This window comes from Salinibacterium xinjiangense, from assembly GCF_014645015.1.
GTDB lineage: Bacteria > Actinomycetota > Actinomycetes > Actinomycetales > Microbacteriaceae > Rhodoglobus > Rhodoglobus xinjiangensis.
This window is the reverse complement of record NZ_BMLC01000002.1, coordinates 402885-460083: the sequence shown is the minus strand read 5'-3', so window position 1 is coordinate 460083 and position 57199 is coordinate 402885. Positions and strand designations below refer to the sequence as shown.

At 62.9% G+C, this 57199-nt stretch carries 55 protein-coding genes, 1 tRNA gene and 2 riboswitches (1 of these 58 running past the window's edge); of the genes, 25 read left to right on the top strand and 31 right to left on the bottom strand.

Annotated features, from left to right (window positions below; all coding sequences use genetic code 11):
• The 3 genes from IEW81_RS08925 to IEW81_RS08915 form a co-directional block, all read right to left on the bottom strand.
• Positions 1-981: the 5' portion of a glycerol-3-phosphate dehydrogenase/oxidase gene (locus IEW81_RS08925; protein ID WP_097059571.1), read on the bottom strand. 771 nt of this gene lie to the left of the window's left edge; 981 of the gene's 1752 nt are visible here — the first part of the coding sequence; it begins with the start codon at positions 979-981; the stop codon falls past the left edge of the window.
• A 117-nt stretch (positions 982-1098) separates the two neighbouring features.
• Entirely contained in the window at positions 1099-1347 is a 249-nt protein-coding gene (locus IEW81_RS08920; protein WP_097059570.1) for a hypothetical protein, read from the bottom strand.
• Between the two features lie 84 nt (positions 1348-1431).
• The gene (locus IEW81_RS08915; protein WP_097059569.1) at positions 1432-2448 is read right to left on the bottom strand and encodes a sugar-binding transcriptional regulator; all 1017 of its coding nucleotides are present in this window, start codon (positions 2446-2448) and stop codon (positions 1432-1434) included.
• Positions 2449-2725: 277 nt separating this feature from the next.
• Between IEW81_RS08915 and IEW81_RS08910 the strand changes: the two genes are divergently transcribed.
• Together IEW81_RS08910 and glpK are read left to right on the top strand one after the other, a co-directional pair.
• Entirely contained in the window at positions 2726-3454 is a 729-nt protein-coding gene (locus IEW81_RS08910; RefSeq protein ID WP_229671318.1) for an MIP/aquaporin family protein, read from the top strand.
• A 55-nt stretch (positions 3455-3509) separates the two neighbouring features.
• Positions 3510-5024, top strand: coding sequence for a glycerol kinase GlpK (gene glpK, locus IEW81_RS08905; protein WP_097059567.1), 1515 nt, complete (start codon positions 3510-3512; stop codon positions 5022-5024).
• 77 nt (positions 5025-5101) lie between these two features.
• Here glpK and IEW81_RS08900 read toward each other — a convergent pair whose 3' ends face one another.
• The 5 genes from IEW81_RS08900 to IEW81_RS08880 all read right to left on the bottom strand — a co-directional run bounded on the left by IEW81_RS08900 (position 5102) and on the right by IEW81_RS08880 (position 9251).
• Positions 5102-6388: an ATP-binding protein gene (locus tag IEW81_RS08900; protein ID WP_097059566.1), complete on the bottom strand. Its 1287-nt coding sequence runs from the start codon at positions 6386-6388 to the stop codon at positions 5102-5104.
• A gap of 135 nt (positions 6389-6523) precedes the next feature.
• Entirely contained in the window at positions 6524-6760 is a 237-nt protein-coding gene (locus tag IEW81_RS08895; protein WP_097059565.1) for a hypothetical protein, read from the bottom strand.
• A 9-nt stretch (positions 6761-6769) separates the two neighbouring features.
• Entirely contained in the window at positions 6770-7165 is a 396-nt protein-coding gene (locus IEW81_RS08890; RefSeq protein ID WP_097059564.1) for a hypothetical protein, read from the bottom strand.
• A 227-nt stretch (positions 7166-7392) separates the two neighbouring features.
• Entirely contained in the window at positions 7393-7674 is a 282-nt protein-coding gene (locus tag IEW81_RS08885) for a hypothetical protein (protein ID WP_097059563.1), read from the bottom strand.
• A gap of 290 nt (positions 7675-7964) precedes the next feature.
• Positions 7965-9251 (bottom strand): hemolysin family protein, encoded by a 1287-nt coding sequence (locus IEW81_RS08880; protein WP_097059562.1) that lies wholly within the window; start codon positions 9249-9251, stop codon positions 7965-7967.
• 1742 nt (positions 9252-10993) lie between these two features.
• Between IEW81_RS08880 and IEW81_RS08875 the strand changes: the two genes are divergently transcribed.
• From IEW81_RS08875 to arfA, 5 genes are all read left to right on the top strand, one after another.
• Entirely contained in the window at positions 10994-12055 is a 1062-nt protein-coding gene (locus IEW81_RS08875) for a LacI family DNA-binding transcriptional regulator (RefSeq protein ID WP_097059559.1), read from the top strand.
• A 121-nt stretch (positions 12056-12176) separates the two neighbouring features.
• Positions 12177-13535 (top strand): ABC transporter substrate-binding protein, encoded by a 1359-nt coding sequence (locus IEW81_RS08870; protein ID WP_218839956.1) that lies wholly within the window; start codon positions 12177-12179, stop codon positions 13533-13535.
• Between the two features lie 162 nt (positions 13536-13697).
• Positions 13698-14654, top strand: a complete 957-nt coding sequence (locus tag IEW81_RS08865) for a carbohydrate ABC transporter permease (RefSeq protein ID WP_229671317.1) — start codon at positions 13698-13700, stop codon at positions 14652-14654.
• Positions 14651-15544 carry a carbohydrate ABC transporter permease gene (locus tag IEW81_RS08860; protein ID WP_097059557.1) on the top strand — a complete coding sequence of 298 codons (894 nt, stop codon included), beginning with the start codon at positions 14651-14653 and terminating at the stop codon, positions 15542-15544. Before IEW81_RS08865 ends, IEW81_RS08860 begins: the two co-directional genes overlap by 4 nt.
• Before the next feature lie 36 nt (positions 15545-15580).
• A complete protein-coding gene (gene arfA, locus IEW81_RS08855) occupies positions 15581-17098 on the top strand; it encodes an arabinosylfuranosidase ArfA (RefSeq protein WP_097059556.1) in 1518 nt (505 codons plus the stop codon).
• Positions 17099-17662: 564 nt separating this feature from the next.
• On the opposite strand, the gene IEW81_RS08850 is transcribed toward arfA, so the two are convergent.
• From IEW81_RS08850 to galU, 4 genes are all read right to left on the bottom strand, one after another.
• A tRNA-Ala gene (locus IEW81_RS08850) sits at positions 17663-17735 on the bottom strand.
• Between the two features lie 123 nt (positions 17736-17858).
• Positions 17859-18722 carry a hypothetical protein gene (locus IEW81_RS08845; protein WP_143544607.1) on the bottom strand — a complete coding sequence of 288 codons (864 nt, stop codon included), beginning with the start codon at positions 18720-18722 and terminating at the stop codon, positions 17859-17861.
• A gap of 89 nt (positions 18723-18811) precedes the next feature.
• A complete protein-coding gene (locus tag IEW81_RS08840) occupies positions 18812-19462 on the bottom strand; it encodes a GNAT family N-acetyltransferase (protein ID WP_097059554.1) in 651 nt (216 codons plus the stop codon).
• A gap of 1 nt (position 19463) precedes the next feature.
• Positions 19464-20354, bottom strand: coding sequence for a UTP--glucose-1-phosphate uridylyltransferase GalU (galU, locus tag IEW81_RS08835; protein WP_097059828.1), 891 nt, complete (start codon positions 20352-20354; stop codon positions 19464-19466).
• Positions 20355-20394: 40 nt separating this feature from the next.
• Here galU and IEW81_RS08830 point away from each other — a divergent pair, with 40 nt between their 5' ends.
• The 3 genes from IEW81_RS08830 to mscL are packed head-to-tail and all read left to right on the top strand — an operon-like array spanning position 20395 to position 21778.
• Positions 20395-20973 carry a 5-formyltetrahydrofolate cyclo-ligase gene (locus IEW81_RS08830; protein WP_097059553.1) on the top strand — a complete coding sequence of 193 codons (579 nt, stop codon included), beginning with the start codon at positions 20395-20397 and terminating at the stop codon, positions 20971-20973.
• Positions 20974-20990: 17 nt separating this feature from the next.
• Positions 20991-21338, top strand: a complete 348-nt coding sequence (locus tag IEW81_RS08825) for an FmdB family zinc ribbon protein (protein ID WP_097059552.1) — start codon at positions 20991-20993, stop codon at positions 21336-21338.
• Positions 21338-21778 carry a large conductance mechanosensitive channel protein MscL gene (mscL, locus tag IEW81_RS08820; protein WP_097059827.1) on the top strand — a complete coding sequence of 147 codons (441 nt, stop codon included), beginning with the start codon at positions 21338-21340 and terminating at the stop codon, positions 21776-21778. Before IEW81_RS08825 ends, mscL begins: the two co-directional genes overlap by 1 nt.
• A 244-nt stretch (positions 21779-22022) precedes the next feature.
• Here the strand turns inward: mscL and IEW81_RS08815 are convergent, their stop codons facing one another.
• Entirely contained in the window at positions 22023-25823 is a 3801-nt protein-coding gene (locus tag IEW81_RS08815; RefSeq protein ID WP_179691748.1) for a DEAD/DEAH box helicase, read from the bottom strand.
• Between the two features lie 84 nt (positions 25824-25907).
• Between IEW81_RS08815 and IEW81_RS08810 the strand changes: the two genes are divergently transcribed.
• The gene (locus IEW81_RS08810; RefSeq protein WP_097059551.1) at positions 25908-27194 is read left to right on the top strand and encodes a hypothetical protein; all 1287 of its coding nucleotides are present in this window, start codon (positions 25908-25910) and stop codon (positions 27192-27194) included.
• Positions 27195-27251: 57 nt separating this feature from the next.
• Here IEW81_RS08810 and IEW81_RS08805 read toward each other — a convergent pair whose 3' ends face one another.
• Positions 27252-27533 carry an iron-sulfur cluster assembly accessory protein gene (locus tag IEW81_RS08805; RefSeq protein ID WP_097059550.1) on the bottom strand — a complete coding sequence of 94 codons (282 nt, stop codon included), beginning with the start codon at positions 27531-27533 and terminating at the stop codon, positions 27252-27254.
• 207 nt (positions 27534-27740) lie between these two features.
• On the opposite strand from IEW81_RS08805, the gene IEW81_RS08800 reads away from it, so the two are divergent.
• A complete protein-coding gene (locus tag IEW81_RS08800; protein ID WP_097059549.1) occupies positions 27741-27938 on the top strand; it encodes a hypothetical protein in 198 nt (65 codons plus the stop codon).
• A 412-nt stretch (positions 27939-28350) separates the two neighbouring features.
• A complete protein-coding gene (locus IEW81_RS08795) occupies positions 28351-28614 on the top strand; it encodes a hypothetical protein (protein WP_097059548.1) in 264 nt (87 codons plus the stop codon).
• Between the two features lie 70 nt (positions 28615-28684).
• On the opposite strand, the gene IEW81_RS08790 is transcribed toward IEW81_RS08795, so the two are convergent.
• From IEW81_RS08790 to IEW81_RS08780, 3 genes are all read right to left on the bottom strand, one after another.
• A complete protein-coding gene (locus IEW81_RS08790) occupies positions 28685-29542 on the bottom strand; it encodes an aldo/keto reductase (RefSeq protein WP_097059547.1) in 858 nt (285 codons plus the stop codon).
• Between the two features lie 198 nt (positions 29543-29740).
• Positions 29741-30577: an alpha/beta fold hydrolase gene (locus tag IEW81_RS08785; protein ID WP_097059546.1), complete on the bottom strand. Its 837-nt coding sequence runs from the start codon at positions 30575-30577 to the stop codon at positions 29741-29743.
• Between the two features lie 69 nt (positions 30578-30646).
• A complete protein-coding gene (locus IEW81_RS08780) occupies positions 30647-31018 on the bottom strand; it encodes a DUF1801 domain-containing protein (RefSeq protein ID WP_097059545.1) in 372 nt (123 codons plus the stop codon).
• A gap of 226 nt (positions 31019-31244) precedes the next feature.
• On the opposite strand from IEW81_RS08780, the gene IEW81_RS08775 reads away from it, so the two are divergent.
• Genes IEW81_RS08775 through IEW81_RS08765 form a run of 3 tightly spaced genes read left to right on the top strand, consistent with a single transcriptional unit; the run spans position 31245 to position 33422 of the window.
• Positions 31245-31910 (top strand): class I SAM-dependent methyltransferase, encoded by a 666-nt coding sequence (locus IEW81_RS08775; protein ID WP_097059544.1) that lies wholly within the window; start codon positions 31245-31247, stop codon positions 31908-31910.
• Between the two features lie 14 nt (positions 31911-31924).
• A complete protein-coding gene (locus tag IEW81_RS08770) occupies positions 31925-32671 on the top strand; it encodes an SGNH/GDSL hydrolase family protein (protein WP_097059543.1) in 747 nt (248 codons plus the stop codon).
• A 28-nt stretch (positions 32672-32699) separates the two neighbouring features.
• Complete coding sequence (locus IEW81_RS08765) at positions 32700-33422, top strand: flavodoxin family protein (protein ID WP_097059542.1); 723 nt, start codon at positions 32700-32702, stop codon at positions 33420-33422.
• A gap of 47 nt (positions 33423-33469) precedes the next feature.
• Here IEW81_RS08765 and IEW81_RS08760 read toward each other — a convergent pair whose 3' ends face one another.
• Genes IEW81_RS08760 through IEW81_RS08750 form a run of 3 tightly spaced genes read right to left on the bottom strand, consistent with a single transcriptional unit; the run spans position 33470 to position 36104 of the window.
• Positions 33470-34885 carry a diguanylate cyclase gene (locus tag IEW81_RS08760; RefSeq protein ID WP_097059541.1) on the bottom strand — a complete coding sequence of 472 codons (1416 nt, stop codon included), beginning with the start codon at positions 34883-34885 and terminating at the stop codon, positions 33470-33472.
• Complete coding sequence (locus IEW81_RS08755; RefSeq protein WP_097059540.1) at positions 34882-35730, bottom strand: alpha/beta fold hydrolase; 849 nt, start codon at positions 35728-35730, stop codon at positions 34882-34884. Before IEW81_RS08755 ends, IEW81_RS08760 begins: the two co-directional genes overlap by 4 nt.
• Before the next feature lie 17 nt (positions 35731-35747).
• A complete protein-coding gene (locus IEW81_RS08750) occupies positions 35748-36104 on the bottom strand; it encodes a DUF7882 family protein (protein ID WP_229671316.1) in 357 nt (118 codons plus the stop codon).
• A gap of 94 nt (positions 36105-36198) precedes the next feature.
• On the opposite strand from IEW81_RS08750, the gene IEW81_RS08745 reads away from it, so the two are divergent.
• On the top strand, positions 36199-36459 hold the full coding sequence (locus tag IEW81_RS08745) for a hypothetical protein (RefSeq protein ID WP_097059539.1): 261 nt from the start codon (positions 36199-36201) through the stop codon (positions 36457-36459).
• A gap of 5 nt (positions 36460-36464) precedes the next feature.
• Here the strand turns inward: IEW81_RS08745 and IEW81_RS08740 are convergent, their stop codons facing one another.
• The 5 genes from IEW81_RS08740 to IEW81_RS08720 all read right to left on the bottom strand — a co-directional run bounded on the left by IEW81_RS08740 (position 36465) and on the right by IEW81_RS08720 (position 40696).
• A complete protein-coding gene (locus tag IEW81_RS08740) occupies positions 36465-37313 on the bottom strand; it encodes a serine/threonine-protein kinase (protein WP_097059538.1) in 849 nt (282 codons plus the stop codon).
• Positions 37313-38092 (bottom strand): EAL domain-containing protein, encoded by a 780-nt coding sequence (locus IEW81_RS08735; RefSeq protein ID WP_179691747.1) that lies wholly within the window; start codon positions 38090-38092, stop codon positions 37313-37315. Before IEW81_RS08735 ends, IEW81_RS08740 begins: the two co-directional genes overlap by 1 nt.
• Before the next feature lie 207 nt (positions 38093-38299).
• Entirely contained in the window at positions 38300-39037 is a 738-nt protein-coding gene (locus IEW81_RS08730; protein ID WP_229671315.1) for a DUF429 domain-containing protein, read from the bottom strand.
• Between the two features lie 31 nt (positions 39038-39068).
• Positions 39069-39896 carry a PDC sensor domain-containing protein gene (locus IEW81_RS08725; protein ID WP_097059535.1) on the bottom strand — a complete coding sequence of 276 codons (828 nt, stop codon included), beginning with the start codon at positions 39894-39896 and terminating at the stop codon, positions 39069-39071.
• Positions 39893-40696, bottom strand: a complete 804-nt coding sequence (locus IEW81_RS08720; protein WP_097059534.1) for a FadR/GntR family transcriptional regulator — start codon at positions 40694-40696, stop codon at positions 39893-39895. Before IEW81_RS08720 ends, IEW81_RS08725 begins: the two co-directional genes overlap by 4 nt.
• Before the next feature lie 117 nt (positions 40697-40813).
• On the opposite strand from IEW81_RS08720, the gene IEW81_RS08715 reads away from it, so the two are divergent.
• From IEW81_RS08715 to IEW81_RS08700, 4 genes are all read left to right on the top strand, one after another.
• The gene (locus IEW81_RS08715; protein ID WP_427909971.1) at positions 40814-41899 is read left to right on the top strand and encodes an ABC transporter ATP-binding protein; all 1086 of its coding nucleotides are present in this window, start codon (positions 40814-40816) and stop codon (positions 41897-41899) included.
• Positions 41896-43098: an ABC transporter substrate-binding protein gene (locus tag IEW81_RS08710; protein WP_218839954.1), complete on the top strand. Its 1203-nt coding sequence runs from the start codon at positions 41896-41898 to the stop codon at positions 43096-43098. Before IEW81_RS08715 ends, IEW81_RS08710 begins: the two co-directional genes overlap by 4 nt.
• 94 nt (positions 43099-43192) lie before the next feature.
• Positions 43193-44140: an ABC transporter permease gene (locus tag IEW81_RS08705; protein WP_097059533.1), complete on the top strand. Its 948-nt coding sequence runs from the start codon at positions 43193-43195 to the stop codon at positions 44138-44140.
• A 39-nt stretch (positions 44141-44179) separates the two neighbouring features.
• Positions 44180-44980, top strand: a complete 801-nt coding sequence (locus IEW81_RS08700; RefSeq protein WP_097059532.1) for an ABC transporter permease — start codon at positions 44180-44182, stop codon at positions 44978-44980.
• A gap of 18 nt (positions 44981-44998) precedes the next feature.
• On the opposite strand, the gene IEW81_RS08695 is transcribed toward IEW81_RS08700, so the two are convergent.
• From IEW81_RS08695 to IEW81_RS08670, 6 genes are all read right to left on the bottom strand, one after another.
• On the bottom strand, positions 44999-45355 hold the full coding sequence (locus IEW81_RS08695) for a MarR family transcriptional regulator (RefSeq protein ID WP_097059531.1): 357 nt from the start codon (positions 45353-45355) through the stop codon (positions 44999-45001).
• A 93-nt stretch (positions 45356-45448) separates the two neighbouring features.
• The gene (locus IEW81_RS08690) at positions 45449-46492 is read right to left on the bottom strand and encodes an ABC transporter permease (protein WP_097059530.1); all 1044 of its coding nucleotides are present in this window, start codon (positions 46490-46492) and stop codon (positions 45449-45451) included.
• Positions 46489-47244 (bottom strand): ATP-binding cassette domain-containing protein, encoded by a 756-nt coding sequence (locus tag IEW81_RS08685; RefSeq protein WP_097059529.1) that lies wholly within the window; start codon positions 47242-47244, stop codon positions 46489-46491. Before IEW81_RS08685 ends, IEW81_RS08690 begins: the two co-directional genes overlap by 4 nt.
• Complete coding sequence (locus IEW81_RS08680) at positions 47245-48219, bottom strand: sugar ABC transporter substrate-binding protein (protein WP_188732710.1); 975 nt, start codon at positions 48217-48219, stop codon at positions 47245-47247. It abuts the gene before it with no gap.
• Between the two features lie 350 nt (positions 48220-48569).
• A complete protein-coding gene (locus IEW81_RS08675; protein WP_188732708.1) occupies positions 48570-49499 on the bottom strand; it encodes an alpha/beta hydrolase in 930 nt (309 codons plus the stop codon).
• A gap of 138 nt (positions 49500-49637) precedes the next feature.
• Positions 49638-50666 (bottom strand): helix-turn-helix domain-containing protein, encoded by a 1029-nt coding sequence (locus IEW81_RS08670; protein ID WP_097059526.1) that lies wholly within the window; start codon positions 50664-50666, stop codon positions 49638-49640.
• A 728-nt stretch (positions 50667-51394) separates the two neighbouring features.
• Between IEW81_RS08670 and IEW81_RS08665 the strand changes: the two genes are divergently transcribed.
• The 4 genes from IEW81_RS08665 (at position 51395) to IEW81_RS08650 (ending at position 57171) form a co-directional block, all read left to right on the top strand.
• On the top strand, positions 51395-51739 hold the full coding sequence (locus tag IEW81_RS08665) for a DUF3140 domain-containing protein (RefSeq protein ID WP_097059524.1): 345 nt from the start codon (positions 51395-51397) through the stop codon (positions 51737-51739).
• Positions 51740-52307: 568 nt separating this feature from the next.
• A riboswitch (TPP riboswitch) is annotated at positions 52308-52412 on the top strand.
• Between the two features lie 95 nt (positions 52413-52507).
• A complete protein-coding gene (locus IEW81_RS08660) occupies positions 52508-53173 on the top strand; it encodes an ECF transporter S component (RefSeq protein ID WP_097059822.1) in 666 nt (221 codons plus the stop codon).
• The gene (locus IEW81_RS08655; protein ID WP_179691745.1) at positions 53151-55529 is read left to right on the top strand and encodes an ATP-binding cassette domain-containing protein; all 2379 of its coding nucleotides are present in this window, start codon (positions 53151-53153) and stop codon (positions 55527-55529) included. The genes IEW81_RS08660 and IEW81_RS08655 overlap by 23 nt, the downstream gene beginning before the upstream one ends.
• A gap of 21 nt (positions 55530-55550) precedes the next feature.
• A riboswitch (TPP riboswitch) is annotated at positions 55551-55650 on the top strand.
• On the top strand, positions 55633-57171 hold the full coding sequence (locus tag IEW81_RS08650) for a bifunctional hydroxymethylpyrimidine kinase/phosphomethylpyrimidine kinase (protein ID WP_179691744.1): 1539 nt from the start codon (positions 55633-55635) through the stop codon (positions 57169-57171). Its footprint overlaps the riboswitch before it by 18 nt.
• The last annotated feature ends 28 nt before the right edge of the window (positions 57172-57199 follow it).

The following is a 57199-nucleotide window of genomic DNA, read 5'->3' as shown; positions in this document are numbered from 1 at the left end:
GATGACGTAATCGATATCGGTGGCGGTGGCGACCGGATTCATCAGGTCTTCGGTCCACGGGGTATCGGTCGTGCCGATCACCCAATAGCGCGACCACGGGATGACGAAGAGCACACTCTTGGACGTTTGCAGGATGAGGCCCGCGCTACCTTCGATACGGTCGCGGGGTACGACGATGTGGATGCCCTTGGATGCGAGTACGCGCAGCCCACCGTCATTGCCGGCCAGCGACTGGGACTCCTCCGTCCAGACGCCGGTCGAACTGATGACCGTTTTCGCCTTGACCGTGAAGGTCGACCCGGTCTCGAGGTCCATCAGCACTGCACCGTCGACGGCTCCCGCCGCATTCTTGGTGAGCTCGACGACCTGGGTCCGGGCGGCAGCGTGGGCGCCACGCTCGACGGCGGTTCGCAATACCGTGAGCACGAATCGAGCGTCGTCGACGTTCGCATCCCAGTACTCGATTGCACCCACCGCAGCATCCTTCGCGAAATCCGGGAACGTCTCGTTGAGGGCCTTGCGTGACAGGTGGCGGTGGAAGGGCAGTGCCCTTTTCCCCGTTCTGGCGCTCGCCAGCAGGTCATAGAGCATGATTCCCGCGCCCACGAACAGTCGTTCGAAGACGCGGTGACGCAGTGGGTATAGGAAGGGGATCGGCCGCACCAGATGCGGCGCGATCTCGGTCAGTAGCAGGTCTCGCTCCTTCAGAGCCTCGAGCACGAGCTTGAAGTCGAGCATCTGCAGGTATCGCAACCCGCCATGCATGAGTTTGCTCGAGCGGCTCGAGGTACCTGAGGCCCAGTCCTGGGCCTCGACGACCGCGGCAGACAGCCCGCGGCTGACGGCATCGAGAGCGATGCCTGCTCCCGTCACTCCCCCGCCGATGACGAGGATGTCGAGTTCTTGGCCGGGCTTCACGCTGGCAGCAAGTCTGGCCAGCGCGCTGTCGCGGGTTTGGGCGGTAAGGCGGCTATCTGTCATGGGATTATTCCTGCACGTCGATTCGCTTCGCGCCGTGTCCGGCGGTTCAGTCAGAGTATTACGGGGTCGCGGGGCGGTGACCGAAAGGCCAACCAACTTGCACGTACGTGCAGGGCGCTATTTTTCGTCTTTTTCGTCCGAGTCCGTGTACTGGCCCTCGATTCCGTCGCGATCGTGGGCATCCGGATCGGACTCGACGTCGGTGTATTCGCCCTCGATGAGGCTGTCAGAGGCGGGGTGGCCTTCCTCCGCCGTGTAATCGCCGTGCACTGCCACGGCGTCGGGAGCCTGCCCATCGACCTCGGTGTAACGACCCTCGACGTCGGGCGATTCACTTTTCTTATCGTGATTATTCTGTTCGGTCATGAGGAGCTCCTTCGCTCGGTGATCATGTGCGCGACTACGACGTCCGCGTTGCTTCTGACGCTAACCCGGCTTCTGTCGCGAGCGCTATGGCTTGACCATGTGTGCAGAGGCATGCTCGATGTCGCTCATTGCGCTCTCGAGAAGGGCCCTCGCCGAGCCCTCATCGATGACCAGGTCGGTCACGAGCTTGGCGGCGAGTGCCCCCCGGAGACTCGCGACCTTCGATGCACCCGAGACCACACAGATGCGTCGCGGCGTGCGACGCAACTGGTCGAGGTCAGGGCCGCTCGCTCGATCATTGAGATGAATGTCGCGGTAACTTCCATCCGCACGGTAGAAGACCGTGGCACAATCGCCGACGACCTGTGCCTCGTCGAGCATCTCGAAATCCCTGGGTTCCAGGTAACCCCCTATGTAAACGTGACTGGGCACGTCGGCGAAGGGAGATCCGAGACCGAACAGCGCCACGTCCATGCGTGCCTGCATGTCGAGCACACGTCGGGTGCTGCGCTCGCGCCACAGTGCCTCCTTCGTACGAGGATCGTCGAAGAATGCCGGCACCGGGAACTGCTGGCTGGTCCCGGAATACGCGTCACCGAAACGACGGAGCATCTCGCTCGCATAGACAATGCCGGTCGTCTGGTTGTTGCCCGCCCCGTTCAGTTGAACGAACTGGACGTTGTGCAACTCTTTCGGCACGAGGTGTCGGCTGATCGCCGTGAGGGTCGAACCCCAGGCGAGACCGACCACCATATTCGAATCGAGGTAGCGGTCGAGCATCCTTGCGGCCGACATGCACACCCTCTCGAGTCGATCGACGTTGCTCGCATGGTCGGGTACGGGAACGATGTGGGTAGCGATCTGGAAGCGCTTCTGGATAGCGTCTTCGAGACTGGACGACCCTCGATACGGTGAGCGGATCTGTATGTCGACGAGGCCGGTCGACCGGGCGAACCCGAGAAGCCGGGAGATGGATGAGCGGGAGGTGTGCATCTCCCGAGCAATCGCATCCATCGTCAGATCCTGCAGGTAATAGAGGTGGGCAGCTCGCAGTGCTTCGCGAACCTTCTCCGGCTGATCGGCATCGATTCGGTTCGGCATCATTCTCCCTTGCACGTATGTGCGCGATCGCTGACAGGTTTACCTGTGACAAATGTACCCAGCCTGACCGGGTGAGGACACGCTTGCGCTCGGGATGATGCACGAACGTGCACCGTGGTTCTCTTGTTGAAGCCTCACTGACGCGGATAGCGTCGGGGGGCAACATTCAAACCCCAATGTCGTGGAGCCTGACCCCAGGCCAGCATCGGCGCAGAATAGGACAGTCAACGTGGACAATCTCGGTGTGGTAATTCTTTCAGAAATAGTGGGGACGGCCTTGCTTGTCCTCCTGGGAACGGGAGTGGTGGCCAACGTCGCCCTCGCGAAGAACAAGGGCTTCAACGGCGGATTCCTGATGGTCACCATCGGATGGGGACTTGCGGTCTTCGCTGGTGTCATCGTCGCCTACAACTCGGGAGCTCACCTCAACCCGGCCGTGACGCTCGGGCTCGTCGCCAACGGCGTGACCGAATTCGGATCGGGCGTTCCCGTCAACCTCCTCTCAATCCTCGCCTACATCGGCGCGCAGCTGGTCGGAGCGATCCTCGGGGCCGTCTTCTGCTGGCTCGCATACAAGAAGCACTTCGACGATGAGCCCGACCCGGCCAACAAGCTCGGCGTTTTCGCAACGGGACCGGCCATCCGCAGCTACGGCTGGAACTTCGTGACTGAGGCCATCGGCACGTTCGTGCTCGTGTTCGTTGTGATCGCGTTCGGCGGTGGACGCCAGGGAGACGGCGGTCTCGCAGCCCTCGGCGCCCTACCCGTCGCGCTGCTCGTGATCGTAATCGGCGTCTCACTCGGTGGGCCCACCGGCTACGCGATCAACCCCGCGCGCGACCTCGGCCCGCGAATCGCCCACGCACTCCTTCCCATCAAGGGCAAGGGCGGAAGCGACTGGAGCTACTCCTGGGTTCCCATCTTCGGCCCGATCGTAGGCGGGGTGCTGGCGGGCTGGGCAGCGCTTGCTCTCCTGCCCATCCTGACCGCTGCAGCCGGCGCCTAGTCCCACCCCAGTAGCGACCATCCAACCCAACGAAAAAACAACGGAGTTTATCCTCATGAGTGAATACGTCATCGCTATCGACCAGGGTACGACATCGACCCGGGCCATCATCTTCGACAATTCGGGATCGATCGTCTCGTCGGGCCAGCTCGAACACGAGCAGATCTTCCCGAAGCCGGGCTGGGTCGAGCACGACCCGAATGAGATCTGGAACAATACGCGCGAAGTCATCGGCAAGGCGCTCTCTGCCGCCAACCTGACGCGACACAACATCAAGGCAATCGGCATCACCAATCAGCGCGAGACTGCCGTGGTGTGGGACAAGAACACCGGAGAGCCCGTCTACAACGCCATCGTGTGGCAGGACACCCGCACGCAGTCGATCGTCGACCGATTTGCCGCAGATGGCGGCGTCGAACGATTCAAGCCCATCGTCGGGCTTCCACTGGCCACGTACTTTTCCGGCACGAAGATCGTGTGGATCCTGGAAAACGTCGAAGGTGCGCGCGAGAAGGCTGACGCTGGCGACCTGCTGTTCGGCACCACCGACAGCTGGGTGCTGTGGAACCTGACGGGTGGCGTCGACGGTGGCGTTCACGCAACCGACGTCACCAACGCCAGCCGCACCCTGTTCATGGATCTCGTGACCCTCTCGTGGCGCCAGGATATTCTCGACCTCTTCGGCGTGCCCCTGTCGATGATGCCGGAGATCCGCAGCTCGTCCGAGGTCTATGGAGTTGCCGAGCCCAACAGCCTGCTGCGCGAGGTGCCCATCGCCGGCATCCTGGGAGACCAGCAGGCAGCCACGTTCGGCCAGGCCGCGTTCGACGCCGGCGAGGCGAAGAACACCTACGGCACGGGTAACTTCCTCATCTTCAACACGGGCGAGGAGATCATCCACTCGCAGAACGGTCTTCTCACCACCCTCGGCTACAAGATCGGCAATGAGAAGCCGCACTACGCGCTCGAGGGCTCGATCGCTGTGACCGGGTCGCTTGTGCAGTGGATGCGTGACAACCTGGGCCTGATCAAGTCGGCCGACGAGATCGAGTCGCTCGCCGCAACCGTCGACGACAACGGCGGCGCCTACTTCGTTCCGGCCTTCTCGGGGCTGTTCGCCCCGTACTGGCGGGCAGACGCGCGCGGTGCGCTCGTCGGTCTCACGCGCTACGTCAACAAGGGGCACATCGCTCGCGCCGTACTCGAGGCGACCGCCTACCAGACGCGCGAAGTGCTGGATGCGGTCAACGCCGACTCGGGCGTGCCGCTCACCGAGCTGAAGGTCGACGGTGGAATGATCGCCAACAACCTGCTCATGCAGTTCCAGGCGGACATCCTGGGCGTACCCGTCGTACGGCCGGTCGTCGCGGAGACGACCGCGCTCGGCGCCGCGTATGCCGCTGGGCTCGCCACCGGGTTCTGGAGTGACATGGACGACCTGCGTAAGAACTGGCAGGAAGACAGCCGCTGGACCCCGAGCATGGATTCGGACGAGAGCGAGCGCCTGCTGCGCAACTGGAAGAAGGCCGTCACCAAGACCTTCGACTGGGTCGACGACGACGTCCAGTAAAACCTGCAACGTCCAAAACCGGTCATCCACCACAGTGGTGGATGACCGGTTTTGGCGTTAGAGGGGCCTGCAGCGCCTCAGAGCCGGGCGAGCAGCTCGATGTCCTGAAGGAATTCCGCTGCAACATCCCGCGAGACTGTGGCCCGCGTCGCCGAGATCGCCTCGAGGTAGTCGAGAGTGACCGGACCCGTCGCGATCGTCGCCGGATCATCCGGGTAAAAGGTCTTCTCCAACGCACTCTGGGAAGCCTTTCGCGCCGCGAACTCGATGTCCGCCGGCGAGAATCCGTCCGTGCGCTTGACGAGTTCGCCGAGATCGATGTCACCGGCGGCTGTGGCGGGGATGTATCTCTCCCAGATCGAGCGTCGGGCATCCTCATCCGGCAACCCGATCGGGATCACGTAGTCGAATCTACCGTGACGCAGGAACGCCGAATCTAGCGCCCTGATGAAGTTGGTTGCACACACGAGCAGGCGATCCGGCTGTTCCCGGAAGGCGGGGATGATCTTCAGCAGCTCGTTGGTGACACCCTGCAGCGGCGATGGCGGCTCACCACTGCGCTGTGCGGCGATCTCCTCGACTTCGTCGATGAAGACGACGGCATGCTCGAGGTCGGCGATCTTGAGGAACGTCTCCCGCAGGGCACCCGCGAGCCCCTTGGGGTCGACGGCCAGCCGCGACGGGAACACCTCGATGAACGACCACTCCAACCTGGAGGCGATCGCCCTGGCAAACGTCGTCTTGCCGGTTCCGGGAGGGCCGAAGAGCATGACGGCGCGAGGCGGCACCACTCCGTAGCTCTCGGCGAGATCGGGTTTGGAGAGTGGCATCACGAGTCGCCGCTCGAGCAGCTCCTTCTCGGCAGCCATGCCACCGATCTCGTCCCAAAGCCCACGGGCCATCAAGCGCCCGCCGACCTCCGACAGCACGCTGAGTTCTTTGCGCTGCACAGGAATCTCGCGCTCGAAGTACCGCAGATTCTTCTTGACCTGAAAGCCCTGGTCGACGAACGCATCGACTCGCATGGCGGTATCGGGCAGCAGAGCCGAGAGCTTCGAGAGGCCATATGGCGCCATCTTGCGCTCCAGCGCCCCGAGCATCGCGCGGCCCACGCCCTTCTCCTGCCACGCCAGGGTGGTCGAGAGGAAGACGATCCAACCCTGGGCGTGGGCGGCGCGACCAACGGCCGCCCCAATCACCTTCTCATCATGGATGGCGACGACAGCATGATCTTCCTGGCACGACGCCAGCACCTCCGAGAGCCCGTACACGGGCTCTGCGGGCGAATCGCGCATCTCTTCCCAGAGGTGCAGAATGCCTTCCACATCTTCAGGATGGAAGTCTCTGACACGAAATGACGGCATGGAATTCTTCTCTCACTCGTACGGATCGGCTGCGGCTCAACCAAGATCATGGCGAAGGCCTGGACAGATTTTCGGCAACCGGTGGGTGGCGCGAGATCGACGCACCGAGTGAGAGGCGCCGCTGTGGGAGCAGTCTTACACAGACTGCTGAAGAGAAGCCATAGCGAGCCAGGCGAAAAGACTGACGTGCGCGGTGACAAAGACCGTCTGAGCCAGCCCGGTGACCCTGTAGTGGAACGCGACGAACCAATATCCGGCCGCAATCGCGAGCATGGCGATCGTTATCACCCGGACGATCGGGGCAGGATCGTCACCCGCCACGATCGCACCGATCTGATAGAAGGCAATGACACCCCAGGGAACTATGCCCACGGCGGCTCCCTAAGCGAACGGCCACCGCCCGCCCGAACGATCGTGCAGCAGGAGAAACAGGCGGGCTGCTGCCGTGAGTGAATAGAGCACGACGAGGGCAGCGAGATCCCGTATCCCGTTCAGTTGCGCGATGAGAAACACCGTGACAGCCGATACCTGCGACCACTCGATCCACCTGATCACCTGAGCCGGCCACAGTGCTGAAACCCCTCGGCACAGCGCCGAGAATGCGAGCAGCACGATGGCAGCCACACCCAGGTTCACCGTTGCCAGCGTGATGCCATCGTCGAGGTCGACCGTGACAGGCAACAGCAGCGGTCGCGCATTCGCGACGGTGACGCCCACCACAACGGCTTCGATCGCGAGGGTGGCGGCAGCGATGGCCGGGATGACTCGAGAAGTCATGGCCTAACAGTAGGGCAGTCGAGCGACCGCGAACGGGGCCACTAATGGTGGTGGACCCCAGGAGTCGTGAACGCTCCACCTCCTCTTCGTCGCCCGCGCTCCAATTGTCGCCATAAAGCCCCGATTGTCGCCATAAAACAGGGTTGATCCGCGTAAACGTTGCGTGACAGGGGCGTCAGAGGCGGTTCTTACGACGGAGTTTTCGCGCTAATCGGCACTCTTCGCATTCAATGCGTGAGCCAAAGGTGACACGACCAGACAGCCGCAGCGCTCACCAGCACCGCCGCTTTCTCGGCCGTTTGCGTGCGAACGGATTCGGCAGAGATCTTCGGGGTTGCGGTCATGGAGAGACGGCGATCAGCGCGGATCGCTGTCTTGTCCCACACCCGCAGAAACGTCTTGTCGTACACCCGCAGAAACGCGCACTCGGTTTTGTCGGCCAGGTCTATTCCTGAGTTGGCCTTGCGATCACAGCCCGGCCAGTCCTGCCACAACCACTCCTTGCTCACGGTACGGCTCCTGGTCGGTTCAGATGAGCGGGCCTCGGCATGACGGCATCGTGTTACAGAAAGCTGGACGTTGCAAAAAGCCGATCCTTCTTTACACTCGTTTCTCAAACACCATCCCGGGACGGTTCAGTGCGCACTGCGACACCGCGTGGGTCCACGAAGTCACTATAAGAAAGACTCGGGAAAGGTCCGAACTATTAGGGACATCGGCGTAACGCAAACGGCCCCCGACGCCGCAGCGAGCTGCGTGGACCTGGAGGGGTGCGACGCCGGGCCGCCGTCCGCCGCGGTTAGAGCGCTTCGGCGCGCGGGGTGATGAGCAATTCGGAGATACGTCGCCGATCCATCGCGGTTACCTGCAGCGTGACCTCATCAAGCTCGACGACATCTCCGACCTGCGCTAATCGGCCGAGCTGTTCAATCACGAAGCCGGCGACAGTATCAGAGGCACTGAGCGGCAGGCGCACCCCGGTCGTCTCCTCGAAGTCCTGGAAGTTAAGACGGCCGTCTACGGTGCCACCTTCCGAGGCAAGGTCGAGGGGTGCAGTGTCCGTGTCGTACTCGTCGAAAATTTCACCCACGACCTCTTCAACGAGGTCTTCAAGGGTGACAATGCCATCTGTTCCGCCGTACTCGTCAACGATGACGGCAATGTGCTGGCCTTCCGCCCGCATCATCGTCAGGGTCGGAAGCACTCGCGCTGTGGCCGGCAAGTAAGAGATCGGGCGAACAATTTCCCGCACAGCCCTGTCCGGGTTCTCCGCAATCGCTTGATAAAGATCACGCACGTGCACGAAGCCGACGATGTCATCGATGGAGCTGTCAAGCACTGGGTAGCGCGAATATGGTTGCTCACGCGCCATCACAGAGACCTCGCGCACCGTCCCGGCGCCATCCAATGCTGCCACCTCGGGCCGGGGGCGCATGACCTGGCTGAGCTGACGGTGGCGCAGAGAGAGAACGTCGTCGAGGATACGTCGTTCGTCTTCGGGCAAACCCTCATGGCTTGACACGATGTCCCGCAACTCTTCTTCAGACATCTCCTCGCCGGCCTTGTGTGGATCCCCACCAAGAACGCGGACAATCACATTCGTCGATACCGACAACAGCCAGATCACCGGCCGCATCAGCACCGCAAACCCGTTGAGAATCGGCGCAACCGCGTAAGCGAACGCCGCGTTTCGTTGCAGGGCCAGGCGTTTCGGGACGAGTTCACCGAGAACAAGAGAAAGATATGCGATCAGCAGAGTGAGGATGAGTGTTGCCAGGGTGGCCGATACCTGCTCAGTCAGGCCCAACGAAACAAAGAGCGGCACGACGGAAGGGGCTATCGAGGCGGCTCCAAAAGCGGCCGACGCGAATCCCGCCACGGTCACTCCGATCTGAACCGCAGCGAGGAATCTATTTGGATTTCGCGCAAGAGACGCGACCTTCTCGCCGCGCTTTCCGCGAGCGGCAATCGCGTTGACTTGGCTTTCGCGAAGAGTGACGAGAGCCATTTCGGTTCCGGCGAAGACACCACCGACCAGAACGAACACAATGACAAGCACAATATTTACAGCAAGGTCGCCGTTCATGACACTTCGGCAACCATGGAGCGGGTCGCGCCCGGCGTGATCCGGGCGCCGGGATGGTGACCGTCGACAGAGGAACTTTCGGCTGTTTTCTCCATGCCAAAAGGCTAACGGAGCATGAGGAAGAAAAACGTGAGAAGCCTCCTCCTGACAGCAGAACCACAGCAGAACCCCGCAAACAGTGCCCTCACCATCCATCGTCTCCCTGTGAATGTCGGGGCTGGCCCTGTTCCCCGGTTCCTGTGACGGCGGGATACAGACGTCAACTCCCGGGCCTGGGATTCCCTGCTGAGACGACGCGCATCACTCGACGCTGGCCTAAGCGTGTGAATTCAACCAAGGCATCCGGGTTGAATTCGACCATCAGATGCTGGGACATGCCTCGAAATCTTTCGAGCTCCTGTGCCTGATTTGTTTCATGCGAGACCCCTGCGCGGTATCCCTTTGGAACCACTCCTATCGCCCGACGCTGCCTCAGCTCATGACATTCCCTGCGGCACGTTCGGGCGGGTCCATGGGTGTGCCGCACGGTTGGGTGACAGTTTCCTGTCACGCAGCCAGTGCGGCTGGCATGTTCATGGTGGCCTCGAATTCGACGGGGCCAAACGTCCGAGGCGGGACTGTCTGCGCCAGCGGCCGTGGCGGGTGCGTTCGATCCAGGTCACGATCGCGATGCGCAGGTACTCACGGGTGGCCCAGAAGCGGCGATCGGGGACGTTCTTCTTCGGCAGGCTGAAGGACGACTGTATCGCCGCATTGCCAGCGCACGAGGTGACCCTGCCCGCCGAGCCGAGCATCCGGCAGCGGGGAAGAGCGCGCAGGAACTTCCGGCTTCGAAATTGTGATCCTCGATCCCTGTGAGCTGCGCAGCCGGCAACGTCACCCCGCATCGCGACAGGGTTCTCTCACACATTGGCGGCCAGACCGCACTTCATTCTGGAGTCGATCTAGTAGCCAACGATCTCGGTTCGAGAACCCGTCTTCAACCGCGCTGAGATAGAGCTCACCCTCCGTGATGGTTCGGTGTTCGGTGATTTCAGCCAGCCAGGACTGGTTCGGCTTCCCGGCGGTGAACTCATGCCGGGTGCGCCCGGTGCTATCGATCACCGTACAGAGGTCGTCGTAGACCACAGGTCCGGACTTCTCACCGTTCCTTCCTCGTTTCTTGCCGAACGCGCCACACCAGGAGTTGTCACGACAGCTGCACCACGGACTGCCATCCGCCATTTCCTGGCCAGCATCGCGGGCTTCGTCCGCGCGCGTTTGGCCGGGCCCGGCGCCGTCGCCCACCGCAGCACGCTGCAATCACTTCTGGAACGTCATCACGTGACCACCGAAGTCCTTTGCGATGCGCTCGATGGTCATCAGGCTCACGACCGGGAGCAACACGAACGACGTCGCCACCGAACTCATCCGGATAGGACTGAGGCACGATGCCATCCTCCCGGGCCAACCTGGTCAGATGTCACCTACTCGTGCAGCAGACCCTCCGTACCCCCGCTGGGCTCGCCAAATTTGCCCGGCCAGTTCCGGAGCGTCTCGGGGCCGACGTCGTACGCAATGGCGACGTCGTTGAAGGGCCCACTGTCCGAAATGTCCGCAGCAACTCAGTGGACCGCAGAGTGTGTGGCGCCTGAATCCGGGCTCGCACGCGGTGCCGCTCACTGAACAGGGGCATCGAGGCGGTAGATAGTTGTAATCTGCCACTTGCAACCATCCAACCCAGAGCAGGCAGGGGCACCACTGTGGCCGCCACGATGCATGACGTCGCCCGCATCGCGGGAGTTTCGATAAAGACGGTTTCGAATGTCATCAACGATTTTCCCCACGTTCGCGCCGAAACGCGTGCACGGGTCAGGAAAGCGATCGAAGAACTCGAATACCTTCCGAACCTGAGCGCCCGCGGCCTGCGTTCGGGCCGCACCGGTGTCATAAGCCTGATCGTCCCCGACATCCGGAATGCCTACTTCTCCGAGCTCGCCGACGCGGTCATGTGGGCCGCCGAGGCCCGCGGGCTTTCCGTGATCATTGAACAGGCCGGATATGACCGCAATCGGGAACTCCTTCTCCTGCGCGGCCCGCGCACGCAGCTCGTCGACGGCATCCTGTACAGCGCCCTCGCCCTCGGCGAGGAGGACGCCGGCGTGCTCGACAGCGTCAATACTCCGGTTGTACTGCTGGGTGAGCGAATCTTCAATGGCCCCACAGACCATGTGACGATGCAGAATGTGGAGGGTGTGCAGGCAGCTACCGAACACCTCCTGGGCCAGGGCCGCCGTCGAGTGCTGGCGTTCGGAAGCCATCCCGGGGAAGAAATCGGATCTGCCGGGCTGCGATTGGTCGGATACAAGCGGGCACTCGCCAATGCCGGGGTCGAGTTCGACGAAACTCTCGTGTGCCCAGTGGAATTGTGGCTTCGGGCTGACGGTGCAAAAGCCATGCGCGACTATCTGGCACGCAACATTCCTTTCGACGGGGTCGTGGCATTCAATGATCTGCTTGCTCTCGGGGCCATGCGGGTGATGCAGGAGGCTGGGATTCGCATTCCGCACGACGTTGCCGTCGTCGGCTTCGACAACATCGACGAGACGAAGTACACCCTCCCGTCGCTGTCGTCGATCGATCCCGGCCGGGAGGAGATTGCCGAAGTCGCGGTGGAATACCTGATCGAACGAATCGCCAGTGCTGACACCCCGCTGCCACCGAGGGAGCATCTGACCGCTTTCCGCCTGATTGAGAGGGAGTCGAGCGCCCCGAACCGACCCGCTACTGCGCCGGAATCGCTGCCTTCACCCGTGCTTCTCTAACCACGTCAAATCGGTATTGACAGCGTCTGGTCGGGAGGCCATTATTCATTACAACGTTATATACAACGTTGGAAACCTCTCCGAATCAACACAGACAAAGACGTCACCAGGAAGGCACACAGTGAATCGAAGGACTGTTTCGGTCGCCGCGACCGCTCTTGCGGTAGCCGCGCTCCTCGCAGCATGCGCCCCCTCTCCCAACGGATCCGAAACCGGAACCAAGGCTGAGGGCTGCACGAACACCATCACGAAGACCGACGCACCCGTGGTGTCGGTCTGGGCGTGGTACCCCAATATGGACAAGGTCGTTGACAACTTCAACGCACTGAACGACGACGTTCAGGTCTGCTGGACCAACGCTGGCGCCGGTGCCGATGAATACGACAAGTTCCAGACGGCAATCGTCGCGGGAACCGGGGCTCCGGATGTCGTCATGCTCGAGGCCGACCGCGTTCCGAACTTCCAGATTCAGGACTCGCTCGTCGACATCAGCGACCTCGGCGTTGCGGCGGTTCGCGGTAACTTCAGCGAGGGTGCGTGGAAGGACGTTTCCGTCGGTGACGCCGTCTACGCTGTCCCCATCGACGGCGGCCCTATGGCCATGATCTACCGCACGGACGTCTTCGAGAAGTACGACATCACCCCGCCAACCACGTGGGACGAGTACCGCGCAGCTGCACAGAAGGTCAAGGATGCAGGCGGACCTCTCTTCGGCGATCTCGGTGCAAACACCCCCGCGGTGTACTTCGCGCTCGTACAGCAGAAGGGCGCTCAGCCGTTCGAGTTCGACCCGGCCAACCCCACTGAGATCGAAGTCAACCTTGACGACCGGGACTCCAAAGACGTTCTCGACTACTGGGCAGACCTCGTCAAGGACGGCCTCGTCGGCACAGTCGATCAGTTCACCCCCGAGTACATTGCCGGTGTTGTGAACGGCGACTACGCCACCTATATCTCCGCAGCGTGGGCACCCGGCTACCTGACCGGCGCTGGCGTCGGCGTCGGCGGCGGCACCGACCAGGGAACCTGGGCTTCCGCTCCACTGCCCCAGTGGGACCCGGCGAACCCGGTCGCCGCCAACTGGGGGGGCTCGGCTCTCGCCGTGACCGCTCAGGCGTCGAATAAGGAGCTGGCGGCGAAGGTCGCCCTCGGCCTCTACGCCGATGACGCATCACTCAAGGACGGCTGGTCCAACCAGGTCATCTTCCCGCTCAACCAAAACGTACTGACCTCAGACGAGTTCATGAACGCCGAAGTGGCGTTCTTCGGAGGCCAGACCGTGAACAAGGACATCTACGTGCCGGCGGCGGCCTCCTATGAGGGTTACGTGTACAGCCCGTTCCAGGTCTATTACTACGCACAACTGCAGGAAGCTCTCACCGCAGTCAACGCGGGCGAGCTCACGGGCTCAGCTGCGGCAGACCAGGTGCAAGAGCGACTCGTTGCGTACGCCCAGGAACAGGGCTTCACCCTCAAATAGCACCACACCAGGCGCTACCCGATAGCACTGGCAGTTCCAGCAGCACCCCGGTCGGCAGCGCCGCCCACAGTGGTCCCGCACGATGTGAATCGTGCGGGACCACCACCCCCTCTCTCGCGCCCCGCTGCGCAAACCCCCTAACGAAGAAGTTGGACCATGGCCGTGACGACAAGAATTGTGGGCTCAGCGCCCCCGGGATCTCATGCTTTCAAGGCTCCGAAGAGAGTCGGAATCGGCGCTCGCCAGCGGCGCCACGGCCGTATGGGCTGGCTCTTCATCGCACCATTTGCAGTTGTTTTTGTCACGTTCCTGGTCGCTCCGCTTGCGTACGCGTTCTACTTGAGCCTCTTCACGAAGGGCCTGGCAACCGGAACGCGGTTCACGTTCTTCGCGCAGTATGCGAAGGCGTTCAGGGACCCTCAGTTCCTCGAGGGAGTCTGGTTCGTGGTGCGCTTCTCGCTCACCCTCATCCCCTTACAAATGGCGCTGTCGCTGACCGTCGCCCTCATCCTTGATGCGATCACGACGCGGTTCTCCCGCATCGCCAGGCTCATGATTTTCCTGCCCTACGCGATTCCTGGGGTAATCGGCGCGCTCATGTGGGGCTTCCTCTACAGCCCCAACTTCGGCCCCCTCGATCAAATTTTCGCGCCATTCGGCGCGGACGCACCGGAAATGCTCGGCTCCGGGTTGATCTTCCAGTCCCTCATGAATGTCGTTGTCTGGCAATGGGCCGGCTATTACATGATCATCATCTACGCGGCACTGCAGGGAATCGATCCCTCCCTGTACGAAGCGGCCCGACTCGACGGGGCAAATGCTTGGCAGATTGCGCTTCGGATCAAGATCCCGCTTGTCACCAACGCTCTGCTTCTGATCCTGGTATTTGCGCTCATCGGCACTCTGCAGTTCTTCAGCGAACCGCAGATCCTCCGGCCGATTGCCAACGGCACAATCACACCGGGTTTCACGCCGAACATGTACGCGTATACCCAGGCCTTTTCCTACGCACAGTTCAACTACGCATCAGCGATCTCGTTCTCGCTGGGCTTCGTTGTCTTTGTGTGCGTCTACATCTTCCTATTCCTCACTCGTAAGCGCGGGAGCTTCCTCCAATGACCTCACTCCTCACCTCTCGCCGGCCCTCAGGAGCCCGCCGTGCTCCCAGGAACATCACCGCGCACCTGTTCCTCGGGGCGCTCATCGTCTACTTCCTTATTCCGGTCTGGTGGTTGATCGTCGCCAGCTCCAAAGACGCCACGGGCCTCTTCGCCGGCACAAATGGTGCGCTCTGGTTCGACAAGAACATCGACTTCATCGGCAACTTCCGCGACCTGTTCACGTTCAACGGTGGCATCTATCTGCGCTGGATGGGCAACTCGCTGCTCTACTCGCTCTCGGGCGGGCTGGGCGCGACCGTCCTGGCCGTGCTCGCGGGCTACGGTTTCGCCAAGTTCAAGTTTCGAGGCCGAAGCTTCGCCTTCGCGCTGTTGCTTGGCGCGGTCATGGTGCCCGTCACGGCGCTCGTCATCCCGACCTTCATCATGATGGCGGGACTACAACTGACCAACACCATCTGGGCGGTCATCTTGCCTTCGATGCTGAGCCCTTTCGGCGTCTACCTCATGCGGGTTTACATCGCCGATGCTGTGCCAGACGAGTTGCTTGATGCCGCTCGCGTTGACGGTGCCGGAGAGTTCCGCACCTTCGTGCAGGTCGCGCTGCCGCTGATGCGCCCGGCGATCGTGACGGTACTACTGCTGTCGATCGTGGCGACCTGGAACAACTACTTTCTGCCGCTGGCAATGCTCAACGACAACAACTTGTACCCCGTCACGGTCGGACTCGATCTCTGGCAGGGGCTGGCCTCGGGCAACAACGGGGGCGGGTTCTCGCTGTGGAGCATCATCGTCATGGGCTCGCTCGTTTCCATCATCCCGCTCATCGTCGCGTTTCTCTCGCTCCAGAAGTACTGGCAGGGCGGTCTCTCGCTCGGCAGCCTCAAGTAGCCCTCTTCTCATCCCTATCGACAAGGAAAGATACCTATGCCTTCTGCGAACTTCACCATCGATCCGCGCTCTGGTGCGGGTGTCATCAACCGTCGCCTTTTCGGTTCCTTTGTCGAGCACCTGGGCCGCTGCGTCTACGACGGAATCTACGAGCCCAGCCATCCGACAGCCGACATCGACGGTTTTCGTGAAGACGTCAAGGATCTGGTCCGAGAACTGGGCGTGTCTGCTATTCGTTACCCCGGCGGCAACTTCGTTTCTGGCTACCGCTGGGAAGACGGCGTCGGCCCGCGAGAAAATCGGCCGACTCGCCTCGATCTCGCGTGGCACTCGACCGAAACCAATGAGGTCGGAATAGACGAGTTCGCTCGTTGGACCACAAGTGTCGGCAGCGAGCTCATGTATGCCGTGAACCTCGGCACACGCGGCGTGCTGGACGCCCTCGATGTGTTGGAATATGCCAATATCAGGTCCGGCTCGGCGTTCGCCGATGCACGCATCGCCAATGGCACGCACGAACCGCACAACGTTCGTATGTGGTGCCTCGGCAATGAAATGGACGGCCCCTGGCAACTCGGCCACTCCACAGCGGAAGACTACGGCAAGCTAGCCGCGCAGACCGCTAAGGCCATGCGCCAGGTCGATCCCGACCTGGAGCTGGTGGTGTGCGGGAGTTCGAGTGCGCAAATGCCAACCTTCATCTCGTGGGAGCGCACCGTACTCGAGCACACCTATGACGATGTCGACTACATCTCCTGCCATGCCTACTACGAGGAGAAGGACGGCGACCTCGCAAGCTTCCTCGCGTCGGGTGTCAACATGGACCGCTTCATCGAAACGGTTATCGCAACAGCCGATTATGTGAAGGCGGCCAAGGGCAGCAGCAAGACCATGAACATTTCGTTCGACGAGTGGAACGTCTGGTACATCGAGCGCTACCACCAGATTGACAAAATCACCGAGGTCGACGACTGGCCCGTTGCTCCGCGCCTGCTTGAAGACTGCTATTCGGTTGCAGACGCGGTCGTGTTCGGCAGCCTCTTGATTTCCCTGCTCAAACACGCCGAGCGGGTCACTTCTGCGAGCCTCGCCCAACTTGTCAACGTGATCGCGCCCATCATGACCGAACCAAACGGCGAGGCTTGGCGTCAAACGATTTTTTACCCGTTCGCGTTGACGTCGCGGCTCGCGCGGGGCGAAGCGCTCAACGTACGGCTGAACTCCGACAGCTATGACACGGTGCAGTACGGCACGGTCAACGTTGTCGATGCCGTCGCAACCCACGATGCCGAAAACGGTGCGACTGCCGTCTTCATCGTGAACCGGTCGCCAGATGCCGTGACGACGGTCACCATCGACGTGAGCAGCCTCGGCGATGTCGTGATCGTCGAAAGCCACATAATCTCCGACGATGACGTCTATGCGGCGAACACGCTCGATCAGCCTTACCGTGTCACGCCCAAGCCAGTCAGCTCGGCAGTTCTTGTCGATGGAACGCTCACAATTGAGCTACCCGCCGTGTCATGGACGGCGATCGCGCTGCGCGGCGCCTGAAGGGCCAGGGTTGCGCCGCGACGCCCAGAATTTGTGAAGGCGATTGAAGCCAACTTTCGGTAACGCAGTTAATTTTGGCTGCTGTCCTGTCGAGAGAGGGTGGCCGGCCAACTTTTCGATTCAAAACGGTCCGGGCAGCGCGCGGACTTCCGAGGCCGGTGGCCGCGCCAAGGCGTATCGGGTTCACGGCTCTGGCGTGGCCGCAGTGAACCTTCATGGCGCCGCGCCGGTCAGCGCCACCGAAGTCAAGCAGGTACGCGCGCTAGCCGTAGGTCCTGGCCATAAGGCCCGAAAATCGGGCTCCAAAGCAATGCGGCGGCTCCTCGACATCGCCGACGTCACACTAAGGCTCGGGTGCCGCAGCTCCGAGCCTCTGGCGCCTCCACATCGACAGCATTGCCATCCGAGAACGGGCTCATATCACCGCGACGCCCACGCAGCCAGCGCCGGGCCATCGTGCGGGCGGACGCAGCATCCGAATCACCACGTGACGTATCAACGTGATCCCAACCCGTCGGGAAAAAAAGAGAGCCCCGGAATCTCGATGATTCCGGGGCCTCGGTGTGGACCCTAGGAGATTTGAACTCCTGACCTCCTCGATGCGAACGAGGCGCGCTACCAACTGCGCCAAGGGCCCCTGCGCCTTGCGACTCAGTTCATAGGTAGGTTATCACTAGCCGGTGGGGCGGCAGGTTCGCTCAGCCGACGGCGCGACGGCGGGCGAGCACGGCGTCGAGATCCGGTGGGGCGGCAGGTCCGCTCAGCCGACGGCGCGACGGCGGGCGAGCACGGCGTCGAGATCCGGTGCTGCGGTGGCAGCGTCATCCACGATTCCCATGCGTGCGAAGCGACTTGGAGCCGCGACGGGGGCTGCCCGCAACGTCTGGATCGCCACGACGTCCTGCTGGGAGGCCCGCACGGCCTGTTCAGCGCTGGCTGACGCGAGCCGGAGCCCCGCGCCCATGTCTGTCCCTGAACTGGCCGGAGCGAGCGATCGGGACAGGTACAGCGGCTGGGGAACAGGCACCGGAGTCCAGCTCGACCCGCGCTCCTCGACAATCCTGATGCGCTCAGGAACGCGGCTCATCGAGGTGCGGCGTGCGACTGGAGCGCTGACATTCTTACGAACTCGTGACGCGCCGGCGATTGTCGTCAGTAGGGATAACGAGCCGACCGCGACCGCGGAACCTGCCGCGAGGACGACCCACGATGCGACAACTGCCCCCGCGGTAACCATCAGCGCGAGCTGCACAACGGTCACGATCACCGACGCGAGCAGCGCGACCGCGACGATGGCACGACCGCGGCGCAGTCGGCGCGCAGCGAGGGTCCGTGCATCCTCGCGGGGTACCGTGGGTGGACGAACAGGTCCGACGGCAACGGGGCCCTGCCTCAACTCGGCGCGCTGGGCCTGCGCAAGCTGCTTCGCAGCGAGGTCTGCCCTGACGGCATCCGGAATTTCGGCGCTCTCGGCAAGCACCCGAATCGTCTGCTGCAGTCGCACCGCATTGCGCTCGGTGGCCAGATATTCGCGGCGCTTGAACCAGTTCGGCACGAGGTATGCGAGCCACAGGGCGGCGGCGATCGCGAGCATGAGCCCGCCACCCGCTCCCGTAAGTTCCATAGGCATACGGTACGAGCCGGGCGGCCACTTGGCGCGACACCACGCGGACGCGAATCACACCTTCGTACGGAAGTCCCCGAAAGAACGCGTCAGGGTACGAGTGGTCGCGCGGCCCTGGCCCTGTCTGCTGGAGGGACTTCCGCATCTGCCGTGACGGCCTTGCCATCGCGCCAGCGTCGGAGCACCCCGGTTGGCAGTTCGTCCACGGTCAGCGCGAAACAGAAATGATCACGCCAGTCCCCATTGATGTGGATGTAGCGACGCCGAAGACCCTCGTAGCGGAAGCCGAGCTTCTCGACCACGCGCAGGCTCGGCTCATTCTCCGGCCGGATGCAGATCTCCATGCGGTGCAGCCCCACGCCAAAGAAACAGTGGTCGGTCGCGAGAGCCACAGCCGTCGGGGTGAGCCCCTTGCCGGCGAACCGCTCTGACACCCAGTATCCGATGGTCGCTGACGACAGTGACCCGTACGCAATCGATGACACGTTCAACTGCCCGGCGAGTTCTCCGTCGCACTCGATGATGAACGGCAAACCGAACCCAGCCCGTGCATTCTGCTGCAGGCTCCGGATGCTCGATCGCACGTCGAACGACATGGGCCCGTGCGGGTTGGTAGCTTCCCACTTGCGTAGCCAGCCACGATTCTCTGCAAGCTCCCGCTCAAGTGCCCGAGCATCACGTACTCGGATCGGACGAATCGTCGTGCGTCCCTCAGAGAGGGTGGGGATCGCTGTGGCCACGTCAGTCGAGGTCGGCTGAGAACTGCTTGAGCCAGGGCCGCAGTTCGGGGCCGAGGTCGTCACGTTCCACGGCGAGCTGCACGATCGCCTTGATGTAGTCCACCCGGTCACCCGTATCGTATCGACGACCGCGGAACACGACGCCGTAGACCCCGCCCGCGATGTTCTCTGAGGCCATGGTCTGCAGGGCGTCCGTCAACTGGATCTCGTTGCCCTTGCCGGGAGCCGTGTGCTCGAGCACGTCGAATACGTCGGGCTGAAGCACGTAACGGCCGATGATCGCGTAATTGGACAGCGCCTCGCCAGCCGCCGGCTTCTCGACCAGCCCGGTGATCTTGACGACATCGGGGGTCCCGGTCTTCTCGACCGTAGCGATGCCGTACATGTGGGTAGAGGCCGGGTCGACCTCCATGAGGGCGATCACGCTCGCGTTACGGTTGTTCTGCTCCTCGATCATGCGAGACAGCAGCACGTCCCGGCTATCGATCAGGTCATCACCGAGCAGTACGGCGAAAGGCTCGCGGCCGACGTGCATCTTCGACCTGAGTACTGCGTGGCCGAGCCCGCGCGGATCCCCCTGGCGCACGTAGTGCATGTCGGCCAGGTCATTGGAGAACTCGACCTTCTTGAGGCGGTCGGTGTCACCCTTTTGCTCGAGAGTGGCCTCGAGCTCGGTCATCCTGTCGAAATGATTCTCGAGTGCGTTCTTATTGCGACCGGTAATCATCAGCACGTCGGTCAGACCGGCTGCCACGGCTTCCTCGACGACGTACTGGATCGCGGGCTTATCCACCACCGGGAGCATCTCTTTGGGCATGGCCTTGGTCGCAGGCAGGAACCTGGTACCAAGGCCCGCGGCGGGGACGACTGCTTTTGTAATCCGGAAGGCCATGAACACAGGCTAGCGGCAGTCTGCTCATAGTATTGGTGCCATGTCTGATGAGGTAGGACTCGAGAAGCGTGCTCTGAGGGCCGAATTGCGAGAGCGCCGCCGCATCACCACGGCAACCGGACGGGCCGAAGCCAACGCCGCCATCACCACCAATCTGAGAGCGCTGGCGACGCAGTTTGAGGCGCGCACCCTCTCCGCTTACCTGTCGATTCCGGATGAACCGGGCACCAGGGATTTCCTGGCGTGGGCCTGCGCCGAAGGAATCACTGTGCTGTTGCCCGTCTCGCGTCCTGACGGCCTGCTCGACTGGGCCCTGTACGACGGCGAGGAGGAGTTCGAGGACGAGCTCGGAATGCCCGCCCCTACGAGCGAACCGCTCAGCCCCAACGCGCTCGACGACGTGGACCTGATCATCGTGCCCGCCGCATCCGTGGATCGCACCGGCATGCGCATGGGGTGGGGCCGCGGCTACTTTGATAAGACCCTCGGATCAATGCAGCAGCGCCCTCCGGTCTATGCTGTGATCTTCGACGATGAACTCGTGGATGCCGTTCCCAGCGAACGACATGACCAGCGAGTCGACGGCGTGGTGACCCCCTCCGGCATCGTTGCCCTCTGAATTTCTAAGGACTGAACGTGCCCACATACTCTTACCGTTGCACCGAGTGCGACCGCGCGTTCGACATCGTGCAGGCCTTCACCGACGACACGCTCACGGTGTGCCCGACATGCGGCGGAAAGCTGCGCAAGGTGTTCTCTCCCGTGGGCGTCTCTTTCAACGGCTCGGGTTTTTATCGCACTGATTCCCGATCTGGATCCTCAGGCGGCGGATCGGGCTCGTCGAACTCCAAGACCGAATCATCCAGTTCGGCATCCGAATCCTCGCCCGCGGCGGGGGGAAAAGCATCACCCGAGAAAACCGCGGCTCCCCCCACCGCATCCCCCCCTGCTTCCTCTGGGAGCACAACAGGTCAAGGAGCATGATGCTCAACGGATTCAAGGAGTTCATTCTCCGTGGCAACGTCATCGACCTTGCGGTCGCCGTGGTCATCGGCGCCGCGTTCACATCGATCGTGAACTCGATCGTCCAGGGAGTAATCAATCCCGCCATCGGCGCGCTCTTCGATGCATCGGACCTGGCCGAGGCGCTTCCCCTCGCCATCCCGACCGTATCGGGCGGCAACGCGATCATCTCTTTCGGCGCAGTACTCGCAGCGGTCATCAACTTCCTGCTGGTGGCTCTCGTGGTCTACTTCGCGTTGATCGTGCCCGTGAATGTGTTGAAGAAACGCGCGGCAGCGCGTAAGAACGCCGGCCAGGTCGTCGTACAGGAGCCGATCATCACCGAAATCGACCTGCTCGTCGAGATTCGTGACCTACTGGCCAAACCTGCCATCGAGACCGGCAAGCACGCCGACTCCTGAGGCCGTCGACCCCCGGGGCTCTATCGCACTCGGACGCTCAGGGGTTCAGGGGCTCAGCCCCAGTGTGGGGGCTTATCCCTGCGCAGTTGCTCGTCATTCTCCGTAGACGAGTGCCGCGGAGGTTCCGGCAACGGGGACGGGTCTGAACCCGGGGGCGGCGGCGTACTCGCTCGGCGCCGTCGGATGCGCGGCGCTGGCACTGGCGCTGGCGCTGCCTCCTGGCCGGATTCAGCGTCGCCAGGCATCAGATTCGCGGAACCGCGGGACCGATCACGGTGATCGGCTCTGTCACCGGTGACGGGTCTGCTCCAAGCATGACCGCGACCTTGGATGCCACGGCTTCCGGATCGCTGAACAGCTCGAAGGCGTGTACCCGCAGGTAGTGCCATCCGAGTCGCCTCAGCAGCTCCGGGCGAAGCCTGAGCGACTCTCGCAAACTCGACTTGTGCAGCACCGTGTCAGTCTCGATAGCGACACACATGCCACCTCTGGATGCCACGAGGCCGAGCTTTCCGCGGTGACCCAGCGCGACGTTCAGCCCGCGTGACCTCAGCCTCTGGGCAAGGTCGACCAGCATCGGCTCGCTGTCATCCGGCAGGGGCACTGCCGCCTGTCGTGCACCGATTTCCCCGAGAATCTCGGCCAGCGCGACGGCACCGTGCCTCATGCGACCGTCATCCAGGTCTTCCGGCTTGAAGGAACTGACGATGACCATCGAGCGGCGTGCGCGCGTCATGGCGACGGCCAGCAGGCGTTCGCCGCCGGGTTCGCCGAGAGCACCGAAGTCTGACAACACCCTGCCGTGCGGGGTGCGACCGTAGCCGATGGAGAAGATCACCCGGTCGCGGCTCTGTGCGACGGCCTGGTCGATCGTCGAGACAGCGAATGGCTCTGGTCGGTCACTGACCACGAAGTCGACGAGACCGGCTCGCGTGCCAGCGGCATCGAGCACCGCCTGCATGACCCTGACGGCGTGCTTCTGGCTTGCCGTGATGACCATGAGCGATTCGTGCGGACGTTTGACGGCGTGGTCGAGCACGAGGTCGACGACACGCTCGACCTCGGCATCGGGGCTTTCGACAGCTCCGGAATCGGGGTCGGGCATGCCGTGGCCCTTGACCACATAGTCCAGCGCGAGGCTGCCGTGGCCGAGGAACGTCCCCGCCCAGGGCAGTGAGACGATCCTGCCGCCATAGAAGCGACGGTTTACCAGTTCGGCGAGGTCTTCACCTCCGGGACGGTAACTGCGCGTGAGTGACAGTGTCGGCAACAATCCACCGAGTCGGGCGAGGGCCGAATTGGAGTGCAGTTCATCGCGGGACTCATCGGTTTCGGCCGGGCCGTCGACGTCGTCCCCAGCGCGGTCGACGATGCCGATCTCGAACGGGGCGGGAGTCTGCGTGACGGGGTCACCGAACGCGATGACCTGCTTCGCACGGCGGATGGCGCCGGCGTTCTCCGCGATCGTCGTGGCACCGGCATCGACCAGGATGACCACATCGAACGGCATGGTCTCGACGATCGAGTCGATCTCGTATGGCGACGACAGCCACACGGGCGCGACGGTGCGCGACAGGTGAGGAGCGGTGGTCTGCAGGTCGAATGCTGACACCGAGTCTCGTCCGAGCATGCGCTTGAGCAGCTTCGCCTCATCCGGCCAGTCGACCAGCCCGATCTTCCAGTTTTCGGCCAGCTGCCAGCTCAGCTGCTGGGCATTTCCCTGGGCGTGCGCCTCGTCGACGAGCCTGAAATCGGCCTCGAGCCTGTCGAGCACCGAGGTATTCGCCCCGAGCAGGGACTTCTCGGATTCGAGCATCGACTCGAGTGCAGACTTCCACCACGACAGTTCGAGCTCGGCGGCGACATCACTTTCGGGCACGTGCCTGCGGGCGAGGTCGTCGATGAGGGGATCGAGTTCGAGTTCGCGCAACGACGCCATCAGTGTGGTGCGTTCCTGGAGGTTGTGCAGCACATCGGACTCGGCCGCGAGGCTCGACAGCTTCTCGAGCAAAAACGGGACGGCGAGCATCCCGAGCTGGGTCTCGCGCGTGGTGAGCCCGAGGGGCTGGTCGAGTTCTGACAGGTCCTGCGCTACCTCGTTGAACGCAGCCTGCACCTGTCCGATGCCGACGGGCACCTCCGGAGTCGCACCCTCGGCCACAAACCTGTGCCACAGCACTCTCTGCTGCTGGATGCGCACGAGCGCCTGGTGCAGGTCGGTGACCTTGACGCCGGGCCGGACATACTCCACCGCGAGTTTCTTGAGCCTCCGACGATTTCCACCGGACATGTCAGGGAAGTCTTTGCGGGGAGCAGTGGCGGCGATGAGTTCGGTAATCGAGCGGTCGAACACCCTGGGCAGGAAACGGTCCAGACTGTCGCGAAGATCGATCAGCAGCCGCAGGTATATCCCGAGCTCCGTCACGCTCTGGAACGGACGCATGTGAGTCCCGGAGATGAGTCGCATCCCGGAGTCCACGAGCGCAGACACGCTCTGATTGAGTCGCTTGGCGGTCTCGTGCGCGCGGAGCGCCTCTTCACCGCTGGCGAACTGCGCGCCGTACCAGGGAGAGTCTCCCGGACCGTAGCGGAACTCCCCGAGCCGTGCTGCGGCGACCATGATCTCGGCTGCCCGCGAACGGTCTTTCGCCAGCAGTTCCACCGTGCGTCGCGACAATCTCGCGGTAGTGGCGGGCGGATTCGGCAGCAGAGCGAGCCTGCTCAACTCGGTGACACACTCGAGCACCGAGATGTCGAGCGCCTGGTCTGTTTTCGACAGGCCGAGCCGGTAATCCAGCAGCACTTTGCGCAGCCTGACGAGTGCCTCATCCACTTCGCCGACGGAGGGCTGCGTGGCCTTCTCGCTGCGGGAGATCGATCGGATGATGTCGCGACGAAGCGTTCGCGGCGACACCGCGATACCGGGCATTCCGATGTCAGAGAGCCTGTCAGAGATCGACAGGAGGGAGGCACGGCGAGCGCTCGACACGAGAATGCGTTTGTTCTGGCCAACCAGTGTGCCGATCACATTCACGATCGTCTGGGTTCCACCGGTGCCGGGCAGCGTCTTCACGACGATGGAGTTACCCGCGGTGATCTGCGCGATCACGTTCTCCTGCTCGGAGTCGGCATCCAGCAGCAGGCTGTCGGTCGAGGGGGCGCGCTCGTCGGCCGCGACAGCCGTTACCGGCGCGTAGCCCTCTTCGATGGTCCACCGGGCCGACGTGTTACCAGCCAGCGCGTCGAGCACCGGATGCTCCAGGCTTGCGGCATCGGAGAGCAGTCCGCTCGACACCTCGGCGAACGACGAGACGATGAGCCTCGGGCTGACGGTGAACCACTCGAGGTGAGAGGTCAGGCCACGCAGCCGGTCGATGACGGGGTTCGGCTTGAAGGTGCCGTCGTCGTCCGTGAGAGCGACAAAAGCGTGCGCGTCAAGCCGGAGGTTGAACTGCTCGTCGAGGGCGCGTGCAAGCGCAGGGTTCAGGAAGGCCGAGCCGCGCAGCCTCACCTCGAAGTCGCGACCATGGCGGCGGATGGCGAGCGGGCGCAGCAGCACTGGCGCACGGAAATCTGTGACCCCGTGACGCCACTCGGCGATGCCGATGCCGAGGTGAACAGAATCGATGCCGCGAGCACTCTGGAGTTCAAGGCCCTTGGAGGCGATCGCGCCGGCCGCGATTTTTGCGGCACGCAGTGCGACGTCATCCCTGATCAGGTTCGACAGCAGGGTGGTCTTACCGGTGATGAATTGCGCAAGCCCACCGGGGTGGGTCGTCGACAGTTCTATGTGGGTGCGAGGCGAGTCATTGAAGTGCAACAACGGGCTGGCGCCACCGAGCCCCGCCAGTTCTTCGCGCCATTGGGCCCACACCGGCTCCGCCACGTTTCCGGCAGAGACTGTCGGATCACCGAAACTGATCACATGCGGGGCCGTCACCTGCGGCTGTGCACTCACGTGATGTGCTGCGGGGTCGCTGGAGCCCGCCTGCTGCTCATCAGGGTCAACAGTGAAATCTTCGGAAGGTTTGTTGGCACGCCACACACCGCAACCCTAAGACGACAGTGCGGAGAAAGCCGGGTGATACGGCCGGGTTTCGCATACTCGCGGCACCGTAGAATACGAAACATGGATGTTGTCACAGGCATCGTAGTGGCCGGCGTGACCACCCTGGTGATAGTAGGCGGCGGCCTCGTCATCGGTTTTGCCGCCCTGTTTCGTCGACGCAATGGTCGCGCAATCTCTGCTGGCTCGCCGCCAGGTTCGGCCGCGTTCGGCTTCGGCTCGGCGCCCATGGCCGAGCTCAGCTCGACCGCGGGCAGTGCACTGGTCCGTATGGATGACGCAGTGCGTGCTGCCGATCACGAGCTCGGCTTCGCCATCGCGCAGTTCGGCGCTGAAAGGTCGAGGGGGTTCGGGCAATCGATCACCGTAGCGCGAACGAAGGTCGCCGAAGCGTTTCGACTGCGGCAGTTGCTCGACGACAGCACCGCCGACAGCGACCGTCACCAGCGGGAGTGGACGCTGCAGATCATCGCGCTGTGCGAGCAGGCCGGCGCGATCCTTGCCCAGCAGGATGCCGCGTTCGCGGGACTGCGCAGACTGGAGGTGGGCGCGGCCGACGCGATCGCCCACCTGCGCAGGCGCACCGCGGCGACGCGGGAACGAGTGGATACCAGCCGCGTGACACTCGCTCGCCTGGAAGCCAGCTACTCCCCCGCCGTCGTGGCCGGCATCACCTCGAACGTCTCTGCGGCTGAATCCTCGCTCGCGGAGTCCGAGGCGATCACCGACGAAGCCGCCCCCGCTGTGACGTCCGCCGGGGTGAGCGCAGTCTCAGGCACCCTGCAACGGGCATCCGAGATCGCAGGCCGCGCCGAGCAACTTCTCGATGCCGTGGATCGAACCGAGCGCGATCTCGCGTCAGCGGAGGTCGCGTTGGCCAGCTTGCGCGAGTCCACCCGGTCAGACCTTGACGAGGCGAAGAAGCAGCGGGACACGGCCCCGGATGCCGAGTCGGGCCGCGCGATCATCGACGCGATGGCGGCCGTCGACGAGGCTCTCGCGACCGGCAGTGGCCCGGCCGATCCTGTGGACGATCTGCACAGGATCGGTGAAGCCGTCGCCAGGCTTGACCTTGCCATGGCAAGCGCGCGCAACCAGGCCGACCGCCTCGCCCACGCGCGCGCCGCCTACGCGGGCACGCTCGTATCTGCCGCAAGCCAGATCGCCGTCGTGCGCGACCTCATCGGCGCGCGTGGCGGCGGGGTGAGCGCCCGCACCAAGCTGGCAGAAGCTGAGCGCCAGTACGCGCTCGCGCAGGTCGAGACAGACCCGGTAGAAGCGCTCGACACGATCCGACGGGCCGTCACGCTGGCCAGGGACGCCGACGCCCTGGCACGGTACAGCGCCTGACCGTAGATGACGAAGGGCCGCGCCTTTCGGCACGGCCCTTCCGATAATTGCTGTGGCTCAGCGAGAGGTGAGCGCGAAGGTCACTGCGCCCTCGTCCGAAACCTCTGCGTCAAGGACCTTGTCGTCGAGTGCCTTGGATGCGTTCGGCTCGAGAAATACCCGCGCGCCCGAACTCTCGACGACCGAATCACCCGGCTCTGCGCCGGCGACGACGGCGACATTGAAATTGGTGGCATCCGGGGCATCACCGTGGATGCGCAGGCCAGCGGCGTCAGACTGAGGCGCTTTGTCGACGATGGATTTGACGACAGTCGTGGCTGTGTCGGTCAGTGTAAGCATGGAATTCGTCCTTCCGTTATCAAGCAGTGTCGATCAGTGAAGATAGCCACGCTTCCGCACTCGGCTCTGAGCCCGCAAGCTCAGGCCCGGACTCGGAGGCGATACACATGTTCGGGGCGTGACCGGATGAGTTCACCTGAACTTCATCTTTGCTGCGCACCGACGTCAGCGACCAGCGTCAGAATGATCGCAGAACGGAGGCTCAAGATGTCCCATTCCCAGCACTTCTACCTGATCGAAAACGGGCATGGCCGGTGGATCATCCGGCACCAGATCACCGACGTCATGGCGGGTAGCGTCCTCCGCACAGCCGGTGGGTTTCGACTCAAGAACGAGAATGCGCGCACGGTCGGTAACTTCCCCACGATTGAGGCAGCGCTCGAAGGCCTGTACTCCACGGTCTAGCCCGCCACTTGTAACAACTCGCTCCTAATGGTTGCGTCACGCCACACGCGGTCGCTACCGTGGAGCACGCGATAGCCGGAGGAGGCCACGATGATAATGACTCAGTTCTTTACGACACAGTTCTTTATGACACAGTTCACGGGGGTCACCCGCATTACGGGCACTTCCCTGCGTACGCCTCTGCCACTCGGGTAGCGAACACATCCACCGCACTGACGGTGGCTCGCATTCTGGCGATGGCTCGCTTTTCAGGGTCGTCCCAGCGCAGCATGTCGCGCTGAGCCCGGCCCTTCTTCCCGGCTCCGCTCATTGTCGTGAGCCGCAACCCACCCGCCGTTCACTCGGCGGTCCCGCGCTTCTCGCCGCCGCACCGCGGCCGACGGCGCACAGAATCACGGAGAAATACACGCTCATGCGCATAACCCTGGCTATCGACACGCGTCGCCACGATCATCCACCCCAACACGCACGCGCCACGCCCCAGCCCGCCCTGCGAGTCACCGCTATCGACAGGTTCGCCCTGCACCTGGGTCTCGCTCTGGTCAGATGGGGCCGTCGATCGCGGTTCGGTTCGACCTTCGAACATCGGGCGAACCGCGTCGAGCGCGAGCTCGCCCTGCAGTCGCGGGAGAGGGCCTGGGAACGCAGCGCCCGTCTCACCCTGCCGCCGCGATGAAGAGGAGCCAGCGGCCCGGCGGCTGCATCACCTCGGTGATCCAGCCGCCGGGCCGTCCTGTTCGTCCGGACTAGGCAGAGAGCCGGGCAACCTCGTCGGCGGTGAGCTCCAGCTCGGCAGCCAGTACCGAATCCCTGATGCTCTCCGGCCTCGACGCGCCGGGAATCGGGATGACGATCGGTGCGAGGGCGAGCTCCCAGGCGAGGCAGACCTGCTGCGGGCTCACTCCATGTGCGTCGGCCACGGCCTGGAACTCGGCCCACTTGCCGCCGAGCTCCTTTGCGCCACCGATGCCACCGAGGGGGCTCCACGGCAGGAACGCGATTCCCAGCTCTGCGCAGAGGTCCAACTCAGGCTCACTCGATCGGAATCGGGGAGAGAACTGGTTTTGAACGGACACGAGCCGCCCGCCGAGAATCTCGTTGGCCAGGCGGATCTGGTCGGGATTGGCATTGGATATCCCCGCCATGCGGATCATCCCGTCGTCGAGCAGGTCCCGGATCGCTCCGACGGAGTCCGCGTAGTCGACCTCCGGGTCAGGGCGGTGAAACTGGTACAGCCCGATCGACTCGACACCGAGGCGCTTGGCTGAAGCCTTTGCGGCATCCTTCAGGTAGTCGGGGTTGCCATTCTGGCCCCATGCCCCGGGAGTCGGTCGGAGGTGGCCGCCCTTGGTCGCGACCAGAATGCCGGACGTGTCAGATCCCCATGAGGCCAGCGCTTCGGCGATCAGGGTCTCGTTATGCCCGACCGTCTCGCCGACCTCCTGGTAGGCGTCGGCCGTGTCGATGAAGGTGACCCCGGCCTCCAGGGCAGCATGAATCGTCGCAATCGATCGAGCGCGGTCCGGCCTGCCCTCTATCGACATCGGCATGCCGCCGAGCCCGATCGAACTGACCTGTACATCGCCAATGGTGCGTTGCTTCATGGATGACCGTCCCTCTGTTTTTCAAAGAATTCCGTCTAATCAGCCTAGGGCCGCCATTCGGGATTCGGCATTCGGCATTCGGCAAGACATGGGCGGGGAAGTGGTGCTGCCCCATACGAAGCGCGCGCCCTCTAGACGACGGCGCCCTTGACGACGAAGGCGCCCCCGAAGCCGGAGGGCGCCTTCGTCTCGAACGGGCTACTTGTCGAGGAATGCCAGGAGGACGGCGTTGAACTCATTGGCGTGGCTCACATTGATTCCGTGCGGTCCACCCACCACTACGTGCAGGTCGCTGCCGGTGATCGTGGCGTGGGTGCGTGCTCCTGAGCCTTCGAACGGCACGACGCCGTCCGCGTCACCGTGGATTACGAGGGTCGGGACCGTCACCTTAGGCAGGTCTTCCCTGAAGTCGGTCGAACCGAACGCGGCCATCGCCTGCAGGGCCGCATTCTTGTCGGCCTGGTTCGCAAGCCGCAGGGCATCCTGGCGCTGTGCCTCGGTCACCTTCAGCTCACCATTTGCGGTGAAGAACTGAACGGTAAAACCGTCGTAGAACGATGCAGGGTCGGCTTTCAGGCCCTCGGTCATCCCGTTGGCAAGCTCCTCGGTGAGGGGCCCGTCCGGGTTGTCGGCCTGCTGTTGCATGAACGGGGGAACCGCTGACGCGAAGACGACGCTGTGCAGTCGCTCCTCACCGAACCGGCTGACGTAGCGGGCGACCTCGCCGCCGCCCATCGAGAATCCGACCAGTGTCGCGTCGGTCACGTTGAGGGTTTCGAGAATGGCCTGCAGATCGTCTGTCAACGTGTCGTAGTCGTATCCACTCCTGGGCTTGTCGCTGCGCCCGAAGCCGCGACGGTCATAGCTGATGACGCGGAAGCCCGCCGCGGTGAGTGCGGGGATCTGCTCGCTCCACGACTCGCCAGACAGCGGCCAGCCATGGATCAGGACGACGGCGCGGCCGACCCCGCCCGTGTCATCCACGTGGAGATTGACGTCCTTGAGAATTCCGTGATGTGCAGTTATTTCGCTCATATTCGACGATAAGTGGGCGCAGTTCGGCCCTGCTAGCCATTGCGCATTGCCCGGTCGTCGAGTACCGCCCTAGATCTTCGCGCGCCCCTGGATATGAGCGACGGCAGATCGGATGAGCGCCTGGAGCGACTCCGGCGTCGTCTGGTCGCCCTCGAAGAAGTCGATGGCGCGACGCTTGTTGCCCTCGAGTTCGGCGTTGAAGAGGTGGTCGGGATCGGCGAGGGCTGCGCCATCCATGAAGGTCAGTTTCGCTTTGTTCTTATGGATATTGCCCACGCAGATGATGCCGCCGAGCTCCCACACGGGCGATCCCATCCACTTCCAGGTCTCGACGATCGCGGGGTCGGTGGCGAGGATCGTGGCTCGAAGGTGTGCGAGCAGGTCGCCACGCCAGTCTGCGTTCTTTGCTATCAGGGCGTCGATCTCTTCGGCAGCATTCACGGCTCTTGCCTCCCGTTCGCGGTAACCGAATGGTATTCGCTATCGGGCCTCCTGGAACCGCCGGGCCTGGCTCGCACATGGATGCATTTACCCGGTCTGCCGAAGATGGCCACGATCTCGGCGCGGCCGGGGCCCGATCTGCTGGAGTGCGGCGTCTGGCATCAGGTTCTTTGCTGGGTGGGCACCGCAACTTGCCCTCACGGTAGCGCGCGTCCAGAGTGGGTGCATGACCTCACCTGAGCCGCACCCCACCGCCGCGGAATACTGGCAGAACCGCTACCTGGAGAACGTCAGGTCATGGAGCGGCAAGGTCAATACAGCGCTCGAGCGCGAAGTGGGAGGAGTCACCCCCGGCACCGCACTCGACCTCGGTAGCGGTGAGGGCGGGGACGCTCTCTGGCTGGCGCGCAACGGCTGGCGAGTCACGGCGGTCGACATCGCCCCGGCCGCGCTGGCCATCGGTGCGGCAGCCCAGCAACTCGGCGATGCCATCACCTGGGTAGCCGCCGACCTCAGCGAGTGGAATCCCCCCATCGAATACGACCTGGTCACCGCGTGCTTCCTGCACTCCACCGTCGACCTGCCACGCGAGCGAATCCTGCGTCGCGCCGCGGAGGCAGTGGCACCGGGTGGGATGCTGCTGGTCGTCGGTCACTCGGGCGTGCCCCACTGGGTCGACTCCCCCGCAGACTGCCACCATGGTGCTGGGCACCTTCCTACGCCCGAGGAGGTTCTCGCGTCACTGTTCGACGACAACCCGCGACTCTCGCTGGCCGACTGGGCGGTCGTCACGAAAGAACTGGTCGAGCGCCAGGCCACCGGCCCTGACGGCACCATCGGACCGATCGTCGACTGCGTGCTGGCGCTGCGCCGGGTGGTCACAGCCGAATAGACGAAGATGGGGCAATGCCGTTCTCCAGCTATGTCGCCATCGGCGACAGCTTCACCGAAGGGGTCGGCGACGACCTGCCCGACGGCACAGTCCGGGGGTGGGCCGACCTGGTGGCGCGTGGGCTCGCGCTCGCGTCCACCGGCACCGTGACCTACGCGAACCTCGCCATTCGCGGGCGACTCCTCGACCCCATCGCCACCACGCAGATGGATGCCGCGATCGCCCTGGCACCCGCGCTGATCAGCATCAACGGCGGCGGTAACGACATCATGCGACCGCGCGTCTCGATCGCCGCCGTTGCCAACCAGCTTCTCGCAGCGGTGGACTCAGCCACCGGGGCCGGCATCCACGTGGTGCTCGCCAGTGGAGCGAATCCGACCCGACACCTCCCGCTCGGGGCGTCGATCGAGAAGCGTGGCGACCTGCTCGCTCTGGCCGTGCGCGACAGGCTTCCCCGTGACGGCGTCACGTGGGTCGACAACTGGGCAGATGTCGAACTCGCGCAACTGCGCTACTGGTCGGTCGACAAATTGCACCTCAACAGCGCGGGTCACGCGCGGGTCGCCGGAAACGTGCTTGCCGCGTTGGGCGTGCCGATCCTCGCTCCTCATGGCGAGGATGGTGACATCCCGCGCCCCCGCACCTCGGCATACTGGCGCACCTACGTACTGCCGTGGATCGGACGGCGACTCACTGGCCGGTCGTCCGGCGACAACCGGGAACCGAAGAGCGCGACCCTGCAACCCGTCGTCATCGCGTAAAGCGGCCCCCGCGGCGTAATGTCGGAGCATGGTCTCTACCCCGACTGGCTTCTCCGATCTCCGCGCTGTCTACGTGAACTGCACGCTGAAGAAATCACCCGAACTCAGCCACACGCAGGGGCTGATGGATCGCAGCATTGCTGTGATGAGACGGCTCGGTGTGACGGTGGATACGTTCAGGCTGATCGATCACCCGGTCGCAACCGGCGTCTACCCCGACATGCGCGAGCATGGCTGGGACGAGGATGCCTGGCCCGATGAGATCTGGCCGCGAATCCGCGACGCCGATGTGCTGGTCATCGGTGGGCCGCTCTGGCTCGGAGACAACTCGTCGGTAGCCCGCCAGTTCATCGAACGGCTGTATGCCATGAGCGGCATGTTCAACGATCGCGGCCAGTACATCTTCTACGGCAAGACAGCTGGCGTGCTGATCACCGGCAATGAGGACGGCGTGAAACATGGCGCGATGTCGTTGCTCTACAGCATGCAGCACATCGGCTACGTCATCCCTCCGGCAGCGGACGCCGGCTGGATAGGCGAGGTGGGCCCGGGGCCGAGCTACCTGGACGAAGGTTCGGGCGGCCCCGAGAACGACTTCACCAACCGCAACACCACATTCATGACATGGAACCTCCTGCACCTGGCGAGAATGCTCAAGGATGCTGGCGGCATTCCTGCCAAGGGCAACCTGCGAGCCGCATGGGATAGCGGCGAGCGCTTCGGGTTCGAGGCCAACCCCGAGTATCGCTGACCCCGGGGAACCGGGTAGTCCAGCATCGGCGCACCGTGGCTACAGGGCTACAGGGCTACAGTCGTGATTCTTCCGAGCCCCAGCGATTTCGACGAGTACATGGCGGCATCCGCTGCCCGCACCAGGGCGTCGAGGCTGGGGGGCGGGTTGCCCGGGGCGAAGCAGGCGATACCAACACTGGCACTGAGCTCGTGGTCGTCCTGCATCTCTGCGATCGGCTCGGCAATCGTCGCAATCACCCGCTTCGCCACGAGCATGGCTGCCTCCGCGTCGGCCTGCTCGCAGACGATCAGGAACTCATCACCACCGAAGCGGCCCACCGTGTCTCCTTCACGCAACACACCCGCGAGCCGCTTTGCGACAATCTGCAACACCACGTCACCGACCCGGTGTCCGAGCCCGTCGTTGATCGCCTTGAACCCGTCGAGGTCGAGGAAGATGATGGACATCGCCCGACCCTCACTACCGGCGCGATCCAGGGCGAGCGTCAGCCTTTCCCGCAGCAGGTTGCGGTTGGCGAGACCGGTGAGCTGGTCGTGCAACGCCATCCTCTCCAGTTCTGCCTGAAGGCGCAGCCGCCCGAGTGCGAGCGACGCCTGGCGGGCCAGCGCCCGGTGAAGATCGAGACTTGCCGCGTCGAACGACCTTTCGCGCCCGAACATCAGGACGAGGGATCCCAGCGCCCCCCGCGTCCCCATCAGCGGCGTGGCCGTGAACGCCTCCATTCGGATGGATCGAAGGATGTCGGCCACCTCGGACGACATCGCCTCGGCATCCCGCATATTCTCGACCACCATCATCTCTTCGTAGAGAGGCCCGGCCTGGTCAGGTCGTGTGCCCCGCAGGCCCCACAGCGGGGCCGTGAATTGCGCTCCCGCGAGCAATCGCGGGGTGCTGGTCTCCTCGTGCAGGACCACCGCGCCATCGCTGGCGATGAGCGCGTCCCGGGCGATCTCGAGCAGCGCATCGGCCAGGGACTCGTCGGTTTCTGCGGCGAGGAACGCGGTCGAGGCATCCTGAAGCACTCGAACCCTGGATTCGGAGACCTCAGCGACCCGTCGGGCCGCGAGCAGTTCTCGTTCGTAGCCCTGCCTCTCGGTCGAGTCGAAGACCGCGATCCTCGTCGAACCGCCGACGACCTTTGCGTTGACCAGGATCGGCAAGCGCGAGCCGTCTGCCCGGGTCAACTCCAGCGCGACCTCCCGAACCTCACCGCCGAGTTTCAGCACGGGCTGGTAGCGCGTTTCATAGAACAACTGGCTGCCGCGGGTAAGAAGATCCCGGAACATTACGCCGACGACCTCCTCACGCGCGAGGCCGCTCCACTCGAGAAATGTGCCGTTGACAACGTTGATGACGCCGTCGACGTCCGTTGAGAGTTGGCCGCAGGCCGCGAAATGGTAGAGCTCCTCGAAGAACCCTTCGGTGTTGGGCCTCTCGATATTGGGCTCTTCGATGGTCATGAGAGGAAGTCCCGGATCTCCCGTACCAGTTGATCCGGATTAGACAGGTTCGGCATGTGCCCACGGGAGGTCATGACCACCAGCTGGCTTCCCCGGATATGTTCGTGCACGTAGTGACCGACGGGCAAAGGAGCCAGGATGTCGTCGGAGCTCTGCAGCACGAGCGTCGGCGTGGTGACCTTCGGCAGGTCGTCGCGAGAATCTGATAAGAAGGTCACCCGAGCGAACTGGCTTGCGATCTGCGGGTCGATGCTGCAGAAACTCTGGACGAGCCGCTCACCGACCTCCGGACGTTCGGCGTTCCCCGCGATGGCGGGGGCCATCTTCGCAGACCAGCCGAGGTAGTTCGCGTCAAGCGAGTCGAGCAGCGCTTCGATGTCGGCCTCGGAGAATCCCCCGGTGTAACCCTCGGCATCCACGTAGCGCGGCGATGACCCTATGAGGATCAGCGCTCCAAAGAGTTCCGGCCGGCGAATCGAGGCGAGAACGCCGATCATGCAACTCACCGAATGCCCAACGTAGACGATATCGGTGAGATTCAGCTCGTCGATGATCTCGATCAGGTCGTCGGCATATCCATGCAGGGAGTCGTATTTGCCGCGGTCGTAGGCCGCGAGGTTCGAGGCCCCTGCACCGACCTGGTCGAAGGTGATCACCCTGTGCGAATCGATGAACCGGGGTGCGACATCCCGCCAGGCCTCGTGGCTGCAGCCGAAGCCGTGGGCGAAAATCATCGGGCGTGCCGCGTCGCCGCCCGTCACGATGACGTTGTTGCGCTCGACGGCGCCCAGGATTGCCGGCGCCTCAGCGGTGTCGGCAGGGGGTATGAGACGGGGCGAGTGCATGGGAGCGGTCGTGCGTTTCAGCTCGGTGGCGACGGCTCATCCGTCAACAACAGACCGGATGCCCGGCCTGCGCCGGCGATCATCGACTCGAGCCACTCGCGGTTGATAGACACGTGGCGCGAGCCGCTGTAGAAGAAATGGATCGGCACGCCATTGTCTATCCACACGGCGTGCCGGCCGCTTCCGCGATCCGCAGGCACGGGCCAGGAGAGAAAGAAGTCTTCCTTGCGACGCAGTTTCGTGCTGATGACAACCTGTAAATGGGTGAGAATTCGATCATCGAACTCGAATTCTTCCCCGCTGTAGTGCAGGATTCCCACGGCCAGACCTCCGGTCGATCTCACGGCTCTGGGATGGCCGTCGATATCGAACACTACAGCCTCTGATCCGCTGTGACAGCGTTCGACCGCGGACCGGCCAATAGCGATAGCGTTAGCCGCTAACCGCCACCCACCAGACAGGCTTTCGATGATCATTCACCGGCTCACCGTAGACGGCAGGGACTACTTCCTGCCGTCTCCGATCGACACCCTGAAGGCCAGCATCCTCGAGGCAATCAAAGCGGGTGGAGGCTATGTGACAGTGCCTCCACTGCGCGGAGGCCCGGGCCTGGACATTCTCTTCTCCCCGGGAATGCCGGTGGTCTGGGCGCAGATCGAGGTCGCCGAGGCCGAGCCCGAAACCCTGACGTCGAACGTCGACACTGGCTTCGACGCCGAAGGGCTCTAACAGCGTCAGTCGCGCGAGGCGCGCAGGGCTGCCCTGAGCGCCTCGATCAGCGCCCCGGCCGAGGGCCGACCATCGGGTTCGCGCAGCGTCATCGATGCGAGTATCGGCGACAGTCTCGCGTCGACCCATGGCGGAATCTCGGGGTCACGCGTCATGCGGGCGACAGCCGAGACGACAGGGGTCCCCGGAAACGCGACCTCTCGGGCAAAGCACTCGATCAGCACGAGACCGAGCGAATAGATGTCGGATGCGGGCCCGAGCGGCTCATTCAGCGCCTGCTCGGGGCTCACGTAGGCGATCGTGCCGAACAGCTCTTCCGACTCGTTCTTATGGGACAGAGTGTCGATGGATATCCCGAAGTCGGTGAGCCGCGCCCGCGGCCGGGAATGCTGGGTTCCGTAGTCGACGAGCATGATGTTGGAGGGCGTGATATCACGGTGGATCACCCCCCGGTGGTGGATGTACTCCAGAACCTCGGCGATCTCGAAACCGATCTCGCCGATCTCGCGCGCCGAGAGCTCGCGGCCCGCGATGGCCTGGCGCACGGTGATCCCCCGCACGAGTTCCATGACGATGAAGGGACGAGGATCGGTCGGCGTCGAGTCGTCGATCCCCGCGTCGATGACGGCAACGACGCCATGGTGACTGAGGCTTGCGAGCATCCTCAGTTCCTCCTGCTGTTTCCTGATATCCGCGATCGCACCGGCGTTGAAGAGTTTGATGGCGACATCCCGCCCGAGAATCTCGTCGCGACCGCGATAGACCGACGATGAACCTCCGCGGGCGAGGATCCTCAGTGGCCGGTAGCGGTTGAGCAGCAGCGGCGCGTCGGTGATGCGCTGGTTGTGCGGCATCACAGCGACCGTGAAGCGGTGATGAACTCGTCGAAGGCGCGGGCGGGCATCGCGCGTCCCATGAGATACCCCTGTGCTCGATCGCAGCCGAGCACAGTCATCGCAGCGAGTTGCGCGGGCGTCTCGACCCCCTCAGCCACGACACGCAGCCCTTTGTCATGAGCGAAGGATATGACCGCGGCGAGCAGGGTGCGGGAATCTGCGGCGCAATTCTGGACCAGGCTCTGGTCGATCTTGAGCTCGTTCGCCTGCAGAGCGAGTAACTGGTCGACCGATGACTGGCCGCGGCCGAAATCGTCGATCGAGACTGTCACGCCGGCAAGGCGCAGGAGGTCGAAGCTGTCTCCCACCGCGGCGATGTTCTGCACGGCCTGGCTTTCGGTGATCTCGATGGTGAGCTGGCGAGCATCCAGGCCGTGATGGGTGGCGGTCTGGAGTGCTTTTGCCGCGAAATTCCCGTCGCGCAGCTGGATGGCAGAAACATTGACCGAGATGTCAATCGCAGCGCCTCCGCGAGCACTCGAGACGCCGAACTCGCACGCGGCGTTCAGCATATGATCGCCGATCTCGACGATGCTACCCCGGGCCTCAGCCAACGGGATGAAGACCGTGGGGCAGACCAGCCCGAGCCGTGGGTGGAACCACCGGCTGAGCGCTTCGGCTCCCACGACGGCTCCGCTGGCGATGTCGATCTGCGGCTGATAGAACGCGACGATCTCACCGCGTGCTGACGCGCCGGGCAGGTCGGTGGCCAGCTGCGATCGAACGCGCTCGTCCACCGCGTTCACGCCGCCGTGACCCTGTAGATCGACATAGAACGATGATCTCCCGTGCAGACTGCGCTGACAATGTCCCAATCGAGGGGGCCAGCATGTCTATAATGCCGGAAGCGTTCTTGCAGCGGCCCTTTCGCCGCGTTATCCGTTGCTTTTGGCCCCGCAGCGCCGCAGCTTAGAGGCTGGGAGTGCGTTGCGCAACGGGTCGACTCAGGGGCCGACAAGCGTCGTGATCGGGCGCGAGGGAAGGGCCATCCATCCCTCTCGTGCCGACCGCTCGCGAGACTGCTCTGGAATGCCGTACGTCGAGCCCTGCGCGGCTGCCCGGGAGATGAATGCGGCGACGACCGCGTCGAAGGCATCATCAGAACTCGACATGAGGGCGACGTGTTCATCCCTCAGGTCGAGCCATGGCGCGGCGGCTCGAAGGTGCGCGGTGGCAGAGGCTCGCGCGGGCAGTTCGGTCTTGTAGCCGTCGACGGAAATGCCCCAGACCCGCAGCGCAGCCCCCGGATAGACCTCGACGAATCGCCCCTCTCCCGACCGGTCGACGACGACGTTCCCGTCAGCCTCGAAGGCGGCGAGCAACTCCGAACAGTGCATCGCCGTCAGACCGAGCCGGTCGGTTGACACGCTGAGCGGCCACCGGCCGACCTGCTCCCTGACGAACCGGTCAGTGTCGCGATAGGCCAGCCGACGGCGCCAGTCTGATCCGGCCAGTTCCCGTGGAGCGATCTCTCCGCGCGAGTGAGCGACGATGAAATCCACAAACTCGTCGGGCCACCCGAACGGGCAATCGATGCCGATTTTCGCGGCGTCGACCGACATGTCGACGATCTCTGAATCGGTGACCCCCAGCTGCAGTTGCAGCACAACCGCCCTCGACCCGGCCCATTCGACGACGGCGATCGCCGTCTTCTTCGGCTCCGCCGCCAGATCAACGCCCACGGTGATCACGGTCGTGACCCCCAGGATGTGCTCAATGCCCGACGACGAGGGCCAGTGTGGTGCCGACGCAGTCGTACACCATTCCGCCGCTAGCCAGCCTCACGGCTCTATTCGAGCCACTCCCAGCCTCGTCGCGCACACGCGCGTGCAGGTATTCCCCCAGTCCGTCGATGCGCAGGATCGACCCCGCCGCGCGGTGCGGATCTGTCGACGCGACGACCCTGCCCGATGCGTTGACGATCGTCGCCACAGCACCGATCCCGAGCAGCCATGGCATGAGAATCGACTCGATTCGCTTGACGTAGATGTCAACGCCGACCATTCCGAGCAGTCTGTCATCGGCATACACCGGAGTGGAGAGCGTGAGCGTGTAGTCGTCTGTGCACAGGTAGTCGACATAGGGGCCCGTGACGTGGCGGTACCTTGTCCGTTCGGGCACCCGCCACCATTCGAGAGCCGTGTAATCGCGAAATGATTCGGATGTCGGATTTGTCTCAGCGTCGAGGCGACGAGTCGCGCCCACCGAATCACCGAGGCCTGCACGCAGCGTGTTGCCTTCACCGAGCCACCACGCCAGATGCCAGTATGCATCGCTCACGAATCCTGGTTGCGCGACAAACCCGGCTCCGATGATCGCCGCAGACGGTTCCGATAACGGGCCGACGACGAGCCTCTCTACGAGTTCGTCGATCGCCGCGCTGGTGCGCGTAACCGCCGACTCGTCGAAGGCGGCGATCGACGCCCGCCAACCATCGAGCTGCCCAAAGAGATCGCATACCGTCGTCATCACCGCATCGAGACACTCGGTTGTGGCACGGTCGGGGAGCGATGTGTGCTGTCCCTTCGTCGTAACCGTCATGGTGCGGCCTCCTTCATGTCACCCGAATCGGGATGATCTACAGACGATATTGCCGCGCGTTCCAGTCCAGCCTTGTGCTCTACGAGCCACTCAAGCGCATCGCCCACATGGTTCGCGACCAGTCGTCGAGCGGAGTCTCCATCGACGCGTGAGATCGCTTCGACGATGCGCGCGTGCGCAACCCGGGATCGACTCCGGCAATCGACATCGTGCATGCTGAGCCAAAGGAGTGGGCCGAACTCGGCCTGGAGCCTCACTTCTTCGCGTACGAGTCGTGCAGACTGGCTCAGTGCGGCAAGTTCGAGGTGGAATGTGCCCTCGCCGCGTCGAGTCGCGCCGGCATCGTCGTAATCGATCGTTCCGATGATGCGCCTGAGGTTATCGACATCGTCTGCTGACGTCCGGTCTGCCGCGAGCTCGGCCGCGCTCGAGGCGATTGCTGAATAGTAGACACCCATATCGCGCAACTCGACACGAGAGAGCGAGCGCACTCTGGAATGCAGGATCGCCGCGTGGCGGTGGCCGCCCGAGATGACGAAGCTGCCACCGTCGCGACCTCGTGTCGTTCTGATGAGACCTTTCTCGCGCAGCGACTCGAGAGCCTCTCGCACCGTCACGGTGGCCACACCGAAATTGCGAGCCAGGTCGAGTTCGCGCGGTAGTCGCTCCCCGTCGTCGAGCACGCCGAGCACGATCGCATCGGTGAGTCGCTGCTCCACGATGGCGGCCCTGCCCGACCCCGTCAGGGGAGCGAACACGGCGACTCTTGCGAGACTGGACGAGCGGATGGAGCGCGGCATGGGTCACGACCTCGAAGCTGATGCATGACTGTAACATTCCTGCTTCCCATTTGAACATCTAGTTCCATATGATTCATTTCAGGCGTCAGAGAAGACGGCTGCCAAGGAGGATCACCGGTGATCGACCACACATCGCGCCCTGTCGCGATCGAGCTCTCCGCGCTCACCAAACGGTTCGGGGATATGGCCGCGGTAGACGGTGTCGATCTTCAGATCGCCGAGGGCGAGTTCTTCTCCATGCTCGGGCCGTCCGGATCGGGCAAGACCACAGTGTTACGCCTCATCGCGGGATTCGAACAGCCGACCTCCGGCACAGTGTCCCTGTTCGGTCGAGATGTCACGACAGTCGCCCCATTCGACCGTGACGTCAACACCGTGTTCCAGGACTACGCGCTCTTCCCTCATATGAGCGTTCTCGACAACGTTGCGTACGGTCTGCGCGTGAGAGGAATGAGTCGAATCACGCGACACGCCCGCGCGCGGGAAGCACTCGACCGTGTGCGCCTGGCGGATTTTGCCGACCGAAAGCCCACCCAACTCTCCGGCGGCCAACGCCAGCGCGTAGCCCTGGCACGGGCGACCGTGGTCGAACCGAAGGCGTTGCTTCTCGACGAACCCCTTGGCGCGCTGGACCTCAAGTTGCGCGAGCAGCTGCAGGTCGAGCTCAAAGAACTGCAGCGCAGCCTCGGCATCACCTTCATCTTCGTCACCCACGACCAGGAGGAAGCCCTCACCCTGAGCGACCGTATCGCCGTGTTCAACAACGGTCGCATCGAACAGCTGGGCACGCCGGCTGAACTGTACGAGCGGCCGGTGTCGCCGTTCGTCGCGAGCTTCGTCGGTACATCCAATATCTTCGATGATGCTGTATCGCTGGCGCTCCTCGGTCGCCGCGGAACCCATTCCCTCCGCCCGGAACGCATTGGACTCACCGTGGGAGACACCGCCGACGGCATCACCGCGCCAGGGACGATCGCCGAGGTCATCTATCTCGGAACCAACACTCGGATCCTGGTCGACCTCGACGCTGGCCAGCGCATCACCGTTCTTGCCCCGTACGGTCGCGAGCGCTTCAGCGATCACGACCGCGGCGCGCGGGTCACCGCGTCATGGCGCGATGCCGATGTCATCTCCCTTCAATCACCAACAACCCCTCCCACAGCCCCTTCTGAAAAAACCCCCATAGAAATGAGATCGAGATGAACCTGAACTACTCGTCGCGTCGGATGACCGCTGGTTCGGCGCGACGCTCAGCGGCGCTCGCGGCAGTCGCAGTGGCCTCCATAGCGGTGCTCACCGCCTGCGGCACAACGTCAGGATCGGCCGGCCCCACCACCGCGGCTGACGAGGTCGGTGCTGGTGAAGGCCAGGTCTCCATTCTCGCCTGGCCCGGATACGTGGAAGACGGCAGCAACGATCCCACGGTCGACTGGGTCACCGCGTTCGAGGAAGACACAGGCTGCGAGGTCACCTCGAAGACCTATGGCACGTCTGACGAAGCCTTCAGCCTCATGAAGACCGGCGAGTACGACGTGATTGCGGCATCGGGCGATGCATCGCTTCGACTCGTCGCCGCCGGGGACGTGGCGCCCGTGAACACAGACCTCATCCCCAACTATGACGGCATCTACGACTTCCTGAAAATGCAATCGTGGAACAGCGTCGATGGCAAGTCCTACGGAATCCCGCACGGATACGGCGCGAACTTGCTGATGTACAACACGGATGTCGTGAGCCCTGCACCAACCTCATGGGACGTGGTGTTCGACAAGTCATCCCCATACGCCGGCAAAATTACCGCGTACGATTCGCCGATCTACATCGCGGATGCGGCGGTCTATCTCATGACACACCAGCCGGAGCTTGGCATCGAGAACCCGTACGCTCTCGATGAGACCCAGCTTGCTGCTGCCGTCGACCTCCTCAAGGGGCAGCGCGCGAACGTCGGCGAATACTGGTCCGACTACCTCAAAGAGATCCAGGCCTTTGAAACTGGCGACTCGGTTGTCGGCACGACCTGGCAGGTCATCCAGAACTCGGTGACGACAGGCAACACCGCGGTCGTCCTCCCCGATGAGGGAGCCACCGGATGGTCTGACACGTGGATGATCGGCTCAGAGGCCAAGAACCCCAACTGCGCCTACGAGTGGCTTAACTACATCGCGAGCCCGGAAGCGAACGCGCAGGCTACCGAGTACTTCGGCGAGGCACCGTCGAATGAGGCCGCGTGCGAGTTTCGCACTGAGGGCTCGTGCGAGGCCTTCAACGCGGGTGACGAGGAATTCGCCAGCAAGCTCTGGTACTGGTCAACCCCGATCGAGAAATGCCTCGACGGTCGTACCGACGTGACGTGCACCGACTACTCGCAGTGGACGGCCGCGTGGAGCGAGATCAAGGGCTGACCCAGACTGATCCAGCAGGTCGGAGTCCGCATCCTGGTGAGGATGCGAACTCCGACCTCCGGTTCCGCCATCACCCGCTGTTGAGAGGGTCAGAATGACCAGCAAGGCACCAGAGGCCGATACCTCTACCCCGCCGACGCATCCCGCGCGCGATCGGGTAGCCGCGCCATCCATCACGCTGGCGAGACGCGCATCGACCTACCTATCGCGACATGCCAGGCTCAGGCTCGCCGTGCTGCTCTCGGCGCCGCTGTTGTGGCTGGGTCTTGTCTATGTTGCCGCGCTCGCCGCTCTGCTCATCACGGCTCTCTGGACTGTCGACAGTTTCACCGGCCAGATCAGCCAGACGTGGACGTTGGACAATATCGTCGCCGTCGTGACGGGATCGCTGTACCAGACTGTCACCCTACGCACCGTCGGCGTCGCTATTCTCGTGACAATCGTCGACATCGTCATTGCGCTACCGATCGCCTTCTTCATGGCCAAAGTAGCGTCGCCACGCCTGCAGCGCATACTCGTAATCGCCGTACTCATGCCCCTGTGGGCCAGCTACCTCGTGAAGGCCTACGCCTGGCGCTCGGTGCTTTCGCAGGACGGATTGTGGGACTTCGTCGTCGCGCCGTTTGGTATTGAAAGCCCAGGATATGGGCTTCCGGCAACCGTCATCACGTTGAGCTACCTGTGGCTGCCCTATGTGATCCTGCCGATCTACGCGGGGCTCGAGCGGGTGCCAGACAGCCTCCTCGAAGCGTCGAGTGATCTCGGCGCCAGGACGTGGCGAACGCTGGGACTGGTTGTACTCCCGATGCTGTGGCCCGCAATCATCGCCGGATCGATTTTCAGCTTCTCCCTTTCTCTCGGGGACTACATCACCGTCAACATCGTCGGGGGAACCAACCAACTTCTCGGCAACCTCGTGTACACGAACGTGGGAGCTGCGAACAACCTGCCACTCGCGGCATCCATTGCGCTTATCCCGATCGTCATCATGTTCGTGTACCTCGCAGCCGTGCGCCGCACGGGTGCGCTCAACAACCTCTAGGGCCAGCGGGCTCAGGACCAACCGAAATCAGGACGACGGATGCGACTCGGCAGGCTCTCGAAAGTCACGCTCGGCGCGATCACCGGGCTTGTGCTCGCGCTCATCTACGTGCCCCTGCTCGTGGTGCTCGTCAACTCGTTCAGCACGTCGAAGAATCTGGTCTGGCCGCCGCCGGGCTTCACGCTGGAGTGGTGGGGCAAGGCGTTCCGGAATGCTGGTGCGCTCGAGGCGCTCTGGACGAGCGTGCTCGTGGCTCTCTCATCGACGATCATCGCGCTCGTGTTGGGCACGCTTATCTCGATCGCCCTGCAGCGCTACCAATTCTTTGGCCGCGACACGGTCAGCCTGCTGGTGATCCTGCCCATCGCTCTTCCCGGAATAGTCACAGGAATCGCTCTCAACAATGCATTTCGCACCATCCTCGACCTCAAGCTCACGATCCTGACGGTCATCATCGCGCATGCAACATTTTGCATCGTGACCGTCTTCAACAACGTGCTCGCGAGACTGCGGCGTATGGGCACGAATTTCGAGGAGGCCTCCTCAGATCTCGGCGCCGGACTGTGGACGACCTTCCGCCTCGTCACTTTCCCGCAACTACGCTCCGCCCTCTTCGCCGGGGGGCTGCTGGCATTCGCCCTGAGCTTCGACGAGATCGTCGTAACGACATTCACCATTGGAGGCGGTGTCGAGACGCTTCCGATCTGGATCCTCAATAATCTGTTCCGCCCGAACCAGGCGCCTGTGGTCAGTGTCATCGCCGTCGTGCTCGTCGTGGTGTCCGTCATCCCGATCTATATTGCCCAGCGCATCGCCGGTTCTGAGCAAACCCGGCGATAGCCCTTTCGCCTCGACGCTCTAACCTTTGTGCGGAAGATCCCCCACGTGCGTAGCTGCGCTCAGAGTCGCCGCATGGAAACGCAGTCGATCGCCTGCACCACGCAGATTGTGCTGGATGACCGCCTGCTCCTCCGCGCTGAACTCTTGTGACAGGTTGTCGAGGTCCACGAAGAGGGGCCCGAGCTCTCCCAGGATCCGGCCCACGGCATGCTGCTGTGCAACCAACTGGACGCGGCGGCGGTCGGTGCCCTCACGGGTGCGGCTGATGTGTCCCGATCGTTCGAGTCGGTCGGCGAGTTCGGTCGCCGACCCGGTGCTGATGTGGAGCCGACGCGCGATTAAGGGATCGAAGAGATCGTGACAGCACGTCGGCATTCGTCATGGCTGCATCTCATGCGACAAGCAGCTCCGCTGCCGAGAGACTCCGGGAGTGTGGAGTGCACTCGCGGCCTCCGCCGCGAACCCGGATTATCGGCGAGAACTGAACTGTCGCCTCCGTCGAGCCTGATCGATCGCTACCGCCGAGACGAGAATCACGCCGACGAAGATGTTCTGCCATAAGGAGTTCACGTTGATGATCACAAGGCCGTTGTTGATTACGGCGAATAGCAGCGCTCCCAGTGCGCTGCCTCCGATGCTTCCAATGCCGCCGAAAAGGCTTGTCCCGCCAATGATCACGGCTGTGACGACCTGAAAGGTGAGGGCGGTGCCTCCCGCAGCCGGGTTTGCTGAGCTCAGTCGAGCAGCGCCCATGATGCCGGCAAGAGCCGCGACCGCTCCGGCGAGACCGTAGACGATGAAGTCGTGTCGTCCGACGCGGATGCCGTTGGCAGACGCAGCCGCTCGATTGCCACCGACCGCGCGAGCGTCATAGCCAAGCGATGTCTTCTCGAGCAATATCCAGAAAACGACGCCAATGACGACCGCGTAGTACACAAGAAACGGAATGCCCAGCAGGAAACCCTGGCCGAGGTCAGTGAACGCTTTGGGGAAACCATAAATGCTGTTGCCGCCGGTGATGACGGTGATAATCCCACTCGCGGTGAAGAACATACCGAGGGTCGCGATGAGCGGCGGCACCCGTAGCCGTACGGACAGCCAAGCGTTCACGACTCCCAGTGCGCCGCCGACCGCCATGCCGATGATGACGGCGACCGGCCAGGGGATCCCCAGGACCATCAGCAGTCCGGCGGTGACACCGCCGGTCGCGAAGAGGGCTCCCGCGGAGAAATCGATACCGCCGCTGACAAGGATCAGTGTCATGGGGCAGGCGACGATGAAATACAGCGTCGTCGCTCGGAGCATCTCCATGATGTTGCCGCTGCTCAGAAAGATCGGGTTTCCGATCTGGAAGACGATGATCAAGACCAAAAGCACACCGGCGAGACCGGCGAGTTGTGCTCGGCTTTGGGCCTGCCGAACAACCCATCCCCAGGCTGCGGAGGTGACAGTATTTTTCGGGACAGTATTCTCCGGACCACGATCAGCTGGAGATTCTGGGCTGATTGTCATGCTGCCTCCTGCTTCGTTCCGGTGATGAGCCCAATGATTTCTTCACGTGTGGTCGCGGAGACCTCCCTGACGCCAGCAACCTTCCCCAGCCTCAGGACCAGGATGCGATCGGCGGTCGTGAAGACGAATTCCATGTCGTGACTGACACAAATGACCGCTTTGCCCGAATCGCGCAGGTTCGAGATGATGTCTGCTGCATGTCGTGTCTCACGCACTCCCAGCGCCGCGGTGGGCTCGTCCAGGAGGATGGTGTGGGCGCCTGAGCGAACGGCGCGAGCAATGGAGATAATCTGTCGCTGACCGCCGGAGAGCATGCCAATCTGTGTATGGACGTCGGCCACGGTAACTTTCAGTTCGTCCAGGAAACGGCGGGATTCGGTATCCATTCGCTGACGATCCACGAACCATCCGCGACGCGGGAACTGCCCGAGGAACATGTTTGTCGAGACATCGAGACACTCGACGAGTGCGAGATCCTGGAACACCGTGGCTATTCCCGCTGCTCGAGCATCTGCGGGGCTGGAGAGGCTGACGAGCTGGTCATCGACGAGGATCTGACCGTCATCCTGATGATGAACGCCGCTGATCGCTTTAATGAGGGTTGATTTCCCAGCACCGTTGTCCCCAACGATTGCCAGAATCTCTCCGGAATAGGCCGTGAGATTTACGTCCTCCAAAGCAGTCACTCTGCCGAATCTTTTGGTGATGTTCTTCAGCTCGAGTGCCGGTGTTGAGCGATCAGCAGCGTTCATTTAGTTGCTTTCTTTGTCGATGTTGTCCTTGGTTACGAAAGTGATCCCGGAATCGATGGCCTTGGCAACTTTTTCGCCCTTACTGATGGCGACGAGATTGTCGACAGCGCCGATTCCCATCTGGCAGAAATTCTGCTTCGAGGTCCCAAACAGAATTCCGTCCTTGATGCCCTGCGCAACTTCCGGCGTCACATCATTCGTGACGCCGACGATTTTTCCGCCGGCGTTCTTCTCCTTGATCGCCGTCATGATTCCCGCCGCTGACAACCCCTGCCAGGACAACACGACATTGATCTCGGGGTGCGCTGTCAACATCTGGTTGACGACGTCCACGGTCTTGTTCGGGTCGCCATCATCGAAGGCATCCACGATGAATTTAACGTTGTCGAGCTTCTGGCTCTCAATCCCGTCCTTGACTCCATTGGTGAAGAGCAGGTGTGTGCCCGTTGGCGCGTTACCAATGATCCCGATATTCTGCTGCCCCGAACGTTTGGAGATTGCCTCACCGATGGTCGCGCCCTGGATGGCATAGTCGGTTCCGATCGTGAAGTCCTGCGTATCCGTGGTGTCCCCGGTGTTCATTGTGGCCAGAAGGATTCCAGCCGCCTGCGCCTGCTCCATCACGGGCGTGAACTGTGCCTTGTCGATCGGCTGCATGACGATGGCGTCGTAGCCGGTGGCGATGGCCTGAGAGACGAGGTCGATGCTCTTGGCGTTGTCCGTTGACAGACCGGTCGGACCTGACGTGGATGCTTCAATGCCAAGTTTTTTCGCCTCAGCCAGGAAACATTTGTCGGCCTCTGCCAATGGCGGGTAGGACGGAAGGATATTCGAGAAGAAGATCTTCTTGATTTCCCTGGTCGGGGCCGCGGTACTGTCACCACCACCAGCGGTGTCGGAAGGAACACTGCAACCGGTGGCGATGAGCAAAATAGTGGCCGAGGATGCCACGATGGCGGCGATGCGTAGTTTCAATTTTCTCTCCTTTGAGCGCGCTCGGGCTGTGGCCCGTCGAGTAGCCCCAGTTTCCCAGCCCGACCCCAGACCCGCATCCGCGCCCGAGTGAATGTAATTCCGACGATTGGCGGATCACCCTCGGATATCACGCTAGACCCGAGAGGGTGGTGCAGCCAATCATCCTGCTTTGCTGCGCCGGCGAAGCAGGAAAGGAGGGCAGTTGCCCGGTGCAGAGTTACCTGGTGCAGAGTTATCTGGTGCAGTGTTGCCTGCAGTGAGTGGGCTTTGATGAACCTACTGGCACCCTCGATGCTGCATCCGGGCCCCGTGGCGGCAAACCCGGGGGCCTTCACCCCGAGCGCCGCCTGTCAGGCGCGGAGAAAGCGCTTCAGGTGATGAACCTGGTCGTCGAGCGCCCGGCGGGAGATCGCCGCGTCCGCTACCAGCTGGTCGAAGCCGTGGTAGGCGCCGGCGACCTGATGAAGCTCGACCGAAACGCCCGATTGCAGAAGGCGGAGCCCGTAGGCGATTGCCTCGTCTCGAAGCGGATCGTATTCCGCCGTCATGATGTAGGAGTTCGGCAACCCGACCAGTGAATCTGCTCGCGCCGGAGCCGCGTAACTCGAGGCCCTTTCCTCACCGGACAAGTACTGCCGCCACATGGCAACGGTGTTCCGACTATCCCAGACCGGTGTGTCCGAGAATTTCTCCATCGAAGCCGTGAGCATACGATCATCCAAAACCGGGTAGAGCAGCATTTGGAGCGCGATGCCTGGCCCGCTCCTGTCGCGAGCCATGAGTGCAGTCGCCGCAGCGAGAGCACCACCTGCGCTGCTACCGGCGACTGCTAGCCGTGTTGGATCTATGTTGAGCTCCGCGGCATGGGAAACGGTCCACAACAGGCCCTCGTAGCAGTCCTCCACCCCCACAGGAAAAGGATGTTCCGGGGCGAGCCGGTAGTTGACGGAGACCACTACACATCCCCCTTCCGCCGCGTAGCGCAGGCACCGGGGATGTTCTGATTCCAGATCACCGAGAACAAAAGCTCCACCATGAAAAAACACCACTGCAGGCCTCAATCGTGAGGAGTTCGTGGGGCGGTAGATTCTCACGATCATGCTCGTGTGTCCATCGGACGCGACGATTTCGCGGTCTTCGAAAACGACCTGACCCGCGGTCTCCCGCTCGGCAGATGATGTCGATTCCCGCAATGACAACGCCAGTGCGCGTGCTGACTCCTCGTTCTCGATATCCGGTCGTTCCATGAGAACGCTCGCTGCGGCGAGTTCAGGGTCCATCATCGGCAATCATTCCGTTTCAGCAACTTGTAAATATGGCAGGTACTGCATGGTCAAAGCGTCACTAGATTCTTCCAGCAGCGCTATCTCACCGCGTCCGCAGAGTTGTGGAAGATAGTCCGACACTTGGCGAATCTGCTACGACCACGCCGCGATCCGGTAGAGCTCCAACGACAGGGAAAGCTGGAAGAGTCCCTCCGAGTTGGAGAGATCGACGCTGAGTTTGCGCTGGGCATTCTTCAGCCGATGCGCCAGGGAACTGTGATGCAGGTTCAACTCCGCCGCGGCGGTGCGGAGGCTTCGGTGTCGGCAGAACGCATCCAGTGCTCTAATCTCCGCGCGGCCAGAATCTGACTGGCTCAGGAAAACGAGCTGCTTCACCATCTGGCTCGAGCCTGCTGACCGGGGATCGATCTCCACAAGGTGACTTAGCGGACCGAGCGATTCGTAGTCAACGTGGGTTGGGCCAAGTTCTCTGGAGGCCAGGTGAATCGCTTGAATCGCCGTGGCAAGAGAATCGTGTGCTTCCGTAATGCCGGTGCGCGACCCAAAAGCCGACAGCATCTCCCATGAGGGATGCGGCAGGGTCACCGCAGAGCCGACGTCGTGCACCAATGCGACGAGGAACTTTTCGTCGATCTGAAGGTGAGTTGACCGGAGATTGTTCTTTTTTGCCCAGTCCTGAACTGATTGGTCTGCGTCGACCAGGCGCGCGGCAGAATCGATGACAAGAACATTGATAGCCCAATCGGCTCGGAATCCTAATGTTCGGGCCGCAATTGTTCGTTGCTCTCGTGACGACTCAGGAGCGAGTATTTTGGCCAGTTCATTCGTCTCCACCGCCATCGGCCTGTCCGCTGTTCGGCCAAGTATGATCGCGGCCGACAGGGCCATCCTCTCGATGACAAGTTCGCTCAATGAGAGATTGTCGGGGGCCTGATTGATCCATACCGTGCCAAAAGTTCCCTGATCGTTCGCGACGGCCTTCGATAGAGCCCCCGGCGGACGCTGAGATGGGATCCGGTGCCCATGGTCGTCGAACGCTGCGCTGAGCAGACTTGACTCGTCCGTGAATCCTGCGGGCGCTCCGATGAGGCGTGCCGATGAGCGGACCAATTCTTCGACTCCTCCGCGCGCTTGAACGAGACGTTCGAAAAATGCAATCACGCGAAGCGCGTTCTCTGCCTCAGATCCATCTGATGACAGGCGCCGTAGCAGACCTTCCAATTCCGACCTCCATGTCGAATGTGGCCCGCCGAATTTGCTGCCTGAGCGCTAATTCAGGTCTAAATAACCAGGGCATGTCTTGATTTAGTGCGTTCAACTGCGTGGTGGCCGTGCGGACGCCATTGATCGGCGGCGGCGGGCGGTAACCCCCTGTGTCAACACTGACCTCAAGACCTTCCAGAGCACACTGTACGTGTATGTCGACGATCGAATCCTGCGGGCACTCGGCTTTTCCCGAGACCATCGCCGCGGCTGCAAGCCGATCCCGAACAGGATCGAGTTGCACTGCCTGCCCGTGGCCCGACGACTGGAGGGTGAGCCACCGCTTGAACATGGTTCAGGCCCTCAATCAGTAGTGGAAACGCGCTCGTGCGCGACATTGAGAACGCCGCCGACAGCTGTCGCGTGATTCTTGAACTGAACTTCAGAGCGGCCTCGTGCGATCTGGATGGTGAGGTCGCGTTCACGGGCGGGGAGCGCAGCATGATCCTCCGCACAACGCGATCGAGCCTGGTGTCGATTCGTGGCAGGTCTGCATAGGTCACGTCCCACCGCCCCGTGGAGTTTCGGCCGGGCCGCGGGTTCGACAGTTTTCGTGACAGTGGAGATCACGCGCGGGGCTCAGACAACCCCTTGTTGCCGTGCATCATCAGCGAAATGATTGATTTATGGCAGATAAAACAAACGATCTCGATGAGATCTGGGATGACTGGAAAGCCGCCGTCACGATGACCGCCAGTGAGATCACCCTGTGGCTTGACACCGACGAATCCAGGGAGGTCGGACAGAAAAACGATGGCCGCGGGGAATCCGTCGGGCACAGGTCCGGGCGCAGGATCGTGACGATTCTTGGCACGAAGAAGGCGGATCTGACCCCGTCCGATGTCGCGCACATGCATAAGGTGGTCGGCTATGTGAAGCGGCACAGGGCACAGGGGCCGGATTCCGATGTCGAGCATTCACGATGGCGATACTCGTTGATGAACTGGGGGAATGATCCGCTGAAGAAATGACGCGACAAGGGAGCAGGCCCCGCCCCGCACCCTGGACAGCGTGGGTCGCTCCTCCCGCAATCGACAGGTCGCTTGGCAAGCTGCATCCGTTCGCAGGTGCGCACTCGAATAAAGTCGGCCTCGAATTCTGCAGTCATGGCGAGGACATCGAGAATGAGGTCTGCCGACCCTGATTGGTTGGGCCGCGAACGGAAACGCCAATGCTGAGCTGCACTTCGCTTGGGGTGCGGTGAGGTGCGGTGCGGTGAGGATCGTCGACGGTGCCATTTGCGTCGCGAAGCGGACATGTCAACCGGTCGAGTTCGGTCACGACAAGGGTCTTGCTGGCCCGGCACGCAGCGGTGGCACTCGACGCCCATTTCGGCCGTGAGCTCATACGAAATTGGCTCGGGATCCCGAAAAACTAATGTTGTCCGTCGACTGCGACCACGTTCGGTCCGATCCGTCCGCCCACAGGCAGGAAAGAGTGAGCGGTGCGCGGCGCCTCATGTCATTCCCGTCGATCTTGCACTGGCCTGCGAAATTGTGCCGCGTCGACACAGCGGCCTGATTGCCGTGTAACCTCATCAAAGAACGACAGGGGAGCGCTTTATTGCGCTGAGAGTGCGGTACGCCGCAGACCCTCGAACCTGCACCGGTTAGTACCGGCGAAGGGAGTCGGGAATCTCAGGATCCCTCGTGCTGCGCACGTCCAAAATTTTGGACGAGTTTGGCAGGGGGGCTCCTCCCCGCGGAATTGATCGAAACTCCACGGGAAAGAAGCTTCACATGGCAATTCAAGAAACACAGAAATCCAACGACACAACCGTCCTGGCACGAAAGCCGTTTATCGCATCCGGGCGGCTCTGGTCGTGGCGTGGCGTCGACCTCATCACGGCCGCGATGCTGGCGGTAGCGTTCGGAGTTGCCTTTTGGGGCTTCGACACTTTCATATACCCGGCCCTGACCCTGGTTTTTGTCGGTTTTCCGCCCGCAGGTGAAATCATGTTAGGCGTCTGGTTGGTGCCGGCGGTTGTTGGCGCGTTGGTGATACGGCGGCCGGGTGCGGCTCTCTTTATCGAACTCATTGCGGCCAATATTGAGATGATCCTGGGGAGTGGCTGGGGAGCCGGAGTGCTCTTGTCAGCATTGCTGCAGGGGCTGGCAGTCGAGCTTGTCTTCGCGCTGTTCCGATGGAAGCGTTTCACTCTGGCCATCGCCGTTCTCGGCGGTGTATTTTCCGCCATCCTTGCAATCACCTGCTACGAGTGGTGGGCCTACGTACCTGGCTACTCCGTGGCCTGGCGACTGATCTATCTCGGGTTCGGGATGGTTTCAGGTGCACTCATCGCGGGTGTTGGCGGATGGGCGCTCGTGCGTGCACTCGCTCGCACCGGCGCACTCAACGCGTTCCCCGTCGGCCAGGAGATACGTGAGTCACGCCGATCCCGCTGACGAGGTCGACACCCCACAACCCGCACCCGGCATAGGCGGCGCTCGGCTCGACGTCCGTGACGTGACGTGGCGACCTTACGGTCAGGACACACCGGTGCTTTCCGGGGTCACCCTGCACGCTGAACCGGGAGAGCGCATATTGCTCATCGGTCCCAGCGGTTCAGGTAAGTCAACCCTGCTGCGAGCGATCGCCGGGGTCCTGACGACGGTCGAGTCAGGGCAGTTGGAGGGATCTATCTCCGTTGATGGCAGGGATCCGCACGAGGGGGGTTCATCCGCCGGCCTTCTCGTGCAGGACCCGGCCGACGCCATGGTCGCCGGTCGGGTTGGTCGAGAGGTTGCCTTCGGGCCGGAAAACCTTGGGCTGTCGCGCAAAGAAATCTGGCAACGAGTGCGGGAATCGCTGGATGCTGTCGGATTCCCGCACGGGTTCGAGCATCCGGTTGATGCCATGTCCGGCGGCGAGTCCCAGCGCCTGGCACTCGCCGGGGTCCTCGCGCTTGGACCTCGGCTCATCCTGCTCGATGAACCGACCGCAATGCTCGATCCAGTCGCTTCGGCGGTCGTGCGCAACGCGATCTGCGCAGTGGTCGCCGATACCGCTGCGACGATCATCATCGTGGAGCATCATTTCGATAACTGGCTCGACAAAATCGATCGAGTTATCGTCTTGAGTGCTGCCGGCATCGTCGTCGCCGATGGACCGGCGACAGAGACGCTGGCAGCCCATTCCGAGACCCTGGCAGCCCTGGGGGTCTGGATTCCCGAGGCCCCACCTCCAGTACCGCTTCGGCTCAGTCCTGAACTGGTCATTCCGTTCGATGAGGTCGGTGGGCACGGAACTCCCGCCGTGGTTGCTGACATGGTGACCGTGAATCGCACACCGCGCGTCGGTTTGACCGCCACTGACACGCTGGCGCCATCCGTTCTCGCATCGCCCGTGTTATCGCAGATCAACGCGATTGCCCGAGCAGGCGAAATATTGGCAGTCGTAGGGGCCAGTGGTGCCGGCAAGTCCACGCTCGCGGCGCTGCTCGCCGGCCTGAGCGTTCCGTCCGGCGGCACAGTGCACGCTGGCGGGGTCGTGGGCGCGAATTCCTCGGCTCAACTGTGCAACTGGAGATCCCCCGATCTTGCCTCCCGCGTGGGGTGGGTTCCCCAACAGGCCGAGCTCGCTATCGTCGCCCAGACGGTCTGGGATGACGCAATGAGCACCTGTCGAATACTCGATCGCGACGAGCAGGTCGCTGAAGCGCGAGTCACGGGCCTGCTCACGGCTCTTGGGCTGGCCGGCCTCCGGGAGAGCGATCCGCATCTGCTCTCGGGCGGCGAACTCAGGCGTCTCGCCCTCGTTGGCGCGATAGCCCACGGTCCGAGCGTGCTGGTATTGGACGAGCCGACAGTTGGTCAGGATCGCCTCACCTGGACCGCCGTAGCCGGAGTCATCACAGCGTCGAGAGCTGCAGGGCTGGCCGTTATCGTGGCAACCCATGATGCGCATCTCATCGAGCTGGCCGATCGAGTGATCCGCCTCGACCACGGTCGGGTTGTCGAGGGTGCACACGGTGCGCCCTCGATAGTGGAAACCCCACCGCCGGTGACCACCATGGCGGCGCGGCCTCGCCGACGGTCGGGACGTGGGCTCGCGGCACGGTGTGGGCCGCTGTCGCTGCTCGGATCGTCGATTCTGCTCGCGATCGGAGCACTGTTCATCACTGACGTTCGCGTCGGTGCGGTGGCCCTTCTGGTTGAGGCGGTGCTCGCGCCGATGGTGTTTGGTTGGGTACGACCCTCTGCGCGATTGCTGCCCGGGCTGCTCGCGGTGTTTTCGGTGGGCTTTTCTGGCTGGTTGCTCAGCACCGGCCAGGATGTGGCGGTGGGGATAACCGCCGGTCTTCGGGTTGCTTTCTTTGTGCTTCCCGGCATCCTCATGGCAGGGATGATTGATCCGTTCGCCCTCGGCGACCATCTCGCGCAGAGGCTGCACTTTCCGCCCCGACCGGTCGTTGCTGCGGTCGCTGCGATGCAACGATTCGACACGCTGGTCGATCAGTGGCAACAGTTGGCCAGAACCCGGCGGATTCGGGGATTGGCGGGTGGCCGTTCCCCGGTTGCCCGCATCCGGACCGCTACGGCCCTCACCTTCGGACTTCTCCTGCAGTCGCTTCGCCAGGCGGGACGGATGGCGGTGGCAATGGAGGCGAGGGGCTTCTCGTTGCCCCTCGCCTCGGGCGTTGGCCGCTCCTGGGCGGAACCTGCTCCGTGGACAGCCGCCGACTCTGTCCTGATCGGGATCGGGATCGTCGTAGCCGCCATCCCGGCGGGGCTCATCCTCCTGGCGCAGGTGGGCAATTGACGACCGCACCAAGCTAAGCTTTTTATTGACACGGGGTGCCCCGCAAAATGCGTGCGCTGAGAAAAATACCCGTTGAACCTGTCTAGTTAGCACTAGCGGAGGGATGTCGAAGTTGAACCTATACGGTGCAAACCCGGTCTTACGAGCTACCCCTCGAATCCTCAGCATTGCCGGGACCGACCCGACGGGAGGCGCGGGCATCCACGCCGACTTGAAAAGCATCGCGGCCAATGGTGGGTACGGAATGGCGGTGGTCACGGCCCTCGTCGCGCAGAATACCCGCGGGGTGCGATCGGTGCACACGCCACCGGTGGCGTTCCTTCGAGAGCAACTGGACGCGGTCAGCGATGACGTCACCATCGACGCCGTCAAGATCGGAATGCTCGCGGATGTCGAGGTGATCCGTGAGGTGCGTTCCTGGCTCGAAGCCTGCCGTCCGCCCTTGGTCGTGCTTGACCCGGTGATGGTGGCGACCAGCGGAGACCGGCTCCTTGACCCCTCGGCAGAGCAGGCGCTGCGCGACCTGGTCTCCCTCGTGGATCTGGTCACCCCCAACCTGCCTGAATTGGCGGTGCTGCTGGCGGAACCGCTGGCCCGAAACTGGGCAGAGGCCATCGAACAGGGCAAGCGGTTGTCGTCGTTGTCGTGCGTCACCGTGCTGGTCAAGGGAGGTCACCTGACCGAGGCGCACTGCCCCGACGCCCTGGTGAACACCCAGGGGTTACTGCCGACGAGCGTGGTCGAGTTTCTCTCTCCCCGCATTGTCACGAGCAACACCCACGGCACGGGCTGCTCGCTCTCGTCGGCGATCGCCACGGTACAGGCGCGCACGGGCGACTGGGTCGAATCCCTCGCCGAGGTCAAGGATTGGCTGCAGGATGCGCTCGCCCACGCCGACGACCTGGAGGTCGGAATGGGCAACGGCCCGATCCATCACTTTCATCGGCTGTTCGCCGAAGTCACTGCGCCCAGGCAGAATTTCACCGACGTGCTCTGGCGCGATATCGAAGCGATCCGCCTCGCGATCTTCGAACTGCCGTTCGTCACGGCGCTCGGCAGCGGTGCCCTGGCCGAAGAGCAGTTCTCCTACTATCTCGCTCAGGACGCGCTGTACCTCAGCGCGTACTCTCGCGTGCTCGAGCGGGCAAGTGCGCTCGCACCAGATGAGAGCGCACGGGTATTTCTGGCAGAGTCGGCCCGGCAGTGCGCGGAGGTCGAGTCGGAGCTGCACCGCAACTGGCTGCAAGATCACAACGCGCCGAAGCTGCCCAGCCCAGTCACCGAGAGTTACCTCAACCACCTCTCTGCGGTGAGCGAGCGAGGAAACTATGCCGTTCTCCTTGCGGCGATCCTCCCCTGTTTCTGGCTCTATTCGGAGGTGGGTGACCAGCTCTACGCAGACTTCCTGGCGCGGGCCGACGGTGCTTCGCATCCCTACGCCGCCTGGCTCGAAACCTATGTCGATGAGGGCTTTGCCGCCGCCACCAGGAGAGCCATCGACCTCACCGATGAGGCGGCCGGCCTTGCCAACACCGAGGAACGGGCGGCGATGCGGGCCGCATTCTCGACCTCTTCGCGGCTGGAACTCGAGTTTTTCGACGCCCCACGGCTTTTCGCGGGGGTCAGCTATGCCGGGATCTGAGCCGACTCCGGTGCGATGGGAATCCCGC

What these genes read in the sequence shown, in the direction of transcription:
- IEW81_RS08920 (WP_097059570.1), bottom strand. Translation starts at nt 1,347, where the DNA reads ATGACCGAACAGAATAATCACGATAAGAAAAGTGAATCGCCCGACGTC.
- IEW81_RS08915 (WP_097059569.1), bottom strand. Translation starts at nt 2,448, where the DNA reads ATGCCGAACCGAATCGATGCCGATCAGCCGGAGAAGGTTCGCGAAGCA.
- glpK (WP_097059567.1), top strand. Translation starts at nt 3,510, where the DNA reads ATGAGTGAATACGTCATCGCTATCGACCAGGGTACGACATCGACCCGG.
- IEW81_RS08900 (WP_097059566.1), bottom strand. Translation starts at nt 6,388, where the DNA reads ATGCCGTCATTTCGTGTCAGAGACTTCCATCCTGAAGATGTGGAAGGC.
- IEW81_RS08890 (WP_097059564.1), bottom strand. Translation starts at nt 7,165, where the DNA reads ATGACTTCTCGAGTCATCCCGGCCATCGCTGCCGCCACCCTCGCGATC.
- IEW81_RS08880 (WP_097059562.1), bottom strand. Translation starts at nt 9,251, where the DNA reads ATGAACGGCGACCTTGCTGTAAATATTGTGCTTGTCATTGTGTTCGTT.
- IEW81_RS08860 (WP_097059557.1), top strand. Translation starts at nt 14,651, where the DNA reads ATGACCTCACTCCTCACCTCTCGCCGGCCCTCAGGAGCCCGCCGTGCT.
- arfA (WP_097059556.1), top strand. Translation starts at nt 15,581, where the DNA reads ATGCCTTCTGCGAACTTCACCATCGATCCGCGCTCTGGTGCGGGTGTC.
- IEW81_RS08845 (WP_143544607.1), bottom strand. Translation starts at nt 18,722, where the DNA reads ATGGAACTTACGGGAGCGGGTGGCGGGCTCATGCTCGCGATCGCCGCC.
- galU (WP_097059828.1), bottom strand. Translation starts at nt 20,354, where the DNA reads ATGGCCTTCCGGATTACAAAAGCAGTCGTCCCCGCCGCGGGCCTTGGT.
- IEW81_RS08830 (WP_097059553.1), top strand. Translation starts at nt 20,395, where the DNA reads ATGTCTGATGAGGTAGGACTCGAGAAGCGTGCTCTGAGGGCCGAATTG.
- mscL (WP_097059827.1), top strand. Translation starts at nt 21,338, where the DNA reads ATGCTCAACGGATTCAAGGAGTTCATTCTCCGTGGCAACGTCATCGAC.
- IEW81_RS08810 (WP_097059551.1), top strand. Translation starts at nt 25,908, where the DNA reads ATGGATGTTGTCACAGGCATCGTAGTGGCCGGCGTGACCACCCTGGTG.
- IEW81_RS08805 (WP_097059550.1), bottom strand. Translation starts at nt 27,533, where the DNA reads ATGCTTACACTGACCGACACAGCCACGACTGTCGTCAAATCCATCGTC.
- IEW81_RS08800 (WP_097059549.1), top strand. Translation starts at nt 27,741, where the DNA reads ATGTCCCATTCCCAGCACTTCTACCTGATCGAAAACGGGCATGGCCGG.
- IEW81_RS08795 (WP_097059548.1), top strand. Translation starts at nt 28,351, where the DNA reads ATGCGCATAACCCTGGCTATCGACACGCGTCGCCACGATCATCCACCC.
- IEW81_RS08790 (WP_097059547.1), bottom strand. Translation starts at nt 29,542, where the DNA reads ATGAAGCAACGCACCATTGGCGATGTACAGGTCAGTTCGATCGGGCTC.
- IEW81_RS08785 (WP_097059546.1), bottom strand. Translation starts at nt 30,577, where the DNA reads ATGAGCGAAATAACTGCACATCACGGAATTCTCAAGGACGTCAATCTC.
- IEW81_RS08775 (WP_097059544.1), top strand. Translation starts at nt 31,245, where the DNA reads ATGACCTCACCTGAGCCGCACCCCACCGCCGCGGAATACTGGCAGAAC.
- IEW81_RS08770 (WP_097059543.1), top strand. Translation starts at nt 31,925, where the DNA reads ATGCCGTTCTCCAGCTATGTCGCCATCGGCGACAGCTTCACCGAAGGG.
- IEW81_RS08765 (WP_097059542.1), top strand. Translation starts at nt 32,700, where the DNA reads ATGGTCTCTACCCCGACTGGCTTCTCCGATCTCCGCGCTGTCTACGTG.
- IEW81_RS08760 (WP_097059541.1), bottom strand. Translation starts at nt 34,885, where the DNA reads ATGACCATCGAAGAGCCCAATATCGAGAGGCCCAACACCGAAGGGTTC.
- IEW81_RS08755 (WP_097059540.1), bottom strand. Translation starts at nt 35,730, where the DNA reads ATGCACTCGCCCCGTCTCATACCCCCTGCCGACACCGCTGAGGCGCCG.
- IEW81_RS08745 (WP_097059539.1), top strand. Translation starts at nt 36,199, where the DNA reads ATGATCATTCACCGGCTCACCGTAGACGGCAGGGACTACTTCCTGCCG.
- IEW81_RS08740 (WP_097059538.1), bottom strand. Translation starts at nt 37,313, where the DNA reads ATGCCGCACAACCAGCGCATCACCGACGCGCCGCTGCTGCTCAACCGC.
- IEW81_RS08725 (WP_097059535.1), bottom strand. Translation starts at nt 39,896, where the DNA reads ATGACGGTTACGACGAAGGGACAGCACACATCGCTCCCCGACCGTGCC.
- IEW81_RS08720 (WP_097059534.1), bottom strand. Translation starts at nt 40,696, where the DNA reads ATGCCGCGCTCCATCCGCTCGTCCAGTCTCGCAAGAGTCGCCGTGTTC.
- IEW81_RS08710 (WP_218839954.1), top strand. Translation starts at nt 41,896, where the DNA reads ATGAACCTGAACTACTCGTCGCGTCGGATGACCGCTGGTTCGGCGCGA.
- IEW81_RS08705 (WP_097059533.1), top strand. Translation starts at nt 43,193, where the DNA reads ATGACCAGCAAGGCACCAGAGGCCGATACCTCTACCCCGCCGACGCAT.
- IEW81_RS08700 (WP_097059532.1), top strand. Translation starts at nt 44,180, where the DNA reads ATGCGACTCGGCAGGCTCTCGAAAGTCACGCTCGGCGCGATCACCGGG.
- IEW81_RS08695 (WP_097059531.1), bottom strand. Translation starts at nt 45,355, where the DNA reads ATGCCGACGTGCTGTCACGATCTCTTCGATCCCTTAATCGCGCGTCGG.
- IEW81_RS08690 (WP_097059530.1), bottom strand. Translation starts at nt 46,492, where the DNA reads ATGACAATCAGCCCAGAATCTCCAGCTGATCGTGGTCCGGAGAATACT.
- IEW81_RS08685 (WP_097059529.1), bottom strand. Translation starts at nt 47,244, where the DNA reads ATGAACGCTGCTGATCGCTCAACACCGGCACTCGAGCTGAAGAACATC.
- IEW81_RS08675 (WP_188732708.1), bottom strand. Translation starts at nt 49,499, where the DNA reads ATGGACCCTGAACTCGCCGCAGCGAGCGTTCTCATGGAACGACCGGAT.
- IEW81_RS08665 (WP_097059524.1), top strand. Translation starts at nt 51,395, where the DNA reads ATGGCAGATAAAACAAACGATCTCGATGAGATCTGGGATGACTGGAAA.
- IEW81_RS08660 (WP_097059822.1), top strand. Translation starts at nt 52,508, where the DNA reads ATGGCAATTCAAGAAACACAGAAATCCAACGACACAACCGTCCTGGCA.
- IEW81_RS08650 (WP_179691744.1), top strand. Translation starts at nt 55,633, where the DNA reads ATGTCGAAGTTGAACCTATACGGTGCAAACCCGGTCTTACGAGCTACC.